Origin of the sequence: Robertkochia marina, assembly GCF_004799345.1 — a bacterium.
Taxonomy (GTDB): Bacteria; Bacteroidota; Bacteroidia; order Flavobacteriales; family Flavobacteriaceae; genus Robertkochia; species Robertkochia marina.
In genome coordinates this window covers 1,383,927-1,441,597 of record NZ_SSMC01000001.1, presented here as the reverse complement: position 1 = coordinate 1,441,597, position 57,671 = coordinate 1,383,927, and the positions used below count along the sequence as shown (strand labels likewise).

Annotated in this window: 53 protein-coding genes and 2 tRNA genes (1 of these 55 only partly in view); 21 read left to right on the top strand and 34 right to left on the bottom strand. The window is 44.3% G+C overall.

Going from position 1 to position 57,671, the window contains the following annotated elements; translation table 11 throughout:
- Positions 1-689: 689 nt before the first annotated feature.
- The 9 genes from E7Z59_RS05965 to E7Z59_RS05925 form a co-directional block, all read right to left on the bottom strand.
- A tRNA-Val gene (locus tag E7Z59_RS05965) sits at positions 690-764 on the bottom strand.
- Positions 765-1,387: 623 nt separating this feature from the next.
- A tRNA-Val gene (locus E7Z59_RS05960) sits at positions 1,388-1,462 on the bottom strand.
- 89 nt (positions 1,463-1,551) lie between these two features.
- The gene (locus E7Z59_RS05955) at positions 1,552-2,763 is read right to left on the bottom strand and encodes a bifunctional folylpolyglutamate synthase/dihydrofolate synthase (protein WP_136335361.1); all 1,212 of its coding nucleotides are present in this window, start codon (positions 2,761-2,763) and stop codon (positions 1,552-1,554) included.
- 3 nt (positions 2,764-2,766) lie between these two features.
- Complete coding sequence (locus E7Z59_RS05950; protein WP_136335360.1) at positions 2,767-3,687, bottom strand: cell envelope integrity protein TolA; 921 nt, start codon at positions 3,685-3,687, stop codon at positions 2,767-2,769.
- Positions 3,687-4,073: an ExbD/TolR family protein gene (locus E7Z59_RS05945; protein ID WP_136335359.1), complete on the bottom strand. Its 387-nt coding sequence runs from the start codon at positions 4,071-4,073 to the stop codon at positions 3,687-3,689. Before E7Z59_RS05945 ends, E7Z59_RS05950 begins: the two co-directional genes overlap by 1 nt.
- A gap of 48 nt (positions 4,074-4,121) precedes the next feature.
- Entirely contained in the window at positions 4,122-4,811 is a 690-nt protein-coding gene (locus E7Z59_RS05940) for a MotA/TolQ/ExbB proton channel family protein (protein WP_136335358.1), read from the bottom strand.
- 48 nt (positions 4,812-4,859) lie between these two features.
- Positions 4,860-6,227, bottom strand: coding sequence for a sodium:proton antiporter NhaD (nhaD, locus tag E7Z59_RS05935; RefSeq protein WP_136335357.1), 1,368 nt, complete (start codon positions 6,225-6,227; stop codon positions 4,860-4,862).
- Positions 6,228-6,246: 19 nt separating this feature from the next.
- Positions 6,247-7,473, bottom strand: coding sequence for a Glu/Leu/Phe/Val dehydrogenase dimerization domain-containing protein (locus E7Z59_RS05930; protein ID WP_136335356.1), 1,227 nt, complete (start codon positions 7,471-7,473; stop codon positions 6,247-6,249).
- A gap of 52 nt (positions 7,474-7,525) precedes the next feature.
- Entirely contained in the window at positions 7,526-8,593 is a 1,068-nt protein-coding gene (locus E7Z59_RS05925; protein ID WP_136335355.1) for an anhydro-N-acetylmuramic acid kinase, read from the bottom strand.
- An 88-nt stretch (positions 8,594-8,681) separates the two neighbouring features.
- Between E7Z59_RS05925 and E7Z59_RS05920 the strand changes: the two genes are divergently transcribed.
- From E7Z59_RS05920 to E7Z59_RS05890, 7 genes are all read left to right on the top strand, one after another.
- A complete protein-coding gene (locus E7Z59_RS05920; RefSeq protein WP_136335354.1) occupies positions 8,682-9,824 on the top strand; it encodes an acyl-CoA dehydrogenase in 1,143 nt (380 codons plus the stop codon).
- A 428-nt stretch (positions 9,825-10,252) separates the two neighbouring features.
- Positions 10,253-14,764 (top strand): glutamate synthase large subunit, encoded by a 4,512-nt coding sequence (gene gltB, locus E7Z59_RS05915; RefSeq protein ID WP_136335353.1) that lies wholly within the window; start codon positions 10,253-10,255, stop codon positions 14,762-14,764.
- Between the two features lie 2 nt (positions 14,765-14,766).
- Positions 14,767-16,227, top strand: a complete 1,461-nt coding sequence (locus E7Z59_RS05910; RefSeq protein WP_136335352.1) for a glutamate synthase subunit beta — start codon at positions 14,767-14,769, stop codon at positions 16,225-16,227.
- 80 nt (positions 16,228-16,307) lie between these two features.
- Entirely contained in the window at positions 16,308-16,865 is a 558-nt protein-coding gene (locus tag E7Z59_RS05905; protein ID WP_136335351.1) for a PepSY-associated TM helix domain-containing protein, read from the top strand.
- Between the two features lie 134 nt (positions 16,866-16,999).
- Positions 17,000-17,863, top strand: a complete 864-nt coding sequence (locus tag E7Z59_RS05900) for a sigma-70 family RNA polymerase sigma factor (RefSeq protein WP_136335350.1) — start codon at positions 17,000-17,002, stop codon at positions 17,861-17,863.
- A 264-nt stretch (positions 17,864-18,127) separates the two neighbouring features.
- Positions 18,128-18,787, top strand: coding sequence for a ribulose-phosphate 3-epimerase (rpe, locus tag E7Z59_RS05895; RefSeq protein WP_136335349.1), 660 nt, complete (start codon positions 18,128-18,130; stop codon positions 18,785-18,787).
- A complete protein-coding gene (locus E7Z59_RS05890) occupies positions 18,788-19,765 on the top strand; it encodes a YpdA family putative bacillithiol disulfide reductase (RefSeq protein WP_136335348.1) in 978 nt (325 codons plus the stop codon).
- Positions 19,766-19,788: 23 nt separating this feature from the next.
- Here the strand turns inward: E7Z59_RS05890 and E7Z59_RS05885 are convergent, their stop codons facing one another.
- The 3 genes from E7Z59_RS05885 to E7Z59_RS05875 all read right to left on the bottom strand — a co-directional run bounded on the left by E7Z59_RS05885 (position 19,789) and on the right by E7Z59_RS05875 (position 21,968).
- Positions 19,789-20,211, bottom strand: coding sequence for a CBS domain-containing protein (locus E7Z59_RS05885; RefSeq protein ID WP_136335347.1), 423 nt, complete (start codon positions 20,209-20,211; stop codon positions 19,789-19,791).
- An 11-nt stretch (positions 20,212-20,222) separates the two neighbouring features.
- Positions 20,223-20,642 carry a hypothetical protein gene (locus tag E7Z59_RS05880; protein WP_136335346.1) on the bottom strand — a complete coding sequence of 140 codons (420 nt, stop codon included), beginning with the start codon at positions 20,640-20,642 and terminating at the stop codon, positions 20,223-20,225.
- A gap of 117 nt (positions 20,643-20,759) precedes the next feature.
- The gene (locus E7Z59_RS05875; RefSeq protein WP_136335345.1) at positions 20,760-21,968 is read right to left on the bottom strand and encodes an SGNH/GDSL hydrolase family protein; all 1,209 of its coding nucleotides are present in this window, start codon (positions 21,966-21,968) and stop codon (positions 20,760-20,762) included.
- Positions 21,969-22,365: 397 nt separating this feature from the next.
- Here E7Z59_RS05875 and E7Z59_RS05870 point away from each other — a divergent pair, with 397 nt between their 5' ends.
- Together E7Z59_RS05870 and E7Z59_RS05865 are read left to right on the top strand one after the other, a co-directional pair.
- A complete protein-coding gene (locus E7Z59_RS05870) occupies positions 22,366-22,551 on the top strand; it encodes a hypothetical protein (protein ID WP_136335344.1) in 186 nt (61 codons plus the stop codon).
- Between the two features lie 226 nt (positions 22,552-22,777).
- Entirely contained in the window at positions 22,778-24,802 is a 2,025-nt protein-coding gene (locus tag E7Z59_RS05865) for a S9 family peptidase (RefSeq protein WP_136335343.1), read from the top strand.
- A gap of 474 nt (positions 24,803-25,276) precedes the next feature.
- On the opposite strand, the gene E7Z59_RS05860 is transcribed toward E7Z59_RS05865, so the two are convergent.
- From E7Z59_RS05860 to E7Z59_RS05845, 4 genes are all read right to left on the bottom strand, one after another.
- A complete protein-coding gene (locus E7Z59_RS05860; RefSeq protein WP_136335342.1) occupies positions 25,277-25,924 on the bottom strand; it encodes a hypothetical protein in 648 nt (215 codons plus the stop codon).
- An 89-nt stretch (positions 25,925-26,013) separates the two neighbouring features.
- Positions 26,014-27,357 (bottom strand): cytochrome-c peroxidase, encoded by a 1,344-nt coding sequence (locus E7Z59_RS05855; protein ID WP_136335341.1) that lies wholly within the window; start codon positions 27,355-27,357, stop codon positions 26,014-26,016.
- A 116-nt stretch (positions 27,358-27,473) separates the two neighbouring features.
- Positions 27,474-28,190 carry a hypothetical protein gene (locus E7Z59_RS05850; RefSeq protein WP_136335340.1) on the bottom strand — a complete coding sequence of 239 codons (717 nt, stop codon included), beginning with the start codon at positions 28,188-28,190 and terminating at the stop codon, positions 27,474-27,476.
- A 202-nt stretch (positions 28,191-28,392) separates the two neighbouring features.
- The gene (locus E7Z59_RS05845; RefSeq protein ID WP_136335339.1) at positions 28,393-32,442 is read right to left on the bottom strand and encodes an ATP-binding protein; all 4,050 of its coding nucleotides are present in this window, start codon (positions 32,440-32,442) and stop codon (positions 28,393-28,395) included.
- 323 nt (positions 32,443-32,765) lie between these two features.
- On the opposite strand from E7Z59_RS05845, the gene E7Z59_RS05840 reads away from it, so the two are divergent.
- From E7Z59_RS05840 to E7Z59_RS05815, 6 genes are all read left to right on the top strand, one after another.
- Positions 32,766-33,878 (top strand): helix-turn-helix domain-containing protein, encoded by a 1,113-nt coding sequence (locus tag E7Z59_RS05840; protein WP_136335338.1) that lies wholly within the window; start codon positions 32,766-32,768, stop codon positions 33,876-33,878.
- A 294-nt stretch (positions 33,879-34,172) separates the two neighbouring features.
- Entirely contained in the window at positions 34,173-34,856 is a 684-nt protein-coding gene (locus E7Z59_RS05835; RefSeq protein WP_317130458.1) for a DUF6134 family protein, read from the top strand.
- Positions 34,849-35,526, top strand: coding sequence for a CPBP family intramembrane glutamic endopeptidase (locus E7Z59_RS05830; RefSeq protein ID WP_136335336.1), 678 nt, complete (start codon positions 34,849-34,851; stop codon positions 35,524-35,526). The genes E7Z59_RS05835 and E7Z59_RS05830 overlap by 8 nt, the downstream gene beginning before the upstream one ends.
- Entirely contained in the window at positions 35,523-36,512 is a 990-nt protein-coding gene (locus E7Z59_RS05825) for an NAD-dependent epimerase/dehydratase family protein (RefSeq protein ID WP_136335335.1), read from the top strand. Before E7Z59_RS05830 ends, E7Z59_RS05825 begins: the two co-directional genes overlap by 4 nt.
- The gene (locus E7Z59_RS05820; protein WP_136335334.1) at positions 36,502-37,383 is read left to right on the top strand and encodes an SDR family NAD(P)-dependent oxidoreductase; all 882 of its coding nucleotides are present in this window, start codon (positions 36,502-36,504) and stop codon (positions 37,381-37,383) included. The genes E7Z59_RS05825 and E7Z59_RS05820 overlap by 11 nt, the downstream gene beginning before the upstream one ends.
- A gap of 68 nt (positions 37,384-37,451) precedes the next feature.
- Positions 37,452-37,928, top strand: a complete 477-nt coding sequence (locus tag E7Z59_RS05815) for a hypothetical protein (RefSeq protein ID WP_136335333.1) — start codon at positions 37,452-37,454, stop codon at positions 37,926-37,928.
- 187 nt (positions 37,929-38,115) lie between these two features.
- Here the strand turns inward: E7Z59_RS05815 and E7Z59_RS05810 are convergent, their stop codons facing one another.
- From E7Z59_RS05810 to E7Z59_RS05780, 7 genes are all read right to left on the bottom strand, one after another.
- Positions 38,116-39,513, bottom strand: coding sequence for an MBL fold metallo-hydrolase RNA specificity domain-containing protein (locus tag E7Z59_RS05810; RefSeq protein WP_136335332.1), 1,398 nt, complete (start codon positions 39,511-39,513; stop codon positions 38,116-38,118).
- Entirely contained in the window at positions 39,473-40,315 is an 843-nt protein-coding gene (locus E7Z59_RS05805; RefSeq protein ID WP_136335331.1) for an ATPase, read from the bottom strand. The genes E7Z59_RS05810 and E7Z59_RS05805 overlap by 41 nt, the downstream gene beginning before the upstream one ends.
- A gap of 21 nt (positions 40,316-40,336) precedes the next feature.
- Positions 40,337-40,744 carry a hypothetical protein gene (locus E7Z59_RS05800; protein ID WP_136335330.1) on the bottom strand — a complete coding sequence of 136 codons (408 nt, stop codon included), beginning with the start codon at positions 40,742-40,744 and terminating at the stop codon, positions 40,337-40,339.
- Between the two features lie 20 nt (positions 40,745-40,764).
- Positions 40,765-41,607 (bottom strand): universal stress protein, encoded by an 843-nt coding sequence (locus tag E7Z59_RS05795; protein ID WP_136335329.1) that lies wholly within the window; start codon positions 41,605-41,607, stop codon positions 40,765-40,767.
- 25 nt (positions 41,608-41,632) lie between these two features.
- A complete protein-coding gene (locus E7Z59_RS05790; protein ID WP_136335328.1) occupies positions 41,633-42,481 on the bottom strand; it encodes a universal stress protein in 849 nt (282 codons plus the stop codon).
- Positions 42,482-42,490: 9 nt separating this feature from the next.
- The gene (locus E7Z59_RS05785; protein ID WP_136335327.1) at positions 42,491-43,330 is read right to left on the bottom strand and encodes a universal stress protein; all 840 of its coding nucleotides are present in this window, start codon (positions 43,328-43,330) and stop codon (positions 42,491-42,493) included.
- A gap of 92 nt (positions 43,331-43,422) precedes the next feature.
- Positions 43,423-43,812: a DUF302 domain-containing protein gene (locus E7Z59_RS05780; protein WP_136335326.1), complete on the bottom strand. Its 390-nt coding sequence runs from the start codon at positions 43,810-43,812 to the stop codon at positions 43,423-43,425.
- A 215-nt stretch (positions 43,813-44,027) separates the two neighbouring features.
- Between E7Z59_RS05780 and trxA the strand changes: the two genes are divergently transcribed.
- A complete protein-coding gene (gene trxA, locus E7Z59_RS05775; RefSeq protein WP_136335325.1) occupies positions 44,028-44,327 on the top strand; it encodes a thioredoxin in 300 nt (99 codons plus the stop codon).
- A 5-nt stretch (positions 44,328-44,332) separates the two neighbouring features.
- Here the strand turns inward: trxA and E7Z59_RS05770 are convergent, their stop codons facing one another.
- Positions 44,333-45,169 (bottom strand): universal stress protein, encoded by an 837-nt coding sequence (locus E7Z59_RS05770; RefSeq protein WP_136335324.1) that lies wholly within the window; start codon positions 45,167-45,169, stop codon positions 44,333-44,335.
- A gap of 121 nt (positions 45,170-45,290) precedes the next feature.
- On the opposite strand from E7Z59_RS05770, the gene E7Z59_RS05765 reads away from it, so the two are divergent.
- The 5 genes from E7Z59_RS05765 to E7Z59_RS05745 all read left to right on the top strand — a co-directional run bounded on the left by E7Z59_RS05765 (position 45,291) and on the right by E7Z59_RS05745 (position 49,501).
- Positions 45,291-46,376, top strand: a complete 1,086-nt coding sequence (locus E7Z59_RS05765; protein WP_136335323.1) for an efflux RND transporter periplasmic adaptor subunit — start codon at positions 45,291-45,293, stop codon at positions 46,374-46,376.
- A complete protein-coding gene (locus E7Z59_RS05760) occupies positions 46,373-47,635 on the top strand; it encodes an ABC transporter permease (protein ID WP_136335322.1) in 1,263 nt (420 codons plus the stop codon). Before E7Z59_RS05765 ends, E7Z59_RS05760 begins: the two co-directional genes overlap by 4 nt.
- Positions 47,636-47,642: 7 nt before the next feature.
- Positions 47,643-48,320, top strand: coding sequence for an ABC transporter ATP-binding protein (locus E7Z59_RS05755; protein ID WP_136335321.1), 678 nt, complete (start codon positions 47,643-47,645; stop codon positions 48,318-48,320).
- A gap of 62 nt (positions 48,321-48,382) precedes the next feature.
- The gene (locus E7Z59_RS05750) at positions 48,383-48,766 is read left to right on the top strand and encodes a hypothetical protein (protein WP_136335320.1); all 384 of its coding nucleotides are present in this window, start codon (positions 48,383-48,385) and stop codon (positions 48,764-48,766) included.
- Positions 48,767-48,769: 3 nt separating this feature from the next.
- Positions 48,770-49,501: an LOG family protein gene (locus E7Z59_RS05745; protein ID WP_136335319.1), complete on the top strand. Its 732-nt coding sequence runs from the start codon at positions 48,770-48,772 to the stop codon at positions 49,499-49,501.
- Positions 49,502-49,504: 3 nt separating this feature from the next.
- Here E7Z59_RS05745 and E7Z59_RS05740 read toward each other — a convergent pair whose 3' ends face one another.
- The 10 genes from E7Z59_RS05740 to E7Z59_RS05695 form a co-directional block, all read right to left on the bottom strand.
- Complete coding sequence (locus tag E7Z59_RS05740) at positions 49,505-49,795, bottom strand: chaperone modulator CbpM (protein ID WP_136335318.1); 291 nt, start codon at positions 49,793-49,795, stop codon at positions 49,505-49,507.
- Between the two features lie 10 nt (positions 49,796-49,805).
- Positions 49,806-50,711, bottom strand: coding sequence for a DnaJ C-terminal domain-containing protein (locus tag E7Z59_RS05735; protein WP_136335317.1), 906 nt, complete (start codon positions 50,709-50,711; stop codon positions 49,806-49,808).
- 78 nt (positions 50,712-50,789) lie between these two features.
- Positions 50,790-51,233 carry a hypothetical protein gene (locus tag E7Z59_RS05730; protein ID WP_136335316.1) on the bottom strand — a complete coding sequence of 148 codons (444 nt, stop codon included), beginning with the start codon at positions 51,231-51,233 and terminating at the stop codon, positions 50,790-50,792.
- A 99-nt stretch (positions 51,234-51,332) separates the two neighbouring features.
- Positions 51,333-51,950, bottom strand: a complete 618-nt coding sequence (locus E7Z59_RS05725) for a nucleotidyltransferase family protein (protein WP_168731247.1) — start codon at positions 51,948-51,950, stop codon at positions 51,333-51,335.
- 6 nt (positions 51,951-51,956) lie between these two features.
- Entirely contained in the window at positions 51,957-53,030 is a 1,074-nt protein-coding gene (locus E7Z59_RS05720) for a HesA/MoeB/ThiF family protein (protein ID WP_136335314.1), read from the bottom strand.
- A gap of 66 nt (positions 53,031-53,096) precedes the next feature.
- Positions 53,097-53,579 (bottom strand): cyclic pyranopterin monophosphate synthase MoaC, encoded by a 483-nt coding sequence (gene moaC, locus E7Z59_RS05715; protein WP_136335313.1) that lies wholly within the window; start codon positions 53,577-53,579, stop codon positions 53,097-53,099.
- 136 nt (positions 53,580-53,715) lie between these two features.
- On the bottom strand, positions 53,716-53,958 hold the full coding sequence (locus E7Z59_RS05710; RefSeq protein ID WP_136335312.1) for a MoaD/ThiS family protein: 243 nt from the start codon (positions 53,956-53,958) through the stop codon (positions 53,716-53,718).
- A gap of 6 nt (positions 53,959-53,964) precedes the next feature.
- Entirely contained in the window at positions 53,965-56,124 is a 2,160-nt protein-coding gene (locus E7Z59_RS05705) for a xanthine dehydrogenase family protein molybdopterin-binding subunit (protein ID WP_136335311.1), read from the bottom strand.
- Between the two features lie 19 nt (positions 56,125-56,143).
- Positions 56,144-56,605 (bottom strand): (2Fe-2S)-binding protein, encoded by a 462-nt coding sequence (locus E7Z59_RS05700; protein ID WP_136335310.1) that lies wholly within the window; start codon positions 56,603-56,605, stop codon positions 56,144-56,146.
- Between the two features lie 143 nt (positions 56,606-56,748).
- Positions 56,749-57,671, bottom strand: partial view of a sugar porter family MFS transporter gene (locus E7Z59_RS05695; RefSeq protein WP_136335309.1) — the 3' portion only. It continues 415 nt past the right edge of the window; the window shows 923 of its 1,338 coding nt (coding positions 416-1,338); its start codon lies beyond the right edge, outside the window; the stop codon is at positions 56,749-56,751.

The following is a 57,671-nucleotide window of genomic DNA, read 5'->3' as shown; positions in this document are numbered from 1 at the left end:
ACCAGGTCTCACTGAATACCTCTAAGGAATACTTGCCTATCGGCAGACATAAGGGCATATGAAGGGCGACGAAGGCTACCATCAATTCCTTCCCAGAAATCTTTATAAAACAACAGTCCTCTTCTCCTCCAAGGGAGGACCGAGCGGTAATAAAAAGGTCCGGCGGACCTTTTGAGCGAAACTGCCTGACGGCAGCCAGGGGGGCCAGCTGGCGGGTGGAAGAAAAGGTGAAAGCTTTGACGGAAGGGTGAGCCAGTGCTACCTGAAAAAGCATTTGGATTACGCCCTTTCGGGCGTGATCCCGGGAGGGGGCAATGCTCAACCCAAAATCCCGGCGCCTGCAGCGCCACAGGTTTTTTTATGCCCTTTCACCGCCTTCGAGGAAGCTCTGGAGGATTACGCCCTTGCAGGGCGTGATCCTGACTATGGGGATGTTGCAATCCCAAAATCCCGCAAAGGCTACGCCTTTGGGGAGTTTTTTTATGCCCCTTCACCGCCTTCGAGTAAGCTCTGGAGGATTACGCCCTTGCAGGGCGTGATCCTGACTATGGGGATGTTGCAATCCCAAAATCCCGCAAAGGCTACGCCTTTGGGGAGTTTTTTTATGCCCTCACGCTTCACTCAAGCAAGCTTGGCTCGCTGAAGGGCATAAAAAAATCCCGATCGTTTCTGATCGGGATTTTGGGTTGTGGGCGATACTGGATTCGAACCAGTGACCCCCTGCTTGTAAGGCAGGTGCTCTGAACCAACTGAGCTAATCGCCCTTATTGCGGGTGCAAATATAACACAGTTTTTATATATAACAAGCATTATAAAAAAAAGGATGACTAAAATTTCAGAAAGCTAAATACTGCTCTTAAGTGTTAAAATCCTCTTCACTCTTGGAGGGCCGTATGGAAAAAAAGGTCCGGCGGACCTTTTGAGCGAGGGGCCAGCAGGCGCGGTGGCATTCTATACTCACCATCGCAATAAGGACTACCTTCACCCCACCTTTTAGATAATGAAAAACAACGTTCTCCTTCCCCCTTAGCAAGGGGAAGGTGTCAAAGCCGAAAGCTTTGAAGGAAGGGGTGAGTCAGTGCTACCTGAAAAAGCATTGGGATTACGCCCTTGCAGGGCGTGATCCCGGGAGGGGGCAATGCTCAACCCAAAATCCCGGCGCCTGCAGCGCCGCAGGTTTTTTTATGCCCCTTCACCGCCTTCGAGGAAGCTCTGAAGGATTACACCCTTGCAGGGCGTGATCCCGGGAGGGGGCAATGCTCAACCTAAAATCCCGGCGCCTGCAGCGCCGCAGGTTTTTTTATGCCCTTTCACCGCCTGTGAACAAGTTCACGCGGTTTCAGGGCATAAAAAAATCCCGATCGTTTCCGATCGGGATTTTGGGTTGTGGGCGATACTGGATTCGAACCAGTGACCCCCTGCTTGTAAGGCAGGTGCTCTGAACCAACTGAGCTAATCGCCCCTTATGCTTTAGAAAGCTTACTTGCTCCCTGATTGCGGATGCAAATATAGAACAGTTTTTGTATCCTGCAAAAGAAAAGAAAAAATAAATCACACTATTTCTGCAACGGTAAAAGTACTCCCTCCAACAAACACCAGATCGTTTGTAGTCGCTTGCTTACAGGCCTTTTCGAGGGCTTCTGTTACTGAGGCATATACCGCTCCATTCAACCCGAATTCGGCAGCTTTAGCCTGCAGTACCTTGGCATCCAGTTTTCTCGGAATATCGGGGGCCGTAAAGTAATATTGAACCCCTTCTGAAGGGAATAAAGGCAGGATCAGATCTAAAGCTTTGTCCTTAACCACGCCGAGAACAATATGCAGATGATCATAATCTTCTTCCTTTAACTGCTCCATCACCAATGACAAACCTTCCATATTATGGGCAGTATCACAGATAACTTTGGGAGCTGTTTGCAGTACCTGCCACCTCCCGAGCAATCCGGTGTTCTCAACGGTTTTCAACAAACCGACTTTAAGAATGTCATCAGACACCTGAACACCTTGCAGAGCCCTTACTGCCGCCACGGCAGCCCTCAGGTTTTTATTTTGATATTTTCCTTTAAGGTCAGACAGATAGGTGTCATCAAGTTCACCTGCCAATACCAGCTCTGCATTTTCTGCCCGTGCTTTCTCCTGAAATACCGGCCAGGTCTCTTCCTGGTACTCACTGATGACTACCGGCACACCCGGTTTAATGATCCCGGCCTTTTCGGCAGCGATCTTTTCCAGGGTATCACCCAAAAGATCCATGTGATCATAACCGATATTGGTGATCACAGAAACCTCAGGGGTAATAATATTGGTAGAATCAAGTCGTCCCCCAAGCCCTACTTCGATCACTGCAAAATCAACTCCTGCCCTTGCAAAATAATCAAAGGCAAGTCCTACGGTCATTTCAAAGAAAGAGCATCGATGCTCTTGAAAGAACGCCATATGCGCGGCTACAAAGTCAACCACCTCAGCTTCGGGGATCATTTGTCCATTGACCTTAATACGTTCTCTGAAGTCCTTGAGATGGGGTGAAGTATACAAGCCTACCTTATACCCTGCCTCCTGCAACACAGAGGCGATCATATGACTGGTAGAGCCTTTACCGTTGGTTCCCGCTACATGAATGCTTTTATACCGGGCATGCGGCTGCCCAAGGCGAGCATCGAGCGCCAGTGTATTAGCCAGCTTTGGCCGAAAGGCAGTTTTGCCTTCCCGCTGATACATCGGCAGCTGCATAAACATCCAGTCTACCGTTTCCTGATACGTCATAGTTTATTCCCCTAGTTTGAAATTGACCACTACAAATCCGACCTGCCTTGAAGGGGCATTGGCATCGGAATTCCAGCGATAGGATCTCGCTGTTTTTTCTGCTGCTTCGGTCAAACATGCAGCAGTATTGGTAGACCCGCGCACTCCGGGAACGGCATTAATGACTCTTCCGCTGCGGTCTACTTCGATCTTTACAACCACCCTTCCGGTTTCGTTGCAGTCCTGAACATACTTCTGTCCGGTAACCAGGCTGCGACCGTTCAGTCCGTAACCTACTCCTCCGGAGCCGCTTCCGGGACTTCCGAAGTAACTACTGGCATAAGGGTCGCCATTGAGCTGGCCTTTATCACCCGGGCTGTTATCATTACCTTCTCCTCCTGTGGCAGTTCCTTCACTATTGTTCAGTCCGCCCATCAGTTGGTCGAGCTGACGCTTTTTAGCCTCCTGCTCCTGACGAATTCGTTCCTGCTCGGCCTTACGCTCCGCTTCTTTACGTTGTTCTTCTGCGATACGATCACGCTCAATTTGCTCCTGTCGCTCACGCTCTTTACGTTCGGCATCAAGCTTACGCTTACGCTCTTCTTCAGCCTTGCGCATAGCAATGGCCTCTTCGTTGTCCTGGGTTACCACCTCCTCTTCTGAGGCCTCTGCAGGTTCGGGCTCTGCCGGTGCAGGCACTTCTTCTGCCTGTTCCTGTACAGGTTCTGGTTCCGGAATGGGTTCCGGTTTTGAACGGATAGGCTCTTTAGGCTGCACCTTCCCGCTACCCACATCAGTGTATCCGAAATTCACCGAGATCCCTGATTCTATGGGCGGGTCAAGGTATGACAACCCCACATAAAACATCAAAAGGATAATCCCTGACAACAATATGGTGGTCAGGGTAAAAGATTTTCTTTTATGTCGGGTATCAAATAAAGACATTAATTAGGACGTACTGCCAGGATTACTTTATACTTGTTCTGATTAGCAATATCCATCACCTGCACTGCATTATTGATCGGCACACTTTCTTCAGCCCTCAGGATGATGGTAGGTTTGTCAACGTCTTTCAAACGCCTGCGAAGTTCTGTTTCCAGGAACTCTTCCTTAACCTTTGTATTATCTACAAAAAACTCAAGATTTTTATTGATACTCACAGAAACATTCTGGGTATTGGTTGATTTTCCTTTGGCTTTTGGCAGCAACAGATCAAGAGCATTAGGTGCATTGGAGGTGATCATAAAGAATACCAATAGCAGGAAAACAATATCGGTCATTGAACTCATACTGAATTCAGGAGACACCTTATTTCTTCCTCTAAGATTCATAAGCGCGGTTTTAAATTACCCTTGGGGTTAATGAGAAGACTGTTAGTCTTAGACCGGCTCGTTGAGCAGGTCTAAGAAATCAACAGCATTACTTTCCATGGTGTGCACAACCTTATCGGTACGCACCACCAGGTGGTTATATCCTATATAAGCAATAATACCCACGATCAGTCCGGCTACAGTAGTGGTCATGGCCGTATAGATACCGCTTGCCAATTGCCCCATTTCAGCCTGTCCGCCGCTGGTAGCCATTTGATGGAAGGCGAGTATCATCCCGATCACCGTTCCAAGAAACCCGATCATAGGAGCTGCACCGGCCACAGTAGCCAGGATACTCACGTTCTTCTCCAGCTTATATACCTCAAGGGTACCTGCTGTCTCAATAGCCTTATTGATATCTTCCAGGGGTTTTCCTATTCTCGATATCCCTTTTTCAGTTAGACGTGCTACAGGAGAGTCTGTCTGTGCACAAAGTATACGTGCCGATTCAAGCTTACCCCCTGAAACGTGATCTCTGATCTGGTTCATGAAGTTCTTATCGATCTTCGAAGCCGCCTTAATGGCAAAGAGTCGTTCGAAATAAATGTACAAGGCTACGAAGAGCAACACGAAAAGAATAGCAATGATGACCACACTTCCTGTACCGCCATTAGCGATAAGGTCAATAACGGAGAGGGTTTTCTCTTCAGAGAGCAATTCCTCTGATGCCTCCAGCGAAGCTTCTTGAAAAAGTATCATAAGCAATGAGATAGGTTAAAGTTCTATAACGTAAAATAAGGAATTTAATTATGCACCCAATACAAAATTTCGGAGGATGATAAAGATCACGGCACCGGAGATAAATCCGATAAAAGCCAACCAGGCGATCTTCTTCAGGTACCAGAAGAAATCGATCTTTTCCATTCCCATTGCCACCACTCCGGCAGCAGAACCAATAATGAGCATACTACCTCCTGTACCCGCAGAATAGGCTATAAAATGCCAAACGGCATCATCTAATGGCACTGAGAACATCCCGATACTGGCAGCTACCAGCGGTACGTTATCAATAACGGCAGAACCTACTCCTAAGATCATCACCACAAGGTCAGATACTGTGGTGCCCAATGATTCTGTACCCAGCTTAGGCATGCTCTGTTCTAAACTTTCAGCAAAGTGAAAGAGCATCCCCAGTGATTCCAGTGCAGCCACAGCCATCAAAATACCCAGGAAGAAAAGGATACTTGGCATTTCAATTCTCGAAAGAGAATGATGCACAGGACTGTGGTGTCCTTCCACATCATGTGATTCATCTGAATGCACCTCAGACAGACTGAACTTTGAGCTACTGTAAATCTCTGCAAAGGCAGCAACCACCGCAAGAGAAAGCATCATACCTACATATGGAGGTAAATGTGTTATCGTTTTGAATACCGGAACAAATACAATAGAACCAAGTCCCAGGTAAAGCATAATTGAACTATGCGGACTCTTTGGTTTATCGTTACCGAAGTCTCCCTCAATATCTCCCTGAAAAACCTTCATTCTTGAAGCGATCAAAACAGGTACTACCATACAGGCGATCGATGGCAGCAGTACATGAAGGATCAGCTGCGTTACCGATACCTTATTAGCGATCCACAGCATCGTAGTGGTCACATCACCAATAGGAGACCAGGCTCCACCGGCATTCGCCGCTATAATGATCAGACCGGCGAACCAAAGTCGCAGGCTACGGTCCTGTATGACCTTCTGAAGAATGGTAATCAATACAATGGTGGCGGTAAGGTTATCAATAATGGCCGATAGTATAAAGCCCAGTATTGAAAAGATCCACAATAAGGAACGTTTTCTCTTTGTTTTTATATATCCTTTGATCGTTGCAAAACCATCAAAATAGTCGATGATCTCAACAATAGTCATCGCCCCCAGGAGGAAGACCAGGATCTCTGCTGTTTTACCGAGGTGATGCAGCAGGATCTCTTCCAGGTGGGTGCCTTCGAGTTCCTTCAGCTCAGTATTCACCTCAAAAACGGGCAAATGCGTCAAAGCTATAAGGGCCCACAGAAGAGCCATCATACCCAGGGCAGGAATTAATTTATCGATTTTCAGATTGTGTTCAAGGGTGATCGCGAGATACCCCAGGATAAAAACAAGAATAATAACTGTTTCCATGTAGTCGTGTAGATTTTGTCTAAATTAATTGTTTTAATGCGATTTCGAAAGCAGTGCTGCTAATATTTGTTTTGGCTGCGCTGCGCTTAAAAGTATTTTGCAATGCCTTCCTGATGGTTTCGGAAGTATCACTGAAGATAGCCTCATCGGTCATTTCAACCCGACGCTCCATAAAGTAGGCAAAAACTCTTGCCATACCGCAATTTGAAATAAAATCAGGAATAAGGCTGATACGCTGGTCGGTGTATTCCATGATATCACCAAAGAAGATCTCCTTATCTGCAAAGGGCACATTGGCACCACAACTTACCACTTCAAGCCCCTTATTGATAAGACTGTCAATTTGTTCTTTGGTGATGAGCCTGGAAGCAGCACATGGAGCAAAGATTTCACTATGCAACTGCCAAACCCTTTCATTCATCTCCTCGAAAGGAATCAGGTTTTCTGCTCTCAGGGCATTTCCGTCCTTGTTCAGGAATAATTCACGGATCTCTTCCAATCTAAAACCATCTTCATTGATGAGTCCGCCTGAAATATCTATAATAGCTACGACCTTAGCCCCCATCTGAGCCAGGTAGTACGCGGCAGCAGAACCCACATTACCAAAACCTTGAACAATGGCCTTTTTGCCTTCAACCTGACCGCCGTAGATCTCGTAGTAATGCTTTACTGCCTCTGCAACACCGTACCCGGTGATCATATCAGCCACGGTGTATTTACGAAGTATATCGGGAGAGTATTGCTTACTTTCCACCACCTTGATCACTCCCTGACGCAATTGACCGATACGGTTGATCTTATCAGCTTCGGTAGGCTTAAAATGGCCGTTAAAGACGCCTTCCTGAGGGTGCCAAACCCCGCAGTCTTCCGTGATCGGTATTACCTCGTGGATCTCATCAACATTGAGATCGCCTCCGGTACCGTAATAGCTTTTTAAAAGGGGAGAAACCGCTTTATACCAGCGCTCCAGAACCCCTTTTTTCCGGGGGTCTTTAGGGTCAAAATTGATCCCTGATTTAGCACCACCGATCGCAGGACCGGAAACCGTGAACTTCACCTCCATGGTTTTTGCCAAAGAAAGCACCTCATTCATATCCAGACCCTTTCGCATACGGGTACCACCACCGGCAGCTCCCCCTCTGAGCGAATTGATCACCGTCCACCCCTCTGCATCAGTTTCAGGGTCTTTCCAGTTAAAAACGATCTCAGGAGATTTTTCTTCGTATTTCTTTAATAGATCCTTCATAGTTCTGTTTCAATGCCAGCAAATATAAAAAACTTAAAATGACTCTTCTTATTCAATTTATCAACCGGTTATACACCTTTCCACTGCTGTGATCCTTCGAGGCTCCGGTAACGCTTTGGAGACAGTTTACCTCCCCACGTAATTTCAACACCCCTAACAAGGCAAAAACCACAGCCTCCTTAAATTCAACCACAGCGTTCTCCGGCACGGTCACCTCTGCATTACTCAGTTCCCTCAGGGTATCGATAAGAAAGGTATTGTATGCTCCTCCTCCGGTTACAAGAACCCGCTCCTTAAGCCTAAGCTCTTTTGCTATTATTTCAGCAACATGCCTGCTGTAGGTAGCTAAAATAACTCCGGGATCTTTCTCCATACCATCCACCAAAGGAAAGATCTCTTTTTCAACCCATTCGATGCCAAGAGACTTTGGCGGCTCCAACTCATAAAAAGCTATTTTATTTAAGGCCGATAGCAAGGTCTCATTCACAACATGTTTTTTAGCCAAGGCTCCCCCCTTATCGTAAGGAACTCCCAGCTTGTGCGCATAATGATTTAAGACAGTATTCACCGCACAGATATCATAGGCTATGCGTTGCCCTTTGTCAGCTAAGGAAATATTGGCAAAACCTCCCAGATTCAGGCAATAGGTGAAATCGCTGAATAAAAGCATATCTCCAACGGGAACCAAAGGCGCTCCCTGTCCGCCCAACGCCACATCCTGCACCCTAAAGTCGCACACCACCTTTTTACCGGTAATTGCCGCGAGTTCCTCACGATTCCCTATCTGTACAGTGATCCCTTTTTCGGGTTGATGAAATACTGTATGACCATGAGAGCATACCGCATCTATTTCTACAGAGCTGTGAGCACCGAGAAATTCCCTGATGACCACCCCCAGGTATCGGGTATAGGCTATATCGAGAATTTCGAGGTCTTCAGACCCCAGTTGATGGGCTTTTCTGAGTTTTTGCTCCCAGTCAGACGGGTAGGCAAGGGTGGCCGCATCGAGAATATCGAATGTCCAGCCTTCCTTATGGTGAAAACGTACCAGGGCAAGATCAACACCATCGAGAGAAGTTCCTGACATTACACCCAATACGGTATAGGTTTGATTTTCCATTTTCGGTAAAATTAACTAAGTAAGATTGAAAAAATTACAATTTAAAAGTATCTTTGGGGCCTTTCGCTAAAAAAACACTAAAAATACAATGGATTTTAAACTTTCCGAAGAACATTTAATGATACAACAGGCGGCACGCGATTTTGCAAAGACAGAATTACTGCCGGGTGTTATTGAAAGAGACGAAAAACAAGAATTTCCGGCAGAGCAGATCAAGAAAATGGGAGAGCTCGGATTTATGGGGATGATGGTTTCTCCTGAATACGGAGGAAGCGGAATGGATACCGTGGCCTATGCCCTGGCCATGGAAGAGATCTCTAAGGTAGACGCCTCTGCATCTGTAGTTATGAGTGTGAACAACTCTTTAGTTTGCTGGGGACTGGAAACCTTTGGAACGGAAGAGCAAAAACAAAAATACCTTACAAAACTCGCCACAGGAGAAAAACTGGGAGCCTTCTGTCTTTCAGAACCGGAGGCAGGTAGTGATGCCACCTCTCAGAAAACAACAGCTGTAGACAAAGGGGACCACTACGTATTGAACGGAACCAAAAACTGGATCACCAACGGTGGAACAGCCGATGTTTACCTGGTGATCGCCCATACCCATCCTGAAAAAGGACATCACGGCATCAATGCCCTGATCGTAGAAAAAGGAATGGAAGGTTTTGAGATCGGTCCAAAAGAACAAAAAATGGGAATCCGTGGCAGCGATACACACTCATTGATGTTTACCGACGTGAAGGTGCCAAAAGAAAACAGAATAGGGGAAGATGGCTTCGGATTTAAGTTTGCCATGAAAACACTTGCCGGAGGACGAATCGGAATTGCCTCTCAAGCCCTTGGTATCGCATCCGGAGCTTACGAGCTTGCCAAGGAATATTCTAAGGTTCGTAAAGCCTTTGGCAAAGAGATCTATAAACACCAGGCCATTGCCTTTAAGCTTGCCGATATGCATACCCAGATCGAAGCCGCAAGACATCTTGTTCTTAAAGCTGCCTGGGATAAGGACACCGGAGAGAACTACGATCTAAGCGGAGCTATGGCAAAACTTTACGCATCTCAGGTAGCCATGGATGTGACTACCGAAGCGGTTCAGGTTCATGGTGGAAACGGCTACGTAAAAGAATACCATGTTGAGAGACTAATGAGAGATGCCAAGATCACACAGATCTATGAAGGAACCAGTGAAATTCAAAAGATCGTTATCTCGAGAGGGATCATGAAAGACTAAAGAATCAACAGTTCTTTACAATATAAAAAGCGTGATGCATAACCTGGTGCATCGCGCTTTTTTTTATTCATATTCTGTTTTATGCAATGATGTAAAAAATACAAAAACAAAAAATTAACATCGCTTGCAACCCCATCAAAAAGACACCCTTCCCACCTTAAATCAACAAATAAACCTACACCACCCCTCAGAAAAAAGATACTTAATTAGAAAATTAACCCCTTTTAAACCAATCACCCCTACAAAAAGCGACCTTTCCTTTCATTTTTCACCCCTGATTTTCAATTTTACAATTTACCCCCGTCTAAAAAACAGATTCCCTAAAATGCGGTGGGTAATTTTATGAGATTTAATTTTTTTTAGTTATTCCTCTCTTTTTCAGATCATCTTTCAGTGTATTCGTTAAATTATTAAAAAGAAAAGAGCTGATTATGCTAAAAGAACAAGGTCTATACTCACCGTTTTTCGAACATGACAATTGCGGTGCCGGTTTCATTTGTAACCTAAACGGGGTACGGTCAAATACTATTATTCACAAGGCACTGGATATCCTGGTCAGATTGGAACATCGCGGGGCGGTTAGTGCAGATGGTAAAACCGGAGACGGAGCAGGAATTCTTATAGAGATCCCACATCATTTTTTTTCCAAATCCTGTGATTTTGAGCTCCCGAAAGCCGGCGAATATGCAGTTGGCATGGTATTCCTTCCAGCCTCTGAAAACCAGGCTCTTCATTGCATGCAGCTATTTGAAGACCAATGCAAACAACAACAACTAAAGATACTGGGTTGGCGAAACGTGCCTGTTGCCACGGAACACCTCGGGGAGATCGCTGCTCAAACAGCCCCATGGATCAGGCAGGTATTTATTACAACCAAAGAAGAGGTTACCTCCCAGAATGACCTCTTTACCAAACTATTCGTAGCCCGAAAAACTACAGAACATCTCATTGCCTCCTCCGGGTTGTCCCAGTCAGATTCATTTTACTTCTCCAGTTTATCAACTACGACCCTGATCTATAAAGGCCTGTTAAAACCGGAAGACATAAGCGCTTTTTTCACCGACCTCCAGGACCCTGATCTTGTAACTAAACTAGCCCTGGTACACCAACGTTTCAGCACCAACACCTTTCCAACCTGGGATCTGGCCCAACCGTTTCGTTATATGTGTCATAATGGTGAGATCAACACCCTGCGCGGCAATCTTAGCAGGATGAAGGCCAGAGAAGAATTATTGAAGAGTCCGTTATTAGGAGAGAAGATCAAAGCTATGTTTCCCATTGTTCTCGAAGGGAAGTCTGATTCAGCCTCCATGGATATGGTCCTTGAATTATTGCTTCATACCGGCAGGTCTTTACCTGAGGCTATGATGATGCTGGTTCCCGAAGCCTGGGAAAAGCATCATTTTATGGGAGATGCTAAAAAGGCATTCTATGAGTTCAATTCCTGCATTATGGAGCCTTGGGACGGGCCCGCCTCTATCCCCTTCACAGACGGGAAATACATCGGCGCCCTTTTAGATAGAAATGGCCTTCGCCCTTCAAGATATACGGTTACCAAAGACGGCTACGTTATCATGTCTTCAGAAACAGGGGTGGTCGATATCGCCCCGGAAAATATTGCTCTGCACGGAAGGCTGGAGCCCGGTAAAATGTTCCTCGTTGATATGGAAGAGGGGCGAATCATTAATGACAAGGAGGTCAAGGATAAGATAGTGAGTAAGCGGCCATACCGAAAATGGCTGCAAAAGAATCTCCTTCACCTGGCAGATATTCCTTATACAGGGAATATGACCCCCGAAGAAACGACCCCCTTCGAAATACGCCGGCGACTATTTGGGTACACCTCCGAAGATATCACCACCATAATTACTCCCATGGCAAGATCAGGAAAAGAACCTATAGGCTCTATGGGAACCGACACCCCGTTGGCGGTACTTTCAGAACGACCTCAACTCTTATACAACTACTTTAAACAGCTTTTCGCACAGGTCACCAATCCTCCCCTGGATGGTATCAGAGAAGAGATCGTTACAGACACCTCCCTGATGATCGGAAGTGACCGGAATCTTTTCGAAATAGGAGAAGACCAGGCCATCAAACTAAAAATTCAAAATCCGGTGATCTCCAATGAAGACCTGGATAAGATCAAATTTCTGGACCACCCGAATTTTAAAGCTATTTCTGTATCCATTCTTTATGACAAGGACAAAGGAATGAATGCTTTGGAAGATCGACTTGAAGCCATTTTAGAGGAAATAGCAACAGCTGTCCAAAAGGGATGTAATATCATCATACTATCAGACAGGAATACCTCCGATAAAAAGGCACCTATACCTGCCTTGCTGGCATGCTCTCATATACATCACGGATTAAAAAGAAAAAAGGTAAGAAGCTCTATAGGCATTATCATTGAATCTGCTGAACCCAGAGAACCACACCACTTTGCCATGCTGTTTGGCTACGGTGCCAGTGCGATAAACCCTTATATGGTCAATGAGATCATAACTGACCAATGTTCAAAACAGGAAATACAACTATCTCCCGAGAAGGCCGTGGCAAACTTTAACCAGGCCATCGCCAAGGGTATAGTTAAGATCATGAATAAGATAGGCATATCCACCCTCCATTCTTACCGGGGTTCACAGATCTTCGAAGCATTGGGTTTGAGTAAAAAATTTATCGACCAATATTTCTGTAATACTCCCAGCAGGATCGAAGGTATTGGACTTTATGAGATCGAAAAAGAAATACAATCACGATACCACAAAGCCTTTTCGCATCAACCTGACCAACCCTCATTAGAGATCGGAGGGGATTACCGATGGAGAAGAAATGGAGAACATCATATGTTTAACCCTACCACCGTGGCAAAGCTCCAACAGGCAGTTCGGCAAAACAATCCGAAGAGTTACAAGGAATATGCAGATTGGATCAATAAACAGAGTGAAAACCTGATGACCCTAAGGGGTATGTTTCGATTTAAGAGCCTCGACCCTATACCCCTGGAAGAGGTTGAACCATGGACAGCCATCGTTAAACGCTTTAAAACAGGTGCCATGTCATTCGGGTCAATAAGCAAGGAAGCTCATGAGAATCTAGCCATTGCCATGAACCGACTTGGCGGCAAGAGCAATTCAGGAGAAGGAGGAGAAGATCCGGAAAGATTTCAAAAAGACCTGAATGGCAACTGGAGAAACAGTGCCATCAAACAGGTAGCCTCCGGCAGGTTCGGAGTTTCCATTAATTACCTGACCAATGCAGCAGAGATCCAGATCAAAATGGCCCAGGGAGCAAAACCCGGGGAAGGCGGTCAGCTGCCGGGACCAAAGGTCAATCCGGAGATCGCCCGCACCAGGAACTCAACGCCTTATGTGGGGCTGATCTCCCCTCCTCCTCACCACGATATCTATTCGATTGAGGATCTGGCCCAATTGATCTTCGACCTGAAAAACGCAAACAGGGATGCCAGGATCAATGTCAAACTTGTATCTGAAGCAGGGGTGGGCACTATTGCTGCAGGAGTAGCAAAAGCCAAAGCAGATGTGGTACTTATTTCGGGGTATGACGGGGGTACCGGAGCCTCTCCCCTTACCTCCTTACGACACGCCGGCCTGCCATGGGAACTAGGTATAGCAGAAGCACACCAAACCCTGGTAATGAACAACCTGAGAGATCGTATCGCTATAGAATGCGATGGCCAATTAAAAACCGGCAGAGATGTAGCGATTGCCTGTTTATTAGGGGCTGAAGAATTTGGGTTTGCCACTGCACCTTTGGTAGCCTCCGGCTGCATCATGATGCGCGCATGTCATTTAAATACCTGCCCTGTCGGCATAGCCACCCAGGACCCTGAATTGAGAAAGAACTTTAAGGGCACCCCTGAACACGTTATCAATTACATGTATTATGTGGCCAATGAATTAAGGGAGATCATGGCTGATCTGGGCTTCCGCAGCATTAATGAAATGGTGGGACAAAGTCAAAAACTTGATATGGATCGAGCACTTGAACATTACAAGGCCCGGGGTATTGATCTTTCCAAAATACTGTTTAAGCCTGAAATACCTGAGAATACTCCGGTATACCGGGTCAGACCCCAGGACCATCAATTAGAAGAGGTACTCGACTTTGAAATTCTAAAAAAAGCACATCCTGCTATTTACCGAAAGGAAAAGATCACCCTTGAATATCCGATCACCAATACAAATAGAACCACAGGAACCATTATCAGCCATGAGATCGCCAAACTTCACGGAGAAACAGGTTTGCCCGAAGACACACTCAATCTTCATTTTAAAGGTGCTGCCGGCCAAAGCTTTGGAGCTTTCGCTGCCAGCGGACTCACTCTCAATATAGAAGGCAATGCCAATGATTATTTTGGAAAAGGACTTTCGGGCGGAAAATTGATCATCAAGGTACCTGAGAAAGCTGATTTCCTTCCCCAGGATAATGTGATCATCGGAAATGTGGCCCTTTACGGAGCAACCAAGGGCGAAGCCTATATCAACGGGATGGCCGGTGAACGTTTCCTTGTGCGAAACTCGGGAGCTAAAGCTGTGGTTGAAGGGGTAGGCGACCACGGATGTGAATACATGACAGGTGGAATAGCCTTAATTCTGGGTAAGATCGGAAGAAATTTCGCAGCCGGAATGAGCGGAGGGATGGCCTTTATTTATAATGCCGATCAACAGATCAGTGCAGATCATTTTAATATGGAAATGATCGGGCTTGAAGATCCAGACAACAAGGATCTTTCTGAGATCAGGAGACTCCTTGAAAATCACACCTCCTACACCAACAGCAGGTTAGCGGCAGAGATCCTTGCCCAATGGCCGGAAACTCAAAAACAATTTATCAAGGTTATGCCCACCGAATATAAAAAGGCCCTTGAACGACTTGGAAAAGAAATAAAAAGAAAAGACAATATAAGTACGATCTGAAAATGGGAAAACTAAGAGGATTTTTAGAATACGAAAGAACTAACGAAACCTTGGCTCCGGTAAAGGAACGGGTACATCATTACCATGAATTTACCATTGCTCCATCAGAGACAGCTCTAAAGCATCAAGGAGGCAGATGCATGGATTGCGGCATACCCTTTTGTCATAGCGGTTGTCCCCTGGGAAATTTAATTCCCGATTTCAATGATGCTGTTTACAACAATCATTGGAAAAAAGCCCTTGAATTGCTTCACGCCACCAATAATTTCCCTGAATTTACAGGAAGACTCTGCCCGGCACCCTGTGAATCGGCCTGTGTACTGGGTATTGTTAAGGCTCCTGTAGCAATTGAACTGATCGAAAAAACGATTGTTGAAAGAGGATTTTCTGAGGGGTGGATCCAACCTGATCCACCTGAAAACAGAACAGGAAAAACCGTAGCCGTTATAGGCTCCGGACCGGCAGGTTTGGCCGCCGCCCAACAGCTAAATCGCGCCGGACATGTTGTTACTGTTTTCGAAAGAGATGATCAACCCGGAGGATTGCTTCGTTACGGCATTCCTGATTTCAAACTTGAAAAACATTTAATAGACCGCAGAATTGACATCCTGAAACAAGAGGGGATTGAGTTTATTACAGGAAAAGAAGTAGGCAAGGACCTCAGGATCGAAGACCTGAATACGTTTGATGCTATCCTGCTTTCAGGAGGCGCTACCAAACGCAGGCAGCTACCGGTAAGAGGGAGTGACGCAAAAGGAGTAATTCAGGCCATGGATTATCTCAAACACAAAAATAAATGCGTTCAAAAAAGTATCCCGGAAGACCCTGAGCTCCAGGCCTTAAATAAACATGTGATCGTGATAGGAGGTGGCGATACCGGTTCAGACTGTGTTGGTACTGCCAATCGTCAAGGGGCAGCATCGGTAACCAATTTTGAGATCATGCCCCTACCTCCCGGCGAACGCACCGATAAGCATCCTTGGCCCTATTGGCCCTTTACCCTTAAAACCACCACCTCCCACGAGGAGGGCTGTGAGCGGGAATGGAGTATTATGACCAAAGAATTCATTTCTGATGCAAGCGGGAATCTTAAGTCGTTAGTAACGGTAGACGTGCGGTGGGAAGAAATTCCGGGAGAAGCTCCAACATTAACAGAGATCGAAGACAGCGAAAGAGAATGGCCCTGTGATATGGCTCTTCTGGCTTTGGGCTTTACCGGCCCTGAACATACCCTGCCGGAACTCTTTAATGTTACCACCGATTCCCGCAGCAATATTAAAGGCGAGAATTACCAAACCAACATTCCTCATATATTTACCGCCGGCGACATGCGACGAGGCCAATCTCTCATCGTCTGGGCTATCTCTGAAGGACGGGAAGCTGCCAGGGCTATTGATCTTTATTTGATGGGTAAAAGTGATCTGCCTACCAAAGAAAAAGGCGACCTGCCAAAAGCTCATTAACAATGAGTCCGCTTTTTAACAAAGCCTTTTTACACTGCAATAAAAAATAGTTTTAAGTTTGGGAGCCTCAAAAAAACACCATGAGCCTGAACAGAAAGAAACACGCTAAAATTTTACGAGATTTCCGCAAAGTACACCGATATACCGGAGCTTTATTATTCGTTTTCTTTTTTATCATTGCGATCTCGGGTACCTTGCTAGGGCTCAAAAAGAATACCGGCGATCTGTTACTGCCTAAAACCAGGACAGGCACCTCAGAAGATCTTTCTAAATGGCTGCCACTCCCGGTTCTGGAACAGAACGTATACGAATACATGAAGTCTCAGGGAGCGACCACAAACGAAATTGACCGTATAGATATACGCAAAGACAAGGGTATTGCTAAATTCATACTTAAAAATGACCTGAAAGAGATCCAAATTGATGGTGCCACAGGAACAGTTCTCAGCACCGGAAAGCGCTACAGCGATCTTCTTGAAGACCTGCATGACGGCTCTTTTGTAGATGACACCTTCAACCTTCCGAACGGCATATTCAAAATAATCTATACCGTGATATGCGGCATTGCACTTCTCACATTTACCATTACGGGGTTTTGGTTATGGTACGGACCTAAACATATGAAGCGGGCACGATAGAAATAAAACGCCTTCGGCCCTTTATAACAGGGGGCTTCATAATTTAATTTATTTTTTTTGTAACCTTTCCTGAAGTTCTTACGTATAACCTCTTGCATACCCATTATTCACTTTAAACATTCAGGAAAGATTAGATGAGACAGCTCAAAATTACGAAGCAGGTTACTAACCGTGAGACCGCTTCCCTGGACAAGTATCTACAAGAAATTGGTAAAGTTGACCTGATCACCGCCGACGAAGAGGTGGAATTAGCGCAGCGTATTAAAGCCGGAGACCAACGTGCCCTTGAAAAATTAACCAAGGCGAACCTAAGATTCGTGGTTTCTGTTGCAAAACAATATCAAAACCAGGGACTAACCCTTCCTGACCTTATCAACGAAGGAAACTTAGGACTTATAAAGGCCGCACAACGATTTGATGAGACTCGTGGTTTTAAGTTCATTTCCTATGCAGTTTGGTGGATTCGTCAGTCTATCCTTCAGGCATTAGCAGAACAATCCAGAATTGTACGACTTCCTTTGAACAAGATCGGATCTATCAATAAGATCAATAAAACATTTGCATTTCTTGAGCAGGCTCATGAACGTATTCCATCTGCCGAGGAGATCGCCAAGGAATTAGACATGTCGGTAAACGATGTAAAGGAATCCATGAAGAATTCGGGACGACATGTTTCCATGGATGCGCCTTTGGTAGAGGGAGAAGATTCTAACCTTTACGATGTACTGCGTAGTGGAGAGTCTCCAAACCCCGACAAAGATCTTCTGCATGAAAGTCTTCGTACCGAGATCGAAAGAGCACTTGAAACCCTTACCCCAAGAGAGGCCGATGTGATCCGTTTGTATTTCGGACTGGGGGATCAGCATCCTATGACCCTGGAAGAGATTGGTGAAACCTTTGACCTGACCCGTGAAAGGGTTCGTCAGATCAAAGAGAAAGCCATCAGAAGGCTTAAACATACTTCAAGAAGCAAGATCCTGAAAACCTATTTAGGATAAGAAAGATGCGGTATTTCTAAATTATTTTTGTATTTTAACGGATAATTGTGTAGAATTACCTCAGAAAATATATAACGCTACAACAGTTTATCATAACTGTTCGTTTTTTGATTGATGAATGAACTCCGGCTGATTACCGGAGTTTTTCATTTTACCCCCCTGCCGGTTCTACTCTTCGGTTGCCTAACCCATTCGTTAACACCTTCTAAAACCATCACGGCAAAAGATTAATTTCATGTATTTTTGCAATGAAATATTTTTTCTATGAACAAAAAGATAATTGCCCCCTCTATGCTGGCGGCCGACTTTGCAAATTTGCAAAGAGATACCGAATTGGTAAATGCATCTGATGCCGATTGGTTTCACATCGATATTATGGACGGGGTTTTTGTACCCAACATCTCTTATGGGATGCCTGTTTTAAAGGCTATACAAAAGCATGCCACCAAGCCCCTGGACGTTCACCTGATGATTGTTGACCCTGACAGGTACATTAAAAACTTTGCTGACCTGGGTGCTGAAATACTCACCGTTCATTATGAAGCGTGCACCCACCTGCACAGAACCCTGCAGGCTATCAAAGATCACGGTATGAAAGCCGGGGTTGCCTTAAACCCTCACACCCCTGTCAGTGTTCTTGAAGATCTTATTCACGATATCGATCTTGTACTGATCATGAGTGTGAATCCCGGTTTTGGCGGACAAAAGTTTATTAAGAACACCTACAAAAAAGTAGAACAATTAAAAGCCATGATCCTGGAACACGGAACGAACACCCTGATCGAAGTTGATGGGGGTGTGAATGCCGACAATGCCGGAGCCCTTACAAAGGCAGGAGCAGACGCACTGGTGGCAGGAAGTTTTGTATTTTCAAGTGAAGATCCCAAAGCAACCATTTCAAATCTAAAAGCGGTTATATCCTAGATGACACATAAAGAGCTTATCATTATTGGCGGAGGGCCCATAGGCATTGCCTGTGGGCTTGAGGCTAAAAAAAGAGGAATTGATTACCTGATCTTAGAAAAGGGAACCCTGGTGAACTCCTTGTTCAACTACCCTGTAAATATGCAGTTCTTTTCTTCTTCTGAAAAGCTTGAAATTGATGATATCCCCTTTATCAGCAAGGAGGCAAAACCCAAGCGCAATGAGGCCCTGGAATACTATCGGCGCATTGTAACCTCCAATAAACTGAACATCCATCTTTTTGAAAAAGTGGAAGAGGTTAAAAAACAAGATCAGCAGTTCGAGGTGAGGTCCAATAAAGTCACATACCGCAGTGACAACCTTATCGTAGCCACCGGTTTTTATGACCTTCCTAATCTATTAAATGTTCCCGGAGAAGATAAACCCAAGGTTTCTCACTATTACAACGACCCTCACTTTTATTCCATGCAAAAACTGGCCGTCATAGGCGCAAGTAATTCGGCCGTAGACGCTGCCCTGGAATGCTACCGTAAAGGAGCTGAAGTAACCATGATCGTAAGAGGACCGGCTATTGGTGAACGGGTGAAATACTGGGTAAAACCCGATATTGAAAATCGCATAAAAGAAGGTTCGGTAAAAGCGTATTTCGATGCTGAAGTGGTTTCTATACAAGACAACACCATCACCATAAAACAAAAGGGTAAGATGCAGGAGATCGAAAATGATTACGTGCTTGCCCTGACGGGTTACCGACCCAACTTTTCATTCCTGCAAAAAATGGGGGTAGCACTCTCTGACGACGGCAAATACTACCCGCAGTACAATGAAGAAACCATGGAAACCAATATCAGCGGACTTTATCTCGCAGGGGTTATCTGCGGAGGAATGGACACCCATCTTTGGTTTATAGAAAACTCAAGAATTCATGCCGAAATGATTCTGGAACATATCTGTTCAAAGAAAAAGGTGAATTCTTGAGTCAGTAGCGCTGTGCTCTTGTTTTAGTAAGCTTCATTCAGATAGTACCGAATAACATCGGTGGTGGTTACAATGCCCACCAATTCATCATTATCTACTACAGGAAGGGCGTGAAAATTTCTCGATGCCAGGATAGAGGCCGCCTCTTTGATAGTCGACTCAGAGGAAACGGTTTCTGGAACCCTTGTCATCACCTGAGAAAGTCTGAACATATTATAGACCACTGATTCTACTGTATCGTCATCCTCATCAATAACATCGGCATAACTGATTCGCATCAGATCTGTAAGGCTCAAAATACCTACGATCTTTTTGCCATCCAACACCGGGATGTGCCTTATTTTATGTTTACTGAATAAACGCTCTGCTTTATAGAGATCATCGCTAATATTTAACTGTACCAGCTCTGTGGTCATGATCTTTTGTACCCTATCCTTTGTGTCCATAATTTTGGTTTTTATGATGTTGGCCCATTCGGTTTTTTACTCTCTAAAATTCGATCGGCGAGTGTGAACAGCTTCCTTTTAAAGTCCCTGAATTCATCTTTAAAAGCAAGGATCTGATCTTTTACTGATTCATGCTCCCGGTAATAAAGACTCCCCAGCCCTGTATGCTCTTTCTCGTAGATACCACCCAACTTGTTTATATGATCAAGCAACACTTCATATGTCCTCAGCCCGGTATCTTTAAGTCCTTTAAAGCTGTGAAGAAGATCTTCCTGTAATTCAAAATCTTCCTTATTATCAGGAACATACTTATAACTATTGAGTAACTTTTCAAAAAAGCTATACTCGTCCTGACAAAAGTTTAATTCTGACTTCCAGGCTACTGATTCCTCATGAAGATCCTGTAATGCTTGCTCATTCAAATCATTCATTGGTCATGAATTATCTATCTTCAACTGTTTCTAAATTAAGACAATACCCGTTTCGAAAACATGATTTTTGTCATTCTAAATATGTAAAAAACAACTGTTTTGATTTACATAAAGTATTTATCCTTCCCCCGGCATTCCTTCCCGGTTGTTAAGCAGACTCCGGTAGAAAGGTTGAAGCTGTTGGGCCATTAATTCGTGTTCTTTAAGGTCCGGATGACCGGCGCAACCTGAAATATATCTGTCCCTAAACTCGAACACCTCTATAACTTCCGAAGAACCGAAATGATCTTTTACCCGAAACAAACAATCTGAAAGTATTCTGTTCTGCTCAGCGTCTAACATGGGAGAAGTGAGCAACCCAAAGGCTGCATCAGGATATCGCCTATCCAGTTCCTCCAGAAAGCGAATATAAGCAGCGGTAAATTTTTCAGGATCGAATGGCGCTCTGTTCTCCGGATCAGATCCTTTAGAAAAGTCATTGGTACCCAAACATACACTCACAATATCAGGATCCCATCCCTCCTGATTCCACCGGGCCCGCCTACCTTCATCCAGGTAAAGATTCCCGTAAACATCAGGCATTACCTCTTTGCGGTCTGCACGGTAATTGCGATAGATCCCTATACCGCTGATCGCGCTTAAATTATAATCGGCATCAATACTATTGGCCACCTGAACAGCATAACCTTTCCAGGCATTGTGCTGATCGTAATTCACATCGGTACCACATGGTATATCAGCTGTATCTGCACCATAGCCACAGGTAATGGAATTCCCTATAAATTCGATCTGAAGGTCTTTCTTATAAACAGATTCCTTTATTTGCTGAGCGTCGGCGTCTATAAAAACAATGGCTCCGTTATGGGCTTCAGTAAGTTTATGTATCCCGATTTCATACCAGGTATTTTCATCTTCAAATCCAACCTCTACTGCGGTGAGCCCCTTCCCTTTGATCTTATATTTATTTTCCGGCTCTCCGTTCACGGTAACTAACACGTAGGCATGATCATTGCCTGGTGTTCTCATACGAATGTGCAAGGCTCCTCCCCTGGCTTGAAACCGAACCGCAGAAGCCGGACTGATCAGTTCTATACTTCCATCAGCAGCTGTGGTGGTTCGTCCGAAAGTGGTGAAAAAATTCCTGAAACCTATGTCGATCTCATCGGTTTGCCCATATAAATAGGCCATTCCGGGCTCTGTACTTTCAGCACCTTCATCAATATGTTCCGGCTCCGGTTCAGGAGGGGCCGATGATTTTTCAGGCTCCTGTCGACAACCCGTTAAAACTGTGAGTAAAACCAATAAAAGGAAAGAGAATCGTATCATATAGAGGGATTTACCCTTAAAGATAACACATGACACTCAGAGAAACAATACGAAATAAGGTGTATTAAAAAAAGGGAATGCCCCTATCTTGCGACAAAGGCACTCCCGGAAGAACGAAGTAAGTAAATTGATTATTTACCGAATCACCTACCCAGATAAATGATACGGCTGAAACAGCATTAACTGTTTACATTACAAACCTAACCCTAAAGTGTTATGTAAAGGTTTCTTGTATAAAAAGTAATCATTGCCCTTGTGTTATTAACTTAAAGATATTCTTAAGGCGTAAGGAGCCAATCCCTTATTCGGAATTTTAAAAAAGTGAGATTATTGTAAGATTTTACTGATTAATTATTTATTTATTATATTACAATGCCCAAATTTTATAAATACTATCATGAACCTGACACGCCTGAACATTTTGATTCTGGGGGTAGCCCTTGTTATCATTGGATGCATCCTCCATTTATTCTATTACGACCTCTCTGATTTTATTCTCGGCATTGGCCTCCTTATCACCTTAAGCGCCGCCTTTTTATTCACCTTCACCCCGGAAAATAATGAGGTGAATGATGACAATTAGCCCCAGAACAAGGTCAGATATCAGCTATTCGTTTAGTTTTTTTCATCTCCCCTGATCTACAGTCAATGGATTTGACCATTTCTTTGTTGACGTTCCCCCACCGCTGCTGAATTTATTTGAGCTTCCCGAATTGTCAATTCCAGCCTACCCACCTACCCGCTTACCCGCCCACCTACCATATTTCCCAAAAAACTCCTACATTTAGAGCTCTTTTAAGCCAAACAACATGAAAAAATACCTGCTTTTCTTATTCATTTCTATTACTTCATTCGTAAAAGCACAGGAGAAGAACACCTTTGATTACCTTGATGTTTTTGAACTCGAATACATCTCAGACCCTCAGATCTCTCCTCAGGGAGATCAGGTGATCTATGTGCGCAACTACTTTGACATCATGGATGACAAACGAAAAGGTGATCTGTGGATCTATGATATTGAAGATGAAAAGCATTATAAGCTCACCAATGGTTCGGGAAATGAATATGCTGCCAGATGGTCACCAAATGCAGACCGCATTGCTTATATAAGCAGCACTGAACAGGGAAGCGAGCTTTTTATGTACTGGACAAAAACGGGAACCTCAGCCCGTATCTCCAGGCTGGAGAAAAGTCCCGGCAACCTGAGTTGGTCGCCCGATGGTCAATGGCTGAGCTTTTCGATGCAGGTGGAAGAAAAGGAGCCGGTGATCGCGAAAATGCCGGAAAAGCCTAAAGGAGCTGAATGGGCAGGAACAGCCCGTATTACCGACCGCCTGAAACACGAAGCTGATGGCCGAGGCTACCTGTCTCCGGGTTACAGTCATATTTTCCTGATCCCCGCAAACGGAGGTAGCCCAAGACAACTTACCAACGGGGACTTTAACCACGGCGGAGAGGTATCCTGGTCGCCCGATGGTAATTCCATCTATTTTTCGGCAAACCGAAACGACAACTGGGAATATGATTTCAGAAACAGTGAGATCTACCGGCTGGACCTGAAAGATCTTAATATTACAGCCCTTACGAATAAAAAGGGGCCTGACGATAATCCGGTGGTTTCTCCTGATGGAAAAACGATTGCCTTCAGAGGATTTGAAGACCAGGTACAGACCTATCAAACCGAAGACCTTTTTGTAATGGATATTGATGGTCAGAATATGCGCTCGCTCACTGATCAACTTGACCGAAGTGTATTTGCACTCACCTGGAACAAAAAAGGCGATAAGATCTATTTCATGTATGATGATAAAGGAAACACCAAGATCGCCTATACCGACCTGAAAGGAAATATCAAGACCATAGCCCACAATCTCGGTGGCACCTCTGTTGGTCGGCCCTATGGCGGCGGATCGTATTCGGTCTCTGCCAAAGAACGTATAGCTTACACCTATACCACCCCGGAGCACCCGGCAGAACTGGCCTTGTCTGAGAACAAAGCAAACACTACCGTCAAGGTTTCTGACCTGAATTCAGATCTGCTCGGGCACAAGGAACTTGGAGCCGTTGAAGAAGTATGGTATAAATCATCGGTTGATGGCCGCGATCTCCAGGGATGGCTGGTAAAGCCTCCTTATTACGAGGAGGGTAAAAACTACCCTTTAATCGTTGAGAATCATGGAGGCCCTATTTCTAACTACGGGGATCGGTTTTCTGCAGAGATGCAATTATACGCCTCAGCCGGTTACATGGTGTTTTACCCCAATCCACGCGGGAGCACCAGTTACGGAGAAGAATTCGGAAACCTCCTCTATAACAACTACCCCGGAGATGATTACCAGGATGTCATGGATGGTGTAGACCACCTTATCAAAGAAGGCCTGGCCTCAGAAGATCAGCTCTTTGTTACAGGAGGTAGTGCCGGGGGTATCATGACAGCATGGATCATCGGGAAGAACAATCGTTTTGAGGCAGCAGTGGTGGCCAAACCGGTTATGAACTGGATCAGCAAAACCCTGACAGCCGACAATTATTACGGTTATGCCAATTACCGTTACCCCGGACAACCCTGGGAAAATTTTGACACGTACTGGAAGTTCTCACCTATCTCCCTGGTAGGCAATATAGAAACCCCTACCATGGTGATGGTGGGAATGGAAGACCTGCGCACACCCCCCAGTGAGGCAAAACAATTGTACCATGCCCTGAAGCTCAGAGAAAAGGAAACCGTATTAGTAGAAATACCCAAGGCCTCTCACGGTATCGCCAACCGTCCGAGTAACCTGATCTCCAAGATCGCTCATACCGTGGCCTGGTTTGATAAGTACAGGAAGTAAGTTCGAGGGACGAGCCTGCCTGCCTCAGGCATGGTTTGAGGGACTGGTTTGGGCAAGTACTACCATTAAAGATAATCGAAGTAAACCTTAAGCACACCCCTTCCGGCTGCGCCACCTTCCCCTCATAGGGGAAGGAGAAAGAATCTTTTTATAGAATGAATTCCTATTAAAAATCCAATTTTGAATATGGAATATACCCCCTCCTTTCCAAGGAGGGGTACCCGCTTTGCGGGTGGGGTGGTTCTTCGTCTTCGCGAGGGACCGAGCGTGTAAAAAACAGCCAGTGGCTGTTTTTAGCGAAGGAGCCAGCTGGCGCGCTGGTAAAGGCGACGTGGCGACCTGCCCGGCATGCCACGGCAGACAGGTCTCCCTAATCTTCCTCAATGCCTTCAAGTACAATAGAAAGTTTCGGAATTGAAACTTACCCCTTCTTCTTAAGCAGGGGTGGTTGTACCATGTCGTTGACGGAAAAGGTCATTTCAATGATATCCTTACCTCTTTAACGAGATCGATCAAAGTACCGGGTGGATCACCCTCTCTCCATTCATACTTCACTTTTGCATTTACCTTCTTCTTTTCATTATCCGGGGAAGAAAGGCTACCCTGAAAGTGAACATTCCACTTCCATTTAGAGGACTTTTCATCCATGGTCGAATGTACCCTTACATTACCTTCGGCCAAAAGAGGTGGGGATTCAAAGAACGGGCACCAAACCGAAAAATCCTCCGTATCCAGTGGCCCCTGAAATACTTTGACGGTCATCTCTCCTTTTATGAGTTCATGAATGCGGTCATCTTTTTTAGGGTGATTAACCTGTTGTACCGCCACCCTGTCATCGGGTACACCTCCACCACAATACGTTGGCAGCACCTCAGGATAACCAATGGTAGCCACTAAATTGTTTTCATTATCTACAAGGGTTATGGCAAAACGACCCTCCACCTCTTCTCGGACTATATAAACGGCAGACTGAGATGGAGGCTCTTCATTTATGTCCGTCCTGTTATTATTCATTAAAGACTGAGTTGCATTAAGATCTGGTAATTCTTCACTCTTACTGGTGAACCCGTAAATCAGGAGCACCGCTAAAATGACTGTTACTATTTTTTTTAGGTTCTTCATTTTTATCAAATTTATTGGTTGTTCTTTTTACTTATATTTTTGCTGCAGATTTGCTATTACCAATTTAACCGGATGAGTGGGTTATTATTTCACTCACACCCGAGATCTATTTTCGACTGGGTATCGGCATTGGGAAAACAGTGGCCACTGGGTAATGCTTCCGGAACGTAGCGCTCCAGGTTGGGGTCGTAAAGGGCATTCTCTACGAAAGCTACTAATTGAGTTATTTCCTCCTCTGTCAGATTCAGTGGAATAAACAAGGGCGAAAGCTGTCCGCCTTGCGCTGCAGCATTCTGAGCGATTGCCTTATTCTTATATCGTATCACTTCTTCGACAGAGCTGAAACCACCTCCGTGGCCCAAAAATTTAACATCCTTCAAATTGTACAGCTGTGGGGTTTTGAACATAAAATTATCCTGAGGATTCAGGCTGAACCCTCCCCTTCCCATCTTGGTTTCCTCATCTATTTCTCCGTGTACGCCTGTCCCTGAAAGGTCAGACATACCAAGATTATGAAAGCTCATCCCGTTCATCCCGGGGCCTGAATGGCACTGGTAACAATTGGCTTTTCCGTAAAAAAGGCTGGCTCCTGCAAGTTCCTTTTCACTCATGGTCCTACGTTCCCCCTTAAGCCATTTTTGAAAAGGTGCCTGTGTGGGTAACACAGTACGCTCATAAGCCGCAATTGCCAGCCCTGCATTTATTTTTGTGTAGCGTTCTTCCGGAGGAGCATCGGGGAAAGCCTGATCAAAGAGCGATTTATAGGCTGTGTTATTGATCAATTCCATGGGGATATCTAAACGATGGACATCTATTGCGGCAATGGCTTGGGTCTCTACCCCTGAAAACCCCAGGTTGTTCTTTTCTTTGGGAGTTCCTGCACTCCAGGATGCCTGGGTTCCTTCGTTAATTCCCAGGGCTCCAAATTGTCCGTTCCAAAGCATCACCTCCTGGTAAGCTACGTTAAGTATACTGGGACTACGAATGGGCTGTACATCGAGTTCTTCGGTCTGGTATTCGACCGAATTATGGCGGGTTTCTCCCTTCAACCCAAATCCGATGCCACCCTCTCCTATTCCCTGGATGACCCCGGCCTGGAACCCGGCTTCGCTATGGTGACAACTGGCACAGGAATACGTAGCCTTTCCAACCTCCTTTTTAGGTAATACACCTAAAGCGGTTTCGTGAAAAAGGTGTTTGCCCAACAAGACCTTTTCTGCTGTGATAAGGTTGGAAGGGTCTGCCGGTATCTCGGAATACTGATCACTTTCGGGCAGGATGAGCTCAGAAAGACTCCCGTACAGCGTTTCCAATTGCTCTTGCAAGACTGTATCTTCTGATGGTGTATCTATGGTCGTATCGTCTGAACTACAGGCCACTAAAAAACCTGAGCAACAAATGAGCCAGACGATGTTTTTTGTAATTGGGAACATGGCATGGTGTATAAAACCGTCACTATCAAAAAAGGGTAACTGTACCGGGAAGACAGTGACGGTCTGGTTGGTTGGATTGCTTATCTTAAATTATATTGCGTAGTATTCCTGATAAATCAGGAGCCCGCATGAAATGCCTGAAGGAACTCGTAGCATGGTGCAGCAGGACCGGCTCCATCAGGATCGCCTTCACAACCTCCATACAAATCCATGAGTTGCATGGGCACATTCCCCGGATCTAATTCACCATGGGTTTTGGTTAAAATGAGAAAGGAATCGGTCATTGGGTTCTCCAATGCTGAACTTGCAATATCAACATCAGGGTTCGTGAAATCTTTGGGACCATTGATATCAAAAGGTAAATCAGTAACATCGAAGAGGTTACTCTCATCTCCTTTCTTTACGAAACCACTTATATTAATTTTACCATTTTTACCGATCACGTGCCCCCCTACATTTGATACATGATACGGGAATGCCTCTCCGGCCCTTATGGCCACGAACCACAGGGTAACAGCATGCCCCTCTGCATCAAAAGAATAATTTTCAGCACTGAACTTTACACTTACTCCGTTTGAAGTGCGCTTTATGGTTGATTGTGCATCATCCAGAGACATGAGACTAAAACCATCATTGATATCCTGTAAGGGCTGAACATCTCCGGATTTATTGAGAACACCTTTATTATTGGTGTTATTAAAAAAGGCACTAAATGCGCCAAGGTACACCTCAGAAACCTCCTCCTGTTCCGGTAATTCCGCACCCACATTTTCACTACACGCGGTAAAGACCAGGAGCATTAAAACGGACATTAAAAAACTAACTTTTTTCATGACATTATTATTTATTGGTTAGAAATACTACCCTAACACAGGTCGGCCTTTAACCGGAAGAACGGGGAACGCGGTCTTAATAAGAATAAATTCTGAAACGAATTTTTATGAAATAAAATTAGCGGGAGAACAAGGAAATGTATGGTAGTATTCGTGCAATTTAATGGAGTATTATTGCAAAAGCTTTTGCAGACCTCCGGATCTAAAGGGTTTCCCCTAAATTGGTCAATTCACTTGGAGATACACCGAATTCTTTCTTGAAGCATTTAGAAAACCAGGAAGCATCACTGAACCCGCAGTGATAACCTACCTCAGCAACAGTGAGGTCGGTCTTATTTAAGAGAGTCCGGGCGTGTTGTAAGCGAATTGCACGAATATACAGGGCTGTAGATCGCCCGGTTAGGTTCTTGATCTTGCGGTAGAGTTGGGAGGTACTCAAATTCATTTTCTCAGCCAGGGCATCGGGTCCGAAACCGGTATCTGACAGATCTTCCTCCACATACTCCACAACCTGGTTTATAAATCGCTCTTCAGGTGCCCTACCCTCAAACTTCAACCCGGGCACTGCAAATTTCTCCCGTAAACGCTCCCGCTGTTCCAGGAGCTTGTTTATCCTAAGGAGTAGTTCTTCCGGAATAAAAGGTTTGGTAAGATAGGCATCGGCTCCGGCCTGAAGGCCCGTAAGGCGATCCTTATCTGCGGCTCTGGCAGTCAAAAGGATGATGGGTATATGATCTGTTCTTCTGTCATTTCGTAATTGTTCACAGAGCTGAAAGCCATCAAGCCCCGGCATGGAAACATCACTCAGAATGATATCAGGGATCTCTTCCAGGGCAGTTTGCACCCCGGCAGTACCGTGATGTTCAAAAAAGAGGTCGTAACGGGAGTCAAGGATCGTTTCAATATAATGGCACACATCCTTATTATCTTCGATCACTAAAACCCTGAGATTTCCTTCAGATTTTTCACGAGGTTGATCAGTACCTGGGTAGTGATCTTTGTAACCAGCAGTATGCTCAATACCAAAAGCTCTTTGAAGCACTTCTTTTTTGCTTACTTTATCGGCATTGGTCAACAACGGCAAACACACAGAGAATTCACTTCCCTTACCGGGATTACTCCTAACACTCACTTCTCCCGATAAAAGTCGGACATATTGGCGCACCATGGCTAATCCGATCCCGGAATGTGCTTTACTCCCAACGTGAGTTGCGGGAGCAGTGGTAAAATAACGATCAAAGATCTTCTCAAGAAGATCCTTCTCCATACCAACTCCGGTATCGATCACCCTTATTTCAAGATCCCGGTCGGTTTTATCCAATTGTACAGTAATACTACCTCCGGCTGGTGTGAATTTAAGAGCATTGGAGATCAGGTTTCTGAGTATCGCTGCTGTTTTCGATGGATCCATATCCATCCAAATTTCCTGATGGGATGTCTTCAATATTAAATCAACATTTTTTACACGAGCCAGCGATTGAAAGCCTTCACATAGATAACGCACAAAGAACACTATGTCTTGATGAACCATTTCTCCTGTCATTACACCCCGGTTGTCTTTAGAGAGATCAAGAATATCATTGACCATTTTCAACAGCATACTTCCATTCCTTTCGATCATATCCAGCCCTTTCAAAAAGCTTTTTTCTGAGGATAAAGTCAATTTCCCTTTGAGGGTTTCGGTCATCCCCATGATCACGGTAAGCGGGGTTCTGAAATCATGGGTGATATTGGCGAAAAAATCATCCTTCATCTCGTTAATCTCCAGCAATTTTTGACGCTCTGCCCTGGCTATCTTCCTGTTTAAACGAATTCGGTAAAACCCGGTAATGAGCAATAAGAGCAATGCACAATAAACTACATAAGCAAGGGTGGTTTTGTACCATACTGCAGCCATGTTCAGGTGTAAAACAAGTGGTGTACCAGAAACCTGTCCCCGGGTACTCATCGTACTAACTTCCAGCGTATAGCTTCCGGGCTCCAGGTCGATCAGTTGAATTTCATTTCCTGTCAACTTGTTCCAGGAAGATGTATTGGGAAGTAAACGGTGGATGAATGAATCTTTTCGGTCTGAAGCAATGGCAATGCGGTTAAACTCCATGACTACCGGTAAATCACCTTCAGAGAGCTTTATTTCCGGATCGTTCTCCCGATACCCCAGATATTCAATTCCTACCCCATTCATATACGTTACCAAACTATCTCTTAGCCTAAGGTTAGAAACAAAAATATTTCCCAAATCAGCTTCTCCATAAGTGTCTGAGGGTGTAAAATACAGCAGCCCATCATATGTTCCGAGTAAAACAGTCCCGTTTGGATTTACAAAGCCCGAATGGAATTCATATTTCGTGATCGGAGTCTTCCCCCCTGGTGCATGAATAGTAAAGGTTTCCGTTTCCGGGTCAAATTCAAACAACCCCTGGCTGGTAGTAAGCCATAAATTTCCATTTTGATCTTCCAGTAGGTTTTTTACCCTTGGGCTATAAACATGTGCAAAACTAGACCAGGCACGAAATGTATTGGTCTTTTCTTCATAGAGACCAAGTCCGTTATTCATGCCTACCCATACCCTATTCTTACTATCAATGAGAATATCTCCTATTTCAATGAGATCGCCGGAAACCTCTGACGTATTAACCCACCTGCCAAAGTGCTCAAATACACTTTCCTTAAGCTCCTGACCCTTAAACCCAATGCGTCTCATGCCATCAAGAGCACCTGCCCAAAGAATGCTGTCATTTTGTATTTCGAGTGTAAACAGATAGCCGTTTGACCGTGTAGTGTTCTTAGGAATGAGCTGACTATAAGTACGCATGAATAGCGGCTCATCTCCATCCTTTTTAACACTGAAGAGCCCGGCACCTCTGCTAACTCCCCACAGAATACCGAAAGCATCTATTTTGATCTCATTGATCAGTTCATTGCGCTCAACAAAATCAGCATCACCATCAAGCTCAAAGTAATAAAATTCCGGATTGCCGGGATCAAACTCTATAAGATCTGCAAACCCGAGTCCGGAACGTGTAGCATACCAAAGCCTGTTTTGCAATGTATCTAGAGTCAGGGCCTGAACACCATTTTTTACGTTGCTATCATCATTTGTTAAAAGTGAAGGAGGAAAATAAAAGGATTCTTCCTTATTGATGTAATTAATACCACCGTCATTTAAGGCAAGCCACATTTCCTCATTGTATTGAATGACATCTTTAATATGATTACCATAAAGCGAACTAAGTGACTTCTTATCCTGACGAAGTATACTAAATACATTCTTATTGAAATCGATCAAGGTAACCCCCTTGGGAGTCGATGCCACCAGGGTTTCCTCATCATACCTGATGAGATTGGTAACAAAATCGTCGATCACTCCATATGTATCTTCGCTCTCCTTCGGCAGATGATTCATGGTCTCGCCAGATTCAAGATCTACTAACCAGATTCCCATGTTGGTGGCTACCCAAGCAGTTGATCCTTTCTCCTTTACAATTTTACCAACCATCAAACGCTTTTGTTCAGCCCCGAAAAGTATCTCATCAACAGTACCTTTTTGCTTATGGTAGGCATACAACCCATCGGGATGAGAACTGAAAATATAGGGCCCGTATTCGTAATAAAACCATGTCAACGTTTTTCCGGCCTGAAATAGCGGTTCCCGACCCGGTTTATCTCCGGTTCGCAATGGGCACATATACGTATACCCCTCATAGTCTGCATACCACAATGTATCTCGGGCACTGGCATAAACATAATTTATACCCTTATCTCCCAAAAACTGCTCAGAGCTCAAGGTACCGTCCTCCCGCCTGCTTATTCGAAAAATTCCTGAATTCTGGGTAGCTAACCAGATATTTCCACTAGTATCTACCGTCATAGAAGGGATAAGATTATTAATTCCGGGATCAAATCCGGGTATCTCCACTTTAATGAATCTGCCTGTTTTTCTTTCATAAAAACAAACGCCCTTAAGGTTAGCTATCCAAAGATCTGAGTGTTGATCTTCAACGATGGCCATTACATTGTTATCGGGCAGGGAATATTCATCTAAGGGATCGTGGAGAAACTTTTTAAAATCAATTCCGTCATAACGTGTTAAGCCATGATCAGTAATAAACCACAGGTACCCTTGAGAGTCTTTATAGCCCTGATAGACATCCGTTGCAGTTAATCCTTCCTTTCTTGTAAGGTGTTTATAGGTAATGGTGTCTTTTTGCCAGAACTGGGCATTTAATTGGGTACTGAAAATCGTCCCCATTATAAAGATGAGGAACAGGGTAACATACTTAAATGTTGTGCAGAACAGTTTCACTAGAACAGCTAAATGCGAACAGATCACTCCCCGGACCTTAATAATCAACGAACCAACCCATCGCAACTTCAAAAGACCTGCTCAAATCAACACTAATTTACTGATTTATTGACGCTTAGACGTTCACAAATTTGTCAATTGTATTAAACTTTTATCAAAGATCATCGACAAACAAAAAAACATAAAGCACTCATTTACTGTTTCTTATAGAAATAGTTTGATAATTATTTCAGAAAATCAATTAACTTTAAATAGCAAGAAATACAGGAATGATAGCCGAAATTGTAAACTTTATCCTACTGGCAGGAATTATTCAGGGAGGGTTATTTATTTTCGTCACCTTCACCATGAGGAAAAAGATCGAAAAACCTGTTGTTTATCTGAACCTGGTGGTCTTGTTTCTTTCCCTAAACAATCTTCAGGCCTACCTTATTGAAAAAGGCCTTATTTTCGATAATAATTTTCTGAGAAACTTTCATGTACCCTGGTATTTTTTCATTCTGCCTTCATTTTATGCATTTACCATTAACTTTCTCGGACTTGCAGACAAAGTTAAAAGCTACTTCAGGATCACCACGATAATTTTTTGCATTGAACTTATTATATGGACGGGGCTAATTCTTTATTTCACTCCTGGCCGGGAAGACATTGTTAATACTTTCGACCATTCGGTAGAACTCATTAATGCTTGTTACAGTATTTACTTTTTCTATTTGATCATAAAGATCATTTTCAATCCCGGTAAATTTGCCATTTCGGAGCTTTACTATCAGGACGTACTCTGGCTGCGAAAATTTGTTTATATGGGATTCCTCGTTATTTTCCTCTGGTTATCATTTATTGCCGTTAACCTCAATTTAGATGCTGACAATAATTTTATCAAATACCCTTTACAGATAAGCAGTTCCGTCTTACTATATTACCTGGGTTACCGCGGCTTCATTAAATTTTCCATCAATCAGAACAGGCTTCAGTTAAGAAGCCTTATCCAGGCTCAAGAAAGTAGCAGGCTAAATAATTCGGTTTACCAGTTTGGAGGAAAACAAGAGGAAAAACTGCAGGAGATCGATCGTTTTATGAAAGAGAAAAAACCTTTTTTAAACCCCCTGTACAGCCTGGACAACCTGGCTGGAGATATAGGAATAAGTTCTAATTATACATCACAGATCATTAACCAAATGGCGGGCAAACATTTCGCTGATTATATCAACGAATTTCGCGTGGCTGAAGCCAAAAAATATCTTAAAAATGAGGAGTTCCAAGACTATACGGTTGTTGCCATTGGGCTTGAATGTGGCTTTAATTCCAAGTCTTCCTTTTACTCGGCCTTTAAAAAATATACCGGAGAAACCCCATCTTCTTTTCGAAATAAAAACCTTTGATCTGTTCCGGGATTATTGAAATTCATAGTATCCGGACCTCATCCTTCTCCATAAAAAAAACAGGTCCAATCATTAGATATTTTCAGGCTCTAAGCAGGTAAAATCCACTTTATCGGCCATTTCAAATAGTTTCTCATTTCTCCTATTTTATTGAAAATCATCTTTCCGGGACCCCTTCTTTCCCGGCTATATATAATTTCGATCCAAATTAATTTCAATCAGGCGTTGCCTTCTGTTCTTCTTCAAACAGGAAATTCTGAAGATAACGGCAGTTAAAACTAAACTAAAACGATCATGATCTGGGTCCTGGTAATATTATATGTAAGAAGACTTCTCAGGGGGACCGGTAAAACTAAGTCGCAAAGGATCAGCCGCCCCGAAAGAAATATCTCCTTTTTACTTTGTTTCCTTTTATCTGCTCTTACCCCCCTTCAAAGCCAAAACAAGCATCTCTCTTTTAAGGTTCTAAAAGGAAATAAAACTTTAGGAAAGATTGATATGCAGCGAATAGTTAGAAACGACAGTACTTACTATAAGGCTGAAAACCAAATCAAGTTCAAATTTATACGTGAAATTGAGATTGAAGCCCGCGAAAACAGTGTTTATCACGAAGAAAAGCTTCAGTTTTCTGAGATCAACAGAAGTATCAACGGAAGTGCAAAACCCAGGATACTTCTTCACTATTCCAAGGGGCGTTATCGGGCCTCAAGGGGTAACCAAACCATTGAATTGCCTGACGCTCCCATTTCAACCAACCTGATCACCCTTTACTTTAAGGAACCCTATGACGGCATGGAAGTGTATTGTGACAATCACCAAGAGTTCAGTCGTGTACACAAGATCGCTCAAGACAAATACCTGGTAACCCTTCCTAATGGTGGCCGAAATATTTTTCACTATAACAATGGTCATTGTGTTAGGGTAATTGCCATACAACCCCTATTCCAGGTACAGTTAATTGCAATGAATAATGAATAACCTTATCCATCACATATCGCTATGTACAGTTGTTTTTCTTGCCTTCCTCTTGTTTTCGCTCCAAGCTGCAGGAAAGCAGGAAAAACGACTTTCGCAACAACTAAAACTGGGAACGATTAGTGGTAAGCTCATTCAAATGCAAATCATGGGAACTTGTATCCTTGCCTTTTCATTGGTAATACCAACCCCTTATCTTTCGCTACCTTCCCTTTTAAAACAGCCCCATTTTTCGGGATATTTAACCTCTACATATCTCGTATTGATCTTAATGACAACAGGGCTGGGTATATTTTCTGCCCGAAAGGTACTGGAAGAACAAACTTTCAAACAGATACTTCCCGATTATTATAACGCATTCACCTACCTGATCTCAAGAATCATTTACTTAACCGTTTATGAATTATTCTTTCGCGGTGTACTGTTCCTGGGGGTATTACTATTCACAAACGCCTTAGTTGCTGTACTGATCAACCTCATACTGTATTTCCTGATCCATATCAGGGATTCAAAGGCTGAACTCATAGGAACTATCCCTTTTGGGTTGGTTTTATGTTATACCACGTTTCACAGTCAATCGGTTTGGCCGGCAATCTGCCTTCACCTGCTACTGTCACTGAGCCATGAAGGCTTTTTACTATATCACCTAATCCTAAAACCCATAAAAAAATGAAAGTTCTGATCACAGGAGTCACAGGATACCTTGGAAGTCGACTTGCCCTGCACCTGGCAGGGGCAGGCTACACCGTACATGGATTATGTCGGAACAGATGCAGCTGGAAGCATTCTGACACCAACAATATCCGAATCTTTGAAGGAGACCTGACAAAGCCCTCTACAATTGACCTAGCTATACTTGGCTGTACAACGATCATTCACGCCGCGGCTTATACAAGAATGAATGACCCCTATATGAAGAAATTTTATGATGCCAATGTGCAAGGCACCTATAACCTTTTGATCACTGCAAAAAATCATAACATCGAAAAATTCATCTTTATTAGTTCCTTATCAGTTCTGGGGAAGTCATTTCCGGGAGTTCCTATCCATGAAAAGCAACCAAGAACTATAGCCTATCAAAATCACTATGAACTAACAAAGGCTATGGCTGAAGAACTGGTCATTGATTTTGGAAAAGATAGTGTGCCCTATCTCATCCTCAATGTCAGCCGCTTGTATGGCCCCGGGAATTACACTTTTTCTAATGGTGTTAATCGATTCCTACAACGGATTGCAAAGGGAAAGTGCATGATCCTGCCAAACCGTCTTCACACAAAAGCGAACTACCTTTACATAGATGATGCCCTTCTCGCTATTGAAAAATGCCTGCATCCGGGGAGTCCCTTAAACGAAAGGCTCATCGTCGGAGGTGAAAACTGCGACTACCGCAATCTGATCAGGATAGCTCGCGAAAAGAGTGGAAGCAGCTTAAAACTAATCTGCCTCCCCTATGGATTGGTGCGTACGATAATAAAATTTATTTACCTGGTGGGTAAACTACTTGGTGTACATGGCACTTTCAATCCCAAGCTCCTGGATTCACTTTTCACAGAGAGAGAGGCTATGATTACCCATGCCAGAACACTCCTTCACTATAATACAACAGGCCTTGAAAGAGGTATAGAAAACACCTTAAAATTTATGAACAATGAAAACTGATACCTTTACATTAATAACAGGGGCCAGTCAGGGTTTTGGTAAAGCTCTGACGGTTGGCTCTGCCAGGAGAGGGAAAAACCTGGTTTTGGCTGCCCTACCCGGATCAGGGCTACCTGAACTGGCACTTTTCCTGAAACGCAATTACGATGTTAAAGTACATATCTTTGAAGGAGATCTTACCCGTTCAGAGAATTGTCATGCCCTGTATACTATTGTGAAGGAGCAAGATCTGAAGATCAATTCACTGATTAACAACGCCGGCATTCTGAGCAGGGATTACCTTGAAAACCTCACCTGGGACTACCTGCAATTGCAGATGAACCTGAATATGCTCACCCCTACCTTACTCTCAAAACTTTTCTTGCCCACGCTCAAACAAAACATTCCTTCAAACATTTTAAATGTGGGCAGTCTTGCCTGCTATTTTTACTTACCCGGCAAACAGGTGTATGGGGCTACAAAAGCATTTATACTAAGTTTTTCGCAGAGCTTACGAAGAGAGTTAAAGGGATCGGGAGTCAAGGTAAGCGTGGTTTGCCCGGGTGGCATGAACACTTCCGCCAGTCATACATATCAGAACAGAACCGCCGGGTGGTTTACAAGACAATCCATAATGAACCCCGAAGAGGTGGCAGAGATCACTTTGGATAAGTTAATGGAAGGTAAGGAGATCATTATTCCCGGAAAGGTTAACCAAAGCTTCCTGGTGCTCGATAAGATATTACCAAAGTATTTGAAAGAACTTATAACTGCTAAGGCTATGAAAAACCTGAATAATGGAAACCCCAGAACTAATAAAGCCGTTCACATTCCTCATAAACACCGATCTCACAATAAATTGAATAAATCTCCTAAAGCTGTATTCCAATGAAAACAATGATCCCGTTTATCATCATACTATTCCAGTGGAGTGTGTGGTGTCAAAACACCACCTAATTGATGCATAAATTCATTAGAGTTTATGATCATTCTGATCATAAAACAGGCTATGGAAAAGTGATTTCCATTACCGATCAATCCATTATTATTCAAAGACATGGAGAAAGAATCGAATACCCCTATTCTTCTTTTTACAAGATCAAAACAGGTCGCTCAGCGGGATACAGGATCGGAGTGTCATCATTAGCATTTGGGGCACTTGGTTTAGTTACAGGAGCCCTATCCTTTGAAGAAAATAGTTTCTTTACTCGCGGTGATACAATCATATTCTTTGGGTTGGCCGGATTCCTCGTAGGAGGGGTCGTTGCACTGGCATCGCTCCCCTTCAAAAGATCAAAGACCTTCTACGCAAAGGATTTTCGTCCGCACATGGAGAGCATTTCCATAAACAACAATCCGCCTGATATAACCCCGGTTTTAAATCAAAACGCTTTTACCACCGGAATGATCAGTACAGAAATAAATCTTGAAAATTGACACTCCTTTATACTTAAAACAGTCACTGGCTGATTTTTACACGCTCGATTTTAACCAGCGCGCCGCCTGGCACCTTCGCCCCTGTACCGCTAAACTAACTATATCGCCCGCGCACCAGCTGGCAGCTCTCTGTAAAAGGTCGACCAGACCTTTTACAACCGTTCGCTCCCCACATATCCCTATTTCCCTACATCCCTATTTCCCTAACAGTTCCCATCTCCGGGATCTCCACCTTAAACCCGTAGTTCTTTTCGAGCTCTTCTTTTAATGCCTGTGCTGCCTCGGGTTCTCCGTGTACCAGAAAAATCTTCTCGGGGGTTGATTCCAGGTCGCTTAACCAATCCAGTAATTCACTTTGGTCGGCATGGGCCGATAGGCTTTGCAGGCACTCTACCCTGGCCCTTACCGGGTATTCCTTTCCAAAAAACTTTAAGGTTGCTGCTCCTTCCAGAAGGTCCCTTCCCCGGGTGCCTTCGGCCTGGTAACCGGCCAGTAAAACGATGGTCTCGGGCTCATCTATGAGCTGTTGCAGATAGGTGAGCACCCTGCCACCGGTGATCATACCACTGCCTGCAATGACCACTTTAGGCTGCTTCCGATCTATTATCCGCCAGGTATCACGATATGAATCTACTACTTCAACATAATTCAACATCTCCCCCAGGGTCGCTATATCAAGTTTATGCCAGTCAGGATATTTGAAAAAACTGTCAAACACCTTATTGCTCATGGGGCTGTCTACCACTACCGGAATGGCAGGGATTCGGTTTCTGGTATACAGCTTCCAGAAATAATACACCAGGAGTTGGGCCCTTTCTACTGCAAAACTCGGCACTATTAAATTTCCCCGTTTGTGTATGACCTCATTGACCAAAGAAACAAGCAGCTCATTAACATCCTCTTCCAGGCGCTCTCTGTCTCCATAGGTAGACTCCATAATGATGATGTCTGCTTTTTTTGGTTTTTCAACCTCCCTGAGCAGGAGATCATTTTCCCTTCCCAGGTCTCCGGAAAACACCACCGTTTTACCATGAATCTCAAACGTCAACCAGGTAGCACCGAGAATATGCCCAGCGTAATGATGTTTGTACCCGATGCCGGGAGCCAATTCAATATAGACTCCCGCCGGTTGTGGGTCTAAACGATCAAAGGTGCTTTCCACATCATGCTGATCATAGAGGGGTAAAGCCGGATCATGCCTGGAATATCCTTCCCGATTCGCTTGTTCTGCATCCTCTTCCTGGATCTTAGCAGAATCTTCCAGAATAATGCGGGTAATGCTCAGGGTGGGAGAAGTAGCGTAAATACGACCGCGAAACCCCAGTCGTACCAGTCTGGGCAGAAAGCCCACATGGTCGAGATGACCGTGGGTAAGAATCACCAGATCAATGGTAGAGGCATCAACCTCCAGAGGTTCCCAGTTCTTTTCCCGAAGTGATTTTTCTCCCTGAAACAAACCACAATCGATCAGGATCCTGAGTTCAGAGGTTTCCAAAAGGTACTTAGATCCGGTAACCGTACCTGCTGCTCCAAGAAATTTTATGCTAAAGGTGGTTTCCACATTGGCAGAGTTTATGCATTTCATCAAGTATTCTTTTCTGTCGCGATTCAGAAATCCCTGCATGATCAAGGTAAAATGACTCCTTCATAAGGTCGCGACATAAAACCACTCCCTTTTCCAAAAGGTAGTTCTTATCCCGGGAGGTAAGCAGTGAAGAGGCTGTAATGGGGTATAACCCCAATCGGTCGATCCGCTCCTTGAGGCTATCCCCTTCCGGCAGATCCCAGCTTAAAAGATACATCCCCCTGCAATGGCCGTATTCAATGGCGTCTTTTGTAAATCGTGTATTGGTAGCCACCCACACAGGTTGCAGCTGATCTTCCTTTTTCCAGTTCTCCAGGATATCGGTATACCTCGAATATATATAAAGGGGTACCTTCACATTGCAATTAATACCCTGCTGTCCGTGAAACTTACATTCTATCGGGGTCACCGTTCCGTTTTTACGGGCCAGCACATCCACCTCATGATGCACGCATTTCCCCGCTATAACAACCCCGGTTTCGGTATGGTACCCGGAATACTGGAGAATGGCTGCTATGAATTTTTCAAAAGGAAATCCTGTCGGGCCCAGTTCGTAGATGGCCCTTTTTAATTTATACCTGGAAGCCAGCACAGAGCGGGCTTGCTTTAACATGGCATAGGCACGGTTATAGACTTCCCCGGTGGTAATACCATCGTATACCTCATCGGCAAGGGTAGCGAGAATTTTTTCGATCAAAGGATCATCAGCCCCGGTTCTTCTCAGAGAGGCTTTAATCTTGTCGAGGGAAAATTCGACCTTTTCCCCCGACGATTTGGTGATAAATATGTGACCGGTAGCCAATTCTAAAAAACATGAAGCTTTTCAGCCATTATTAAAGTAGTCTCTTATCAGGGCCTTCACCTGGTTCTCTGTCATGCTATCAGCCTTTTCAACGGCCTTTACCTTTTCGGCCATGTTCTTATGATGGTCTTCAAGAAAATGCTTGAATTTCCTGTTAGTATCTGCCGGACCGTAAAGTACCAGGAGGTCTGCTTCTGCAAGGGCTTTTGAAAGCTCTTCAAAATAACGTTTCATCTGATGCTTTTCCCGTTCGGTATACTTACTGTCCTGTACCACATCCTGAGGCCCCCATTTGGTCTTGGATCGTGATCCTCCCACTGCTCTGAAATCTTCTACTTCACTTTCAAGGATGGTCATATCGGTTTCTGTACCATTCACTGTTACGATCATAGCTTTTTCCTTATCCATCCATACGCCTACATTTTTCATAATCTTCAGGTTTTAAAAATTTATTGGTGATGCATTACAAGCAGTGGTATTTTACTGTGATATCCGAGGTCTTTCAGGGTTGATTTTTTCAGTAAACTCTCGAAAAAACCGTGTTTTCTGCTTATGATCCCGAGTATATCTGTACTGGTATTTTCAATATACTCTTCGATGGCCTTCCCTATATGTTTATTGTTGAGGGTGTAGATAGCCGGATCGTGGTCACTCAGGGCCTTTTGCAACCAATTACGGTATTGCACTTGTTTCTCATTCAAACGCACCTCATCAGAAATATGGATCATGGTCACTTCTGTCCTGAACACCCTGGCAAAATGTTTAAACACTTCCATCTGTGAATCTACCGGCAGGTGCGAATAGGTAGTTGCCAGGGCTATTTTACGCGGAGTTACAAATGATGCCTGTTCCGGAATAGCAAACACTGCAGTATCGGTTACTTTTTCCATGATCCGAACGGCATTACTCCCCAGAAAGATCTCTTTGGCTCCGGTAGCCCCCTGGGTACCCATGGCTACCATAAAGGCAGGTTGTTCACTCAGCAGAAAATTGATCGCTTCGGGAAGAAAATCATATCTGGATACAATCTCGTACGTAAAATTTTCCTGACCAAAGGTACTTTGAAGATCTTCTTTCAATTGCAGTAACCTGGAATCGGATGCCTGCAGGAGGGTGTCCATTGCAGAGGTGTCTGCCTTGAGTCCCATAGAAGCTGCCGAGGCATAGACATCGGCACCAAAGGTGTGCAACAATACCCAGGTTACCTCTTCTCCCTCAAACAAGCGATGGCAGTACTCAACGGCCTGGGTGGCATGAGCTGAAAAGTCGGTGGGTATAATGATACGTTTCATTTTATTTTATTTTATTTGATTTTATCTAAACTACCTCAGGCATCACCAAAAAAGGTATTGCACTGCTGAATGCGATACGCTTTACCACGGGTTCCCGCAGCAACCGGTACACAGGGTGGTGCTTATTCCTGATCATGGCCAGCATATTTACCCCGTGATTCTCACTGTATTCTTCAATGATATCCGTCAAAAAATTATCCATAGGCATTTGTTGCTCTTCCACTTCGATCCCCGAAAACATCTCCAGAAGTTTTACCCGGTTTCCTTCCTGGATGGGAGTAAAAGGTTCTCCGTCATTGACGTACAACAATACCACTTTGGCTCCGGTTACCCTGGCCATTGCTCTTAACGGGGTAAGCTCTTCTATTTCAAAATTTCTTCTGAAATCATTGACGAACAGGATCTTTTTTACCGGAACATATTCATAGCCGGCCGGAACAAGAAGCAACGGACAGAAGTCGATCTTCTTGATCACCTTTACAGCATTACTCCCCAGGAATACTTCCTTCAGGCCCGATGCCCCGGTGGTGGCCATAACGACCATATCGCATTGCAGTTCCAGCACACTTTGCTTTATACTATCCGGAATGCGTTGGGCCGTAACATACGCCCTGTACACATGAGGGTCATTTTTATGGGACTCTAAAAGAGAACGAAGAAGCTTGCGCATCTCATCCTTGGCTGCTGCTTCTGATTTACGAAAGTCCTTAGTGTCTTTATACCGCTTTCGGAGTCGTGAGAGTCCTGATCTGCTGAGCAGAAAAGAGTGCACTACATTAAACTCACATCCGTAATCTCCGAAAAGCTTTGATGCATAGTCAATAGCCTTTACAGAAACCTCCGAATAATCTGTCGGTAATAAGATCTTATTCATCCGTTATTATTATTGTTCTCTCAACACCAGAAAAGGTATTTCCACTTCAAACCCCAGGGTATCTACATTTTGCCTGAGTAAGACCCTTTCCAAAAATGAGTGTTTACGATTCATCATGACCAGCATATCATATTTTCCGGCATGCACCTGGTCTTTAATGGCATCCGGCATAAAAGCATTCTTTATTTCATTAAAATCAAAGTCACATCCTTTCAGGCGCTCATACAACACTTGTTTATTGTGCAATTGTTGTTTGCTTAATTCCCGATCTTCCTCTACATGCACAACATTTAACCGTGCCTCATAACGCTGCAGCAGTTCTGTAAGTGGAATAAGAGCATCAGCCTCCGGAATTTTAAGGAAATCGTTCGGAAACAAAACGTTCCGTGGCGGGGTGTATTGATAATCTCCCGGCACTACGATCAGGGGGGTACTCACCTTACGCATCATAAAAACGGCATTAGATCCAAACAGGATCTTTTCAGCTCCTGTTGCGCCTTTAGTCCCCATAATAATGAGATCAACACCCTTTTCCTCGCACACTTCTTTCACCTCATCGGTAAGTAGATTGAATGCATAGTGCTGGTGATAGGTGTGATTTGAATTCGGAAATTCCTTTTCTACCCGTGCCACGGTATTTTCCAGGCCGCTGATCGTAGCCTGTATCATGGCATCGTCTATACCACTGTAAGCGGGGCCTCCGATCGCATAATCAACCCGGTACAAGGCAGGCACATAGGTATGTAAAAAAGTGAATTCGCAAGGCTCATCGCGAAACAATTGTACCGCATATGAAATGGCATTCCATGCGTTATCGGAAAAATCTGTTGGCAATACGATCCTTTTCATTTTTTATATGGTTTGCTGTTTACAAGGAATGTATCACATATTTCCTTTTCAGGATATGATAATTATCAGCCATTGCTCTTAATTTCAGCGTTTTACAAACTTCTTATCACTCGTTGAAGCTTTGCATTAACCGCTTCAGCTATATCTTCCAGGCCGGGGTTCTCAACGGCGCTCATTGAAGCTATCGGATCTACAGCAGATACTTCTACCTCACCTTCTTGCTTTTCCTGAACAATCACATTACAGGGCAGCATGGCACCGATCTTATCCTCCTTTTGCAAGGCCTTATAGGCGAATTCCGGATTACAAGCCCCAAGGATCCTGTATTTATATAATGACGCTCCTATCTTTTTTTTAAGGGTGTCCTGAATATCAATATCTGTGAGAACTCCAAACCCCTCTTCTTTCAGGGCTGCAGTCACTTTAGTTATGGCTTCATCAAAAGAAATATCTTTTAAAGATGTTGAATGGTAATATTTCATGGAAAGGATTGATTTTTAATTACTTAAAAATATAAAAATTACCCTGAATTACCTGTTTACGAGCTGATTACCTTTTAAATTAATACAACGAACCACAAAAGCCCATATGATAACACCGTGTATAGCAGGAATCATCTGCCTACTCCAAAATAAGAGAGGAAACTTCCAATAATCTACTGATATTCTTAAATTTACAGGTAGAAACCACAGTGAACATGAAGAGTAATTTTAACGCCATTATTAAAGACGAGGTACCGGTACTGGTAGACTTTTATGCCGATTGGTGCGGCCCCTGTAAAATGCTGTCGCCCATTCTCAAAGAAGTTAAAGATGAAATGGGCGACAGTTTAAAGATTGTAAAGATCGATGTTGATAAAAACACCGAACTGGCTGCCAGGTATCAGGTCAGAGGAGTTCCTACTATGATCCTGTTTAAAGACGGTCGCCAGCTTTGGAGACAATCAGGTGTACTGCCCAAGCAGCAACTCCTTCAGATCATCTCTCAACACGGTTAATCTGATCAGATCTTAAAGGTGATCACCGGTAATTCTGCATGATTAGCCAGGTCTTCCCCTATGCTTCCCATAAAAAAGTGCGATAATCCCTTTCTTCCATGAGTAGGAATGGCTATCAGATCAGCCCCGGTCTGGGCACTGAAATTATAGATCCCGTTCTCAATCGTATAATCTGAGTGATAGGTTACTTTATTCAGATTTGAAAGATCTCCCTCATCAGCCTCCTTTAAAAAGTTCATTACCTTCTCCTCCATTTCAAATGAACTTAAGAAGTTCTGATTCGGAAGGTTTACATACAAAAGGTGAACCTCACTTTCGAACTTTTTGAACAAATGCATAGCCCTTCTGTATGCATGGATATTCTCTATGTCAAAATCGCATGCAAAAACAACTTTTTCCATCTTAAAGTCCGGACGATCGGCTTTGATGACCAACACAGGAAAATCGCTTGTCCTTACCACTTTCTCTGTATTCGATCCCACAAAGAAATCATTGATCATTCCGGTTCCGTGAGATCCCATCACGATCAGGTCGACCCCTTTCTCATGAGCAACATTGTTGATCTCACTGAAAACTTTATAATTCTGAACCAGTTCCTCGATCTCTATCCCCTGTAAATAATCTTCATTGCGAAGGTCGTCAAAACGTTTTTTAACGAGTTTCATGTAATAGATCGCTTCAGCTCCCTCGTTGGCCTCATCTTTTCCAATGATGGCCTGAGATATTCCAAGCATGTGCAGCAAGTACAACTTAGCGTTGTATTTCCTTGCCAGCTGAGAAGCCACCTTCAGGGCATGAACGGCATTCTCAGAGAAGTCTGTAGGTACTAAAATCTTTTTCATGATATACTTAATATTGGTTTAAAACTAAATTAGGACATATAACCCCTACAAGTTATGATAAATATCATATATAAAACTCAGGTATTGGTCGTATTTTAAGGATCCTAAAATTGGGGAGGTCATGAAGGCATATCAAGTTTGTATAATATTCTTTTTGTTGCTGCTCTCATGTACACGGCAAAAAACAGGCGTTTATCCTGATACCACCCCTCTCACAGAATCGGTATATGCTTCAGTAACCATTCAACCCGACAGCCTGTATGAGGTCTATGCCGCGGTGGCAGGTATCCTCCAGCAAAACCTGGTGAGTGAAGGTGATACTGTTTCCAAAGGGCAACCCTTGTTTCAGATCGTCAATAATACCCCCCTCCTGCAAGTGGAAAATGCAAAACTCAACCTGGAACTTGCTCAGAAAAATTTATCAGGAGAAGACAATATGCTCGACGAATTAAAAAGTCAGATTCGTACAGCGCGATTGCAGTATTACAATGATTCTGTAAACTTTGAGCGACAGCGACGGCTGTGGGAACAGGGCATTGGGTCTAAAAACACCTTCGACCAGAAAAAGCTGGCCTATGAACTAAGCGGCAATCAACTGAGCTTACTCCAACAGCAGTACCACCGTACGGAGAGAGAACTGCTTACCAGTCTTCAAAAAGCCGAAAACAATTACGCCACTTCCCGTATATCAAAGGATGAATTTACAGTGACATCGAGGATAAACGGAAAGGTCTATGCAGTTCACAAAGAACCCGGAGAGCTGATCACCCAGCAGCATTCACTGGGCAATATTGGCAGCATGAATACATTCATTATTGAACTCATGGTCGATGAAAAAGATATCGTAAGGGTGCTTCCCGGGCAAGAGGTTGTAATAGCCTTGGATGCTTATGGAAAAGAGACCTTTCATGCAAAAATTACAAGAATACTGCCTGAGAAAAACGAAAGAAATCAGAGTTTCCTGGTCGAAGCCGAGTTTAACAACCCTCCGCAGCGCCTGTATGCCGGGCTTGCCGGAGAGGCCAATATCATAACCGCTCATAAGAACAACGCCCTGACCATTCCCAGTGCCTACCTGGTGAACGATACCCTGGTGCGCACAAAAGACGGACTTATCAGGGTAGAAACCGGAATGCGAAGCCTTGACAAGGTAGAGATACTCTCCGGAATTGATGAAAATACAGAATTGCTAAAACCGGGTACATGATCAACTGGAAGGTTATTCTCGGGATATCCAGAAAGCATCTGCTCTCTAAATTTAAGAGCACCCTGACCGCTACCCTTGGGGTAACCTTCGGCATTACGGCCTATATTACCCTGGTAAGTTTTATGACCGGACTCAATCAAATGCTCGACAATCTGATCCTGAATCAAACCCCCCATATCCATATTTACAATGAGGTGAGCCCGAGCAAAGATCAACCCATAACTCTTGATCAACTCTACAGTCCCGGGGAACATCTTATCCATCATATCAAACCTAAATTTGAAAAAAGTAATATTTACAACGGGCTTCCTTTATTGAATTACCTCAGGACCCGGGAGGAGGTAAGCGGTGCAACGCCCAGGCTGACCACACAGATCTTTTATCTCTCAGGAGCTATCGAACTCGGTGGAAACCTCACCGGCATCAACATCCCTGAAGAAGTACGTCTTTCAGGTTTTAATGATTATATCGTTGAAGGCTCTCCGGAAGCTTTGAACAACACAGAGAACGGTATTTTACTGGGCGCAGGACTTGCAAAAAAAATGTCATTGAGACCCGGAGACCGGCTGCAGGTGAGCAATGTAAAAGGAGAAGTATTTCCACTCAAAGTAGTGGGTTTCTATCAGAGCGGGATCGCAGATATCGACAATATTCAAAGCTATGTCAACCTTAAGACAGCCCAACGTATTGTTGGAGAGAATGCCACCTACATTACCGATATCAATGTTAAATTAAAAGATCTTACCCTGGCACCTGAGATGGCCAGAGATATTGAACGACAATTTCAGGTCGATGCCCGTGATATCCAGGAGGCCAACGCCCAATTTGAAACCGGTACTAATATCCGTAACCTGATCACCTATGCCGTTTCCATAACGCTGCTCATTGTTGCCGGCTTTGGCATTTATAACATTCTGAACATGCTGATTTATGAAAAAATGAACGACATTGCTATTCTTAAAGCCACCGGTTTTACCGGAAAGGATGTTCAGGCCGTCTTTATGAGCCAGGCGATGATCATTGGGGGGGTCGGAGGGGTGAGCGGGCTAATTTTCGGACTTATACTTTCACTGCTCATCAACCAGGTTCCCTTCAATACCGAAGCCTTACCCACCATTTCTACCTACCCCATCAATTTTAACCCCTGGTATTACCTGATCGGGATTTTATTTGCATTGCTTTCAACCTTTATCGCCGGCTACCTGCCCTCAAAAAAGGCGAGGGTCATTGACCCTGTCAGGATAATTCGCGGAAATTAACAAGCTTATGGACTTTGTACTTAAAACACATAACCTCAATAAACATTTCCGTAAGCCGGTAGATTTTCACGTTCTTAAAAACATTAACCTGGAGATCAAAAAAGGAGAGTTTACCAGTATCATGGGTAAATCAGGCTGTGGTAAAAGTACCCTGCTCTATATACTCTCTACCATGGATACTGATTATGAGGGCGAACTCTACCTGAATAATGAGTTAATAACCGGTCAATCTGCAGCACGACTGGCTCACCTGCGTAATAAACATATTGGTTTTGTGTTTCAGTTTCATTACCTGTTAGGAGAATTTACCGTTTTGGAAAACATCATGCTTCCTGCTCAAAAACTGGGAGAGCGATCTGATGCAGAGATCAAAGCTAAGGCCATGGAGATCCTGGATATGTTGAATATTGGCCACCTGGGTCATAAGCTTGCCCGCCGAATATCGGGTGGTGAAAAGCAACGGGTAGCTATAGCCCGGGCCCTGATCAATGAACCAAGCATTCTCATGGGAGATGAACCCACCGGGAATCTGGACAGCCATAACTCTGACAATGTTTTAAATATCTTTAAAAAACTTAAAAAAGAAAAAGGGCTTTCCCTCCTCATCGTTACCCATGATGAAGACTTTGCCCGGCAAACCGACAGGATCATTTACATGGAGGATGGCCGTATTGTCGAACAATGATATATATCATTACTAAACCTACTGTTTTCCACTAACTTATCGATTCATTAAATACACAGATCATGGAAACTTTAGTAAACAATGCCAACCTGCATTTTGAACACAAAAGCTGGCTCAATGAAATTGCCTTCTGGCTCGATGAGACCCGATCATTTCAAAACCGACTTGACGAGATCGAACAACGCTGGACCGATGATATGGTTTTGGCAGAACTCGGACAGTTTCAAAACCAGATGATCATTCACAAAGACCGTATCAACAAACTCAAAGAAGAGATCAATGCTCATGAACATGCCATAGCTGAAACCATTGATGAAGTGAATGAGGCAGTAGACCGGATCGGGTTCCGTTATCACCTGGAGATGAGAGAGAAAATGACAACCGAACGCGTGATGTTTCACGACCTGAAAAGACGTTTTTTCTCGTTTCTATCCAAGTATATGTAACCCATGATTCCCCGAAACAATGCTCTGGCAAGAGATGAACGCAGTTTCCTGGAAGGGCCTAAGCACCGTTTTCGGGAATTTCTGTTCACCTTTCGGGTACAATATCATTTTATCAAGGCATTTCGTAAAATGCACTTTTTAGGCCCTTGTGTTACCGTATTTGGTTCTGCACGGTTTCTGGAAGACAACCCTTATTACGAAAAAGCCCGGAATATCGGTGTGGCACTAACTGATATGGGATTTGGGGTCATGACCGGAGGCGGTCCGGGACTCATGGAGGCAGCTAATCGGGGCGCCTATGAGAATAACGGATTATCGATAGGCTGTAATATTATACTCCCCGAAGAACAAGTCCCTAATCCCTATCTGCACAAATGGATCGACTTCCCCTATTTCTTCATTCGCAAGGTCATGCTGATGAAGTATTCCTATGCATTTATTGTGATGCCAGGCGGTATGGGCACCCTTGATGAACTCTTTGAAGCCCTTACTCTCATACAAAACAGGATCATCAGTCACTTTCCCGTGGTTCTTATTGGAAAGGAATACCATAAAGAGCTATACGAACACATTCAATTAATGGCAGAGGAAGAAAGCATTGCAAGGGAGGATATGGATCTGTTATTCCTGACAGACTCTGTAGAAGAAATGAAAGATCATCTGAGAAAATACGCCATCGAAGCCTTTGGATTGGTTCAAAAGCCCTACAGGCAAAAATGGCTTTTCGGGGAATAAACTTCAGAGATCTTCATAAAGATCTAACCTGTTTCTCAGACGTCTGATCTCCTCCTGCATCCCCTCCATCCGTTCCAACAGATGATGAATGGTATGAAGGCCCTCCTGGTTGATACCCAGATCGAAATGAAGACGCACCATTTTTTCCACCAGGGGTAATTCTTCTGTACTTACATATTTTTCAGTCCCCTCAACATAGATAGTCACCAGATCCATTTCCTGGATCGACATTACAAATCCGGGATCGATCTCATAGATCTCACAAAGTTTATTTATGCTGATTCTAGTTTTCATTTTACACGGTTTAAAGCCCTGTTTTTTCAAGATCTTTGAACAGGCCTTCCTGTTCTGATGTTAATTTCTCAGGCAGTCTGACCTTATAGGTTATAAACAGGTCTCCGTACTGACCCTCCTTTTTGTAGCGTGGAAACCCCTTGCCTTTCAGCTTAGCTTTGGTTCCGTTCTGAGTCCCGGGGCTCACCTTTAGTTTTACCTTACCATCAAATGTATCTGTAGTTATTTCTCCCCCCAAAACGGCCTTTGTAAGTGAGATCTCAACCGTTTTATACAAATTGGCCCCGTCCCTCTTAAAAGGAGTGGTATTAACGATACGGAAAGTTATATACAGATCGCCTGCCGGACCATTGTTAACACCCGGGCCTCCATGGCCTTTGATCCTGATGGTTTGACCGTCTTCAATTCCGGCCGGAACCGTGATGCGGATGTTCTTTCCGTTTATATTTAATGTTCTTTTATGAGTGCTGTAAACATCGCGTAAATGAAGCTCGAGATCGGCATTAAGATCCTGACCACGAAACTGAGTTCTGCCTGTTCTTCCTGCAAAACCACCTCCGCCTCCGAACATGGCTTCAAAAAAATCTGAGAAATCTTCGGCTCCGGCACCTTCACCTGAATAAGTAAAGGGCCCTGAACGTTGTGAGTATGATTTACCCTGACGGGCTTTAGCTTTTTCAAACTCTTCGGCATGCTCCCAGTCTTTACCGTAACGGTCATATTTTTTACGCTTGTCCGGATCGCTTAAGACCTCATGGGCCTCATTGAGCTGTTTAAATTTAAGTTCCGCTTCTTTGTTATTGGGGTTGAGATCAGGATGATACTTTCTCGCTAATTTGCGGTAGGCCTTCTTGATATCGGCCGCAGAAGCCGATTTATCCAATCCTAGAACGCTATAGTAATCGATGAATTCCATAAGATGTACGGGTGAAAACCGATTCTTCTTTAAAATTAGTAAAGAAAGTAACGAGTGTCAAGATTCTTAAAGTTTCATTTATGGCCCCAGTAGATGGTCTTTTTTGATCTCTTTGATGATGGCAGCAACAAGGTCGAAAATATGACCTTTAAGTGTTCTAAAACCTTTTTCGTGTTCCTTCATTCTTGCTTCAAGACTCCTGTGCTCACTTTTCACCTGATCTTCCTTTTCGAATTCGTTCTTACCATCCAACAATACGATCAGGCTGTTATTATGGGTGGAGACCTCATTAATTAAACTATCATTCTTAACCTTGTTCTCCCCCAGCTCTGTTACCAGTTCCTTGCCTTCTTTATAATGGTCTTGGTTGGATATCTGCAAGAAATAGGCGTTGAGAAGATCTTCGAAAAAGTGATGTTCAGAGGTAATGAACTCCAACGATGAGATCCATAAAACAGCCTCTTCATGCATCTCCTGACCACTTTTCCATTCCTGCATTAAATATTTTTTCTCTGCTGCCATGATCCTTTGATTTTGTGATATTTACGAAAGCAGAAGGTAGTTAAAAGGGCACTGAAAAAATATGATACTTATCAACTTCACCGGTTACCCTCTTCAGGGTCAGGGCTTAAAATATGAATCGTGAAGCCGGCGGTAGGTTTCCGGGTCATCGATATCCTGAAGAGATTCATTTAATTCGAAGAGTTCCAATTGGTCAGAAATGGTTTTAAAGAGTTTCCGGGCTCCGGTATCGCCTTGAAAAGATGTGAGCTGCTTCATATGTGCTCCGGATATAATGGCAGGTACTCCCGCTTTTTTCTCATAAGCACATGCCAGAACCGGCATCTCAGAAGCGTCAAATTGATCAAGCATTGCCGTTAACAGGTCGCTGTTGACCTCCGGTTGGTCGGCAAGCATGATCAGCACTCCTTTTAGATCAGGAAGGTCGTTCAACATTTTACGTGTCGCAAAGGCAATTCCCGTACCCATTCCTTCTTCCCAATCAGGGTTTATAAGGGGGATGAACCCAGTGAGGTCAACCTCCTGCATGATGTGCTCTGCCCTGGCTCCCAGAAGAAGGTATTTCCTGGTTATCGGGGTTTTCAATGCCTGCTCCAGGGCTTGTCCGAGTAAGGTGGTTTCACCCCAGGGCAGCAATTGTTTGGCCTGCCCCATTCTTTTAGATTCTCCGGCCGCAAGAATGAGAAGTGCAATATCAGATCTTTTTGAAGAGGCCATATTCATTTATTGGGTGTCAGGTATTCTTACACCTTTGATGAATTCCAGGTAGTTACGGAGGCCTCCGGTGAGTTCATAAAGGGCTACCCCGTGATCTTCAAGTACGGCAGCGGCAGGTTTGGTTCGTATGGCCTGCTGACATATCAGGCAAACCGGACGGTCAACAGGAATTTCCCCTTTGCGATCACCCAGCTCGTCCAGCGGTATATTCCGGGATCCGGGTATGTGATAGGCACTGAATTCATCTTTACTGCGAACATCTAAAAGAAAGAATTCGCCGGCAGCTGCCTCCAGCGCTTCAGGGTCTAATCCTTTCATAGAACTGCACGGTACCATGTACTGCTCCTTCGTCAGGCTCTTTAATTCCAAATTTTCCCGAATGGCAGCTATGTTCATTTTATGGGTCTGCATGCTTAGGGTATCTACCAGTAGTAACTTTCCGCTCAACACCTCACCTATCCCGGTGAGTATTTTCACGACCTCCATAGCCTGTAAATTTCCGATAATACCGGGAACGACCCCTAAAACACCATGGGTATTGCAATCAGCGATCACCCTGTCGGGCATTTCCGGGTAAAGACAACGATAGGTTGGACCTCCCCGGTAATTAAAAACGCTCACCTGCCCTTCAAATCCGAAAAGACCGCCATAGATGAATGGTTTATTTAAGATCACACAGGAGTCGTTTACAAGATAACGGGTGCCAAAATTATCACTGGCATCCAGCACCAGGTCGTATTCAGAAATAAGTTCAAGGGCGTTGGTGGGTTGCAAAAAGGTTTTATAGATCACCTTTTCGGTTTCGCTGTTCTGTGCCTTTAGAAAGTTCCCGATCACCTCAGCCTTAAACTTACCCAGGTCATTTTCGGTATAGATAGGTTGCCGGTGCAGGTTGGAAAGATCTACCGTATCTGCATCCACAATACCAAGCCGGCCTACTCCCATGGCGTTTAGATACTGCAAAGCAGGCACTCCCAGGCCTCCTGCCCCAATGACCAGGACTGAAGCCTGCTGAAGTTTATCCTGGGCGGCATCTCCAAAAGTGTTTAAGGTTCTTTGCCTGATATAACGGTCACTCATATTTTATGCTCATATCAACAGAAGCCCCCAAAGATTCGATGACTCCTGCATCATTTTATTGCCTTCTTAAAGACCAGACCTGTCAAAGTCACTTTTCCCCCCGGTCTTGTGCTCCAATTGTATCCCGGTTATATGAATATCATGAGATAATGCCTTGCACATATCGTAAATGGTCAAGGCACTCACAGAAACCCCATTAAGCGCTTCCATTTCAACCCCGGTTTTCCCCTGGCATTTCACCTTGCAGCGAATCTCAAGCATATCCTTACCGGGTTCAATGGTTATATCGATACCGGTTACCGGCAAGGGGTGACACATAGGGATGAGATTGGAGGTCTGTTTTACGCCCTGTATCCCGGCGATCACGGCCGTTTGTATAATGCTCCCCTTCTTTCCTGTAAACCCTTGTTCTTTCAGAATGGCAAATACCTCAGATGGGAATTCCACCTTGCCTGTGGCTATAGCGGTACGTTCGGTGATCTCTTTATTGCTCACGTCCACCATTTTTGCTTTGCCTTCCCGGTCAATATGTGTTAAGGTTCTTTTCATAGTATTGTTCAACTGGTAAGTTCTTTAAGTTTAGACCTCCCCCTGTGTTTTCAGTGTTATTAATTTCCATCACGGTCGGCACTTCCATTTCATTTACGGAAACCTGTATCATTCTAAAATCTTTTCATCAGTACCATCAACCCCCGCTCACAGGTGGTATCAGGGCTATCTCATCTTCAGAGCCTATGGTCAGTTCATCTTTGGCAAATTCATTATTCACAGCGATCCGCAAGGAGATGATCTCCTTTAAGGGCGGATACTTTTCCATTAGCATCGCTTTTAAAGAAGCCACATCCTTCGGAAATTCCTCTTCCGAAATACGAACAGTGGCACCCCCTACGATCTCCCTGGTGACTCCAAATAACAAAATATCTTTCATGTTCTCTTACCCTATTACTTTATTTTCTCTTTCGGCCAGTTGCAGAATAAAAGGTTGCTTGGTTAAACGCATGCCGGTAGCCTTTTTAATGGCATTGGCTATGGCACCTCCTGCCGGAGGCAATCCGGGTTCTCCCAACCCTGTTGGCGACAATTTATTTTGCACGAAGTGTGCTTCCACCTTTGGAGTTTCCTGCATGCGAATCAGGCGATAGGTGGCATAATTGCTGTCACGGGGTTTCCCTTTATCAAAACTAAAATCGCCATACATGGCATGGCCTATTCCATCAATAACGCCTCCCACGATCTGGTTCTCTGCTCCTGTCGGATTGATCACAATACCACAATCTACTGCACAGGTCACTTTCTTCACCACCGGGTTGCCGTTTTCCATCACCACATCTGCCACCTCTGCCACATGGGTATTATGACAATAGTAGGCTACAAAACCCTGGTAGACACCTTCGGGCTGCTTGCCCCATCCTGATTTTTCTACGGCAAGTTTTATAACCCCCTGGAGACGTTCAGGAGAATACTCTATATTTTCATCCGTCGTGCCCTTTACCTTTTCTAAAAGATCCAGCCTGGTTTGGATAGGATCAACGCCCATGATCTCAAAAAGTTCATCGAAGAAGCTTTGTTCTGCAAAGGCCAGGAAATTGGTATAGGGTGCTCTCCACGCCCCCGTGGTAATTTTACTTTTATAATTTGCCGTTTCCACCTTGTAATTATCGATGGCTCCGGCCGGGAAAAAGTGAGGTATGAGGCCATACATGTTGCTGTTAACAGCAGCTTCTTTTAGGTGATACCCTGTGATCTTTCCATCCTTGATCGCTGCGGCTATCTTATACTTTATCGCCATCCGGTAAATTCCGGCCGTCATATCATCTTCCCGGGTATAAACCAGCTTGACCGGTTTTCTTATCTTATCTGCGATCTCAGCCACTTCCAGAGCAAAATCGCCATATAATCTACGACCAAAACCACCTCCCATTCGGGTCATATCAATAGTGATCTCCTCCTTAGGGCGTCCAAGTAGTTCTGCCACTCCGGCTTGTGTTCCGGCCGGGGTTTGTATCGGCCCTACCAGGGTTACCTTTTCATCGGTAACATGCCCAAAAAAGTTCATAGGTTCCATACAATTATGAGGTAGGAAGGGGGAACTATATACCCGTTCCACCACCTGATCGGCCTCCTTAAAGGCTTTCTCCACATCCCCGTCTTCCCTACGAACCTCAAAATCATCACCTTCCAGGATCTTACCGAGTTCCTGATCGTGAAGCTCAGAACTTTCCAGTTCAGAGTCGTCAGACCAGGTTGTCTTTAATGCCTTTTTACCTTTTATCGCTGCCCATGTATTTTCTGCTATGACAGCTACCTTATTCCCCTCACCATAGGCAACCACATCGATAACCCCGTTCACCTTTCTGGCTTCAGTATCATCATAAGACTCCAGGGTTTGCCCAAAAGCAGGGGGTCTCACGGCACAGGCATAGACCATCCCATCTGCCTTATAGTCGAGACCGAACAAAGGCTTTCCGGTAATGATCTCATCTATATCAACGTTAACCCTGCTGGTTCCAATGATCTTATAATCATCCGGATCTTTCAGGGTAACTCCTTCGGGAACCTCCAATTGGGCGGCGTCGGTTACCAGCTCTCCATACCCGAGTTGATCTCCTGCAGCGTTGATTACCACCCCTTCTGAAACTGAACATTCTGAGGGATCAACACCCCATTTGGCTGCAGCAGCATTCACCAGCATTTGACGGGCAGTGGCCCCTGTTTCCCTGAGAGAATCCCAACCAAAACGGATCGACTGGCTTCCCCCGGCCACCTGCCGGGTAAAATTCTCTGTATCCAGTGGTCCCTGTTCAACAAAAACATCATCCCAGGCAACATCAAGCTCTTCTGCAATGATCATAGGCATGGAGGTTTTAACCCCCTGCCCTATTTCGGGGTTGGGTGAAATGATGGTCACCTTGCCATTCTCTGCGATCTTTATGAAGGCATTAAAATCTTTAAAATTCAAGTTTGCCAGGTCTTCCGGCGGTTTTGCATCACTCTTACAGGCCGTAAACAGGTTAAACCCTATAAGGATACCTCCTCCGGTTAAGGAAGAAAGCTTAATGAATGATCGTCGGTCTATTGTTTTAGAAGAAGCCATGATTTTTCAATTTATAGGATTATTTAGATTTACCTGCTGCCAACTTCACAGCCTTTTCTATACGATTATAGGCCGCACACCGGCAAATATTCCCGTGCATGGCACTCCTGATCTCTTCCTCTGAAGGGTTTGGATTTTCTGAAAGGAAAGCAGAGGCGGTCATGATCTGCCCGGCCTGGCAATAGCCGCATTGAGGTACATCGACCTCTTTCCATGCTTGTTGCACGGGATGGTCACCATGTTCCGACAATCCTTCAATAGTGGTGATCCGGGCATCTTTTACCTGGTCAACGGTGAGTAAACAACTTCTTGTGGCCGCACCGTCAAGGTGTATAGTACAAGCTCCGCACTGCCCGATTCCGCATCCAAATTTAGTTCCAACCAGGTTGGCATGATCGCGCAATACCCAAAGTACCGGGGTATCGCTGTCTGCCTCTACAGACAAGGCATTTCCGTTAACGTTTAAAGTGTAAGTTGGCATGACAATATTTTTGATATTAATTTCAGTTCAACATTGCAGTGAAGGAAAGAAACCCTTCCGTCGAACAACTCCTGAATTTAGTTAAAAATTACCCCAACGCTCCTGCTTTTATCATTTTTTAACAAAGCTTACTACCTGAGGTGTCAGGAAGCAGCTTCAGTTTCTGCAGCGGTTAAGGCAGCTGATAGCTCTTCGAGACTTTTTCCTTTGGTTTCAGGCATCATATAATGAACAAAAAGCAATTGCAGTACCATCATGAAGGCAAAGAACGCAAACACCGGTGCAGGGCCTATAGCACCCATCACCATAGGCATTAAAGATGGAATGATAGCTGCCAGTATCCAATGGGTAGAACAACCAAAGGCCTGCCCGGAACTTCGAAGATGGTTGGGAAAGATCTCCGAAATAAAGACCCAGATCACGGCCCCCTGCCCGATGGCATGCGCTCCAATAAAAATAAAAAGGAATAAAGGCACCGACAATCCTCCCCAATTTAAGAAGAAAGCCATGGCCACCAGGCTTAGGGAAATGATATATCCGACAGAACCAAAGTACATGAGTTGCCTCCTTCCAAGACGGTCGATCAGAAACACTCCTAGTAATGTAAAAATAAGATTGGTAACCCCTATACCAATACTGCTCAGAAAGGCCGTACTCTCGCCCAGCCCGGCCTCCTCAAAGATGCGAGGTGCATAATAGAGAAAGGCATTGATCCCGGAGAATTGATTAAAAAAGGCTATCAGAAATGCCAAAATAAGGGGAAAGCGATATTTCTTCATAAATATATTCTCCTCAGTTGCGGCATGTTCAGATTCCTGTTCCCTGATGTTTGCAAGGAGGTTATCAATATCTTCATTCGGGTTTATAAGTTTCAGGGTTGCTGCTGCTTCTTCCTCATGGCCATTCACAAAGAGCCATCGCGGACTGCGGGGAACGGTAAAGACCATGATCGTATATATAAAGGCAGGAATAGCCTCCACCCCAATCATCCATCGCCAGGCATTATCACCTATATTTCTCAGGAAAAAGTTGGAGATAAAGGCGATCAGAATTCCCAACACAATAT

Bases quoted from the DNA above. Each gene is read 5' to 3' on its own strand.
- E7Z59_RS05820 (WP_136335334.1), top strand. From the start codon at position 36,502: ATGAAAACTGATACCTTTACATTAATAACAGGGGCCAGTCAGGGTTTT.
- E7Z59_RS05885 (WP_136335347.1), bottom strand. From the start codon at position 20,211: ATGGACACAAAGGATAGGGTACAAAAGATCATGACCACAGAGCTGGTA.
- E7Z59_RS05840 (WP_136335338.1), top strand. From the start codon at position 32,766: ATGATAGCCGAAATTGTAAACTTTATCCTACTGGCAGGAATTATTCAG.
- E7Z59_RS05850 (WP_136335340.1), bottom strand. From the start codon at position 28,190: ATGAAAAAAGTTAGTTTTTTAATGTCCGTTTTAATGCTCCTGGTCTTT.
- E7Z59_RS05890 (WP_136335348.1), top strand. From the start codon at position 18,788: ATGACACATAAAGAGCTTATCATTATTGGCGGAGGGCCCATAGGCATT.
- E7Z59_RS05930 (WP_136335356.1), bottom strand. From the start codon at position 7,473: ATGAAGGATCTATTAAAGAAATACGAAGAAAAATCTCCTGAGATCGTT.
- E7Z59_RS05755 (WP_136335321.1), top strand. From the start codon at position 47,643: ATGGACTTTGTACTTAAAACACATAACCTCAATAAACATTTCCGTAAG.
- E7Z59_RS05780 (WP_136335326.1), bottom strand. From the start codon at position 43,812: ATGAAATATTACCATTCAACATCTTTAAAAGATATTTCTTTTGATGAA.
- E7Z59_RS05900 (WP_136335350.1), top strand. From the start codon at position 17,000: ATGAGACAGCTCAAAATTACGAAGCAGGTTACTAACCGTGAGACCGCT.
- E7Z59_RS05730 (WP_136335316.1), bottom strand. From the start codon at position 51,233: ATGGCAGCAGAGAAAAAATATTTAATGCAGGAATGGAAAAGTGGTCAG.
- E7Z59_RS05830 (WP_136335336.1), top strand. From the start codon at position 34,849: ATGAATAACCTTATCCATCACATATCGCTATGTACAGTTGTTTTTCTT.
- rpe (WP_136335349.1), top strand. From the start codon at position 18,128: ATGAACAAAAAGATAATTGCCCCCTCTATGCTGGCGGCCGACTTTGCA.
- E7Z59_RS05750 (WP_136335320.1), top strand. From the start codon at position 48,383: ATGGAAACTTTAGTAAACAATGCCAACCTGCATTTTGAACACAAAAGC.
- E7Z59_RS05765 (WP_136335323.1), top strand. From the start codon at position 45,291: ATGAAGGCATATCAAGTTTGTATAATATTCTTTTTGTTGCTGCTCTCA.
- E7Z59_RS05770 (WP_136335324.1), bottom strand. From the start codon at position 45,169: ATGAAAAAGATTTTAGTACCTACAGACTTCTCTGAGAATGCCGTTCAT.
- E7Z59_RS05815 (WP_136335333.1), top strand. From the start codon at position 37,452: ATGCATAAATTCATTAGAGTTTATGATCATTCTGATCATAAAACAGGC.
- E7Z59_RS05835 (WP_317130458.1), top strand. From the start codon at position 34,173: ATGATCTGGGTCCTGGTAATATTATATGTAAGAAGACTTCTCAGGGGG.
- E7Z59_RS05810 (WP_136335332.1), bottom strand. From the start codon at position 39,513: ATGAAATGCATAAACTCTGCCAATGTGGAAACCACCTTTAGCATAAAA.
- E7Z59_RS05795 (WP_136335329.1), bottom strand. From the start codon at position 41,607: ATGAAACGTATCATTATACCCACCGACTTTTCAGCTCATGCCACCCAG.
- E7Z59_RS05950 (WP_136335360.1), bottom strand. From the start codon at position 3,687: ATGTCTTTATTTGATACCCGACATAAAAGAAAATCTTTTACCCTGACC.
- E7Z59_RS05760 (WP_136335322.1), top strand. From the start codon at position 46,373: ATGATCAACTGGAAGGTTATTCTCGGGATATCCAGAAAGCATCTGCTC.
- nhaD (WP_136335357.1), bottom strand. From the start codon at position 6,227: ATGGAAACAGTTATTATTCTTGTTTTTATCCTGGGGTATCTCGCGATC.
- E7Z59_RS05825 (WP_136335335.1), top strand. From the start codon at position 35,523: ATGAAAGTTCTGATCACAGGAGTCACAGGATACCTTGGAAGTCGACTT.
- E7Z59_RS05740 (WP_136335318.1), bottom strand. From the start codon at position 49,795: ATGAAAACTAGAATCAGCATAAATAAACTTTGTGAGATCTATGAGATC.
- moaC (WP_136335313.1), bottom strand. From the start codon at position 53,579: ATGAAAAGAACCTTAACACATATTGACCGGGAAGGCAAAGCAAAAATG.
- E7Z59_RS05845 (WP_136335339.1), bottom strand. From the start codon at position 32,442: ATGGGGACGATTTTCAGTACCCAATTAAATGCCCAGTTCTGGCAAAAA.
- E7Z59_RS05940 (WP_136335358.1), bottom strand. From the start codon at position 4,811: ATGATACTTTTTCAAGAAGCTTCGCTGGAGGCATCAGAGGAATTGCTC.
- E7Z59_RS05955 (WP_136335361.1), bottom strand. From the start codon at position 2,763: ATGACGTATCAGGAAACGGTAGACTGGATGTTTATGCAGCTGCCGATG.
- E7Z59_RS05735 (WP_136335317.1), bottom strand. From the start codon at position 50,711: ATGGAATTCATCGATTACTATAGCGTTCTAGGATTGGATAAATCGGCT.
- E7Z59_RS05745 (WP_136335319.1), top strand. From the start codon at position 48,770: ATGATTCCCCGAAACAATGCTCTGGCAAGAGATGAACGCAGTTTCCTG.
- E7Z59_RS05725 (WP_168731247.1), bottom strand. From the start codon at position 51,950: ATGGCCTCTTCAAAAAGATCTGATATTGCACTTCTCATTCTTGCGGCC.
- E7Z59_RS05945 (WP_136335359.1), bottom strand. From the start codon at position 4,073: ATGAATCTTAGAGGAAGAAATAAGGTGTCTCCTGAATTCAGTATGAGT.
- E7Z59_RS05855 (WP_136335341.1), bottom strand. From the start codon at position 27,357: ATGTTCCCAATTACAAAAAACATCGTCTGGCTCATTTGTTGCTCAGGT.
- E7Z59_RS05875 (WP_136335345.1), bottom strand. From the start codon at position 21,968: ATGATACGATTCTCTTTCCTTTTATTGGTTTTACTCACAGTTTTAACG.
- E7Z59_RS05880 (WP_136335346.1), bottom strand. From the start codon at position 20,642: ATGAATGATTTGAATGAGCAAGCATTACAGGATCTTCATGAGGAATCA.
- E7Z59_RS05905 (WP_136335351.1), top strand. From the start codon at position 16,308: ATGAGCCTGAACAGAAAGAAACACGCTAAAATTTTACGAGATTTCCGC.
- E7Z59_RS05710 (WP_136335312.1), bottom strand. From the start codon at position 53,958: ATGAAAGATATTTTGTTATTTGGAGTCACCAGGGAGATCGTAGGGGGT.
- E7Z59_RS05920 (WP_136335354.1), top strand. From the start codon at position 8,682: ATGGATTTTAAACTTTCCGAAGAACATTTAATGATACAACAGGCGGCA.
- E7Z59_RS05925 (WP_136335355.1), bottom strand. From the start codon at position 8,593: ATGGAAAATCAAACCTATACCGTATTGGGTGTAATGTCAGGAACTTCT.
- E7Z59_RS05700 (WP_136335310.1), bottom strand. From the start codon at position 56,605: ATGCCAACTTACACTTTAAACGTTAACGGAAATGCCTTGTCTGTAGAG.
- E7Z59_RS05870 (WP_136335344.1), top strand. From the start codon at position 22,366: ATGAACCTGACACGCCTGAACATTTTGATTCTGGGGGTAGCCCTTGTT.
- E7Z59_RS05720 (WP_136335314.1), bottom strand. From the start codon at position 53,030: ATGAGTGACCGTTATATCAGGCAAAGAACCTTAAACACTTTTGGAGAT.
- E7Z59_RS05860 (WP_136335342.1), bottom strand. From the start codon at position 25,924: ATGAAGAACCTAAAAAAAATAGTAACAGTCATTTTAGCGGTGCTCCTG.
- E7Z59_RS05705 (WP_136335311.1), bottom strand. From the start codon at position 56,124: ATGGCTTCTTCTAAAACAATAGACCGACGATCATTCATTAAGCTTTCT.
- E7Z59_RS05910 (WP_136335352.1), top strand. From the start codon at position 14,767: ATGGGAAAACTAAGAGGATTTTTAGAATACGAAAGAACTAACGAAACC.
- E7Z59_RS05790 (WP_136335328.1), bottom strand. From the start codon at position 42,481: ATGAATAAGATCTTATTACCGACAGATTATTCGGAGGTTTCTGTAAAG.
- E7Z59_RS05865 (WP_136335343.1), top strand. From the start codon at position 22,778: ATGAAAAAATACCTGCTTTTCTTATTCATTTCTATTACTTCATTCGTA.
- trxA (WP_136335325.1), top strand. From the start codon at position 44,028: ATGAAGAGTAATTTTAACGCCATTATTAAAGACGAGGTACCGGTACTG.
- E7Z59_RS05800 (WP_136335330.1), bottom strand. From the start codon at position 40,744: ATGAAAAATGTAGGCGTATGGATGGATAAGGAAAAAGCTATGATCGTA.
- E7Z59_RS05785 (WP_136335327.1), bottom strand. From the start codon at position 43,330: ATGAAAAGGATCGTATTGCCAACAGATTTTTCCGATAACGCATGGAAT.